This window comes from Streptomyces sp. NPDC051105 (assembly GCF_040682795.1).
Classification (GTDB): domain Bacteria; phylum Actinomycetota; class Actinomycetes; order Streptomycetales; family Streptomycetaceae; genus Streptomyces.
The window spans coordinates 57,672-114,213 of the sequence record NZ_JBFBBR010000018.1 but is presented as its reverse complement, the minus strand read 5'-3'; the positions used below and the strand labels follow the sequence as shown (position 1 = coordinate 114,213).

Sequence of the window (56,542 nt, the reverse complement as noted above, 5' to 3'; positions counted from 1 at the left end):
GTGGAGGCGGTGCCCAGGGCGAGCAGCAGCTCCTCGCGGATGTAGCGGACGAACTTCCAGAGGCTGAGTCCGGTGACCGCCTTCAGGGCGACCGCCAGCAGGGCGACGAAGAGCGCGGCCGCCGCATAGCACAGGACGATCAGCTTGGCGTAGGTCTCGATGACACCGAGCCCGTACTGGCCGATCAGCACGGCCATCGCACCGAAGACGGCGATCGGGGCAAGGCGCATCACGAAGCCGACGATCGCGAAGATGATCTCCTGGGCCTGCTCGATGGCGGGGAGTACCTGCGGCACCCTGGTCTGGCCGAGGTGGAGCAGGGCCGCGCCCACCAGACAGGCCAGGACGAGCACCTGGAGCAGGGAGTTCTCGGCGAAGGCGCCTATGAAACTGGTGGGCAGGGCGTCGAGCACGAACTCGGTCGTCGAGGGCAGCGAGCCGCCGCCCGTCTTCGCGTCGACCGCCTTGGCGCTCAGCGTCGCCGGGTCGACATGCATCCCCGAGCCGGGCTGGACGAGGTTGGCGGCGACCAGGCCGATGACCAGGGCGAGCGTACTCGCCACCTCGAACCAGATCAGGGCCTTGAGCCCGATCCGACCGAAGGCCTTCAGGTCACCGGCCTTGGCGATGCCGACGACGACCACGCAGAACACCAGCGGGGAGATGATCGTCTTGATGAGCCGGGTGAAGCCGTCGCCGAGCGGCTGAAGGTCCGAGGCGAAGCCGGGCCACAGCTTCCCGACGACGATTCCGAGCACGAGCGCGCAGGCGACCTGCGCGAAGAGAGAGGTACGCAGCATGCGTGCGACGCGTCGCGGCAGGGACGGTACGGACTGCGGCACGGGCACTCCTAGTGGGGGTTTCGACTCGCGGAAGCCGAGCGGGACTTCTGCGACAGCGCAAGTTCTGCCATACGGAAAGCGGTTTCCGTGTCGGTCACTCTGGAGGTCTTCTTGATCCCGTCCGAGACCACCGTGTATCAGCCGTGTAAATCACGCGCCCGGTGACGCAAGGCACACCACTCGGCTCAGCAGCCGCCGCGATCCTCCGTCAGCACCCCCTGTTCGGTGGCCAGCCAACGGTCGTAGCACCCGCCGGACCCGTACAGCCGGTAGCGCTCGCTCGACGTGCCGACCGCGTGCCGCTGGTCGCGCGGCACATCGAGGGTGTACGTCGCGTCACCGCGGTAGGTGTCGTCCAGCCGCGACCAGCCGCCCCCGGGCCGGGTGACCGCCGCCCGGTCGCCGAGGGCGAGTTCGGTGCGCAGCCGGTTGTCCGCGCCGACGGTGATGGCACCGTTCATCGTGTACGTCCGGTGGGTGCGTGTCGTCCGGGGCGCCGCCCGGCCCGCCTGCACGGTGACGTTCTGGTCGTCCGTCCAGGTGGCGTCGAGCGCGTCCGTCGTCTCGCCGTCGTTCCAGCGGTGCGCCGAGGTGTTGGCCAGCGTCCGGCTGACGGTGGTGGTCACCCGGCCGTGCGAGGTGTCGACGTATCCGGAGACGGTGAGCCGGTGCCCGGCGTCGGTGTCGACCCGGTACTCCCCCGAACCCGGTGTGTATACCGAGGAGTTGACGGGGTCGGAGGACTTGGTCTCGGTGAGCTTGCCGGTGACGTGGGCGCGGTGGGCGTCCTGCCAGACCAGCACGTTCACGGGGGCGCTCCAGCCGGCCTGGCCCTCGGGCACCCCGGCGACGGAGACCTCGACCTGGTGCGGACGGCCGTCGTTGAGGAGCCCGGCGAACGGCGTCAGGTCGTATTCGATCGGCTTGACGTCGAAGGCGCGGGGGCCCGGAACGACGTACCAGAGGAAGGGGTTCGACCAGCCGCCGGTCCAGACGTTCGGGAACGGCGCGGCGATGCCGGCCGGCCTGCCGTCGACCTCGATCTGCACCTCCCGGTAGGGCCCCTTGTCCGCCTTGCAGGAGTACGACGCCGGGTCGGCCACCGTCAGGTACCAGAACTCCTCGCAGCCGCCGCCGGATCCGGTGGCGTACACCTCGGCGACGATGCGCTCGCTGTTGCGCGGGGTGGTGAGGGTGGTGCCGCCCTCCAGGGTCAGCACCTGGTCGGGGACCGTGGCCTGGGGGCGTCCCGCGTAGAAGGTGAGCGTGACCTTGACGTCGATGACGCCGGTGTACGTGTCGTCGACGACGTTGCCGATGAGCATCTCGACGTCCTGCGTGCCGCGGAAGGTGTCGCTGTAGCGGGTGACGTCCTTCTCCACGTGCCACTCGATACCGTCCGGCGAAGGCTCGGGGGTGGAGGTGCGTAGCACCTCCACGCCTCCGACGTGCAGATAGCCGAGCCGGTCGTACTGACGGCCCTTCACCTTGCCGTCGAGCCGCAGCACCACCTTGCTCCAGCGGTCGCCGCAGCCCTGGGGCGGCGTGTAGGTGCCCCGGTACGGCGTGAAGTCGCGGAACTGGGCCTCGGCCAGGGTGACTTGGCAGGACTTGGCGCCCTTGGGCACGGACACCGGCGGGGCCGCGGTCACCGGGTCGTGCCAGTCAGTGCCGAACTCCGCCGGGACGTCGGCGGCTACGGCGGCGGGGACACCCGCGCCGAGGAGCGCGCTCACCAGGAGGGCCACACCGGCGAGCCCGGCAAGCATGGACATGACGATCCGTTTTCTCATGGCCGGTGTTCTACGGGGAGTTGGCCGCCGGCCGCAATGAGGAGATCGGTCGACCGCCCCGTGACCTGTGCGGACTCCTCCCAGAGGTACAAAAAGTGCTATACGCGGATCTTGCTGCCACAGTGCTCGCATGGAGATCACGACCGCTCGCGTCCGTCGCGCGGCTCTCGCCCTAGCCCTGGGCGGTGCCGTCGCCCTCACCTGCGACGCCGTGCTCGCCGGCCTCCCGCACCGGGGCCACGGCTCCCCCGCCCCCGGCCCCTCGGCCGCCACCTCCGATCCGGCTCCGGCGCCCGGCGCTCCGGGCATCGGCGATCCGCTGATGCCGCTGGACGGCAACGGCGGCTACACGGTGGACCGTTACACGCTCGACTTCGACTGGCAGGCCCCCGGGGCGCCGTTCGCGGCCGGAGCCACCATCAGCGCCACCGCCACCCAGGCCCTGTCCCGCTTCGACCTGGACTTCGCGGGCAACACCCTGCACAAGGTCACCGTCGACGGCGCACCGGCCACCGCCGTACGGGACGGCGACGAACTCGTCGTCACGCCCGCGCGGCCGATCCCGCGCGGCCGCGCGTTCGCCGTCCGCGTCACCTACACCGCCGACCCCACCCAGCGCCGGCAGCGCGGCGACGCGATCCGGGAGTACGGCTGGGTGCCCACCGCCGACGGCACCCTGCTCTGTGCGCAGCCCGACGGCGCCAAGCTGGTCTTCCCGGTGGACGACCACCCCAGCCTGCGGGCGCCGGTCACCTTCCGCATCACCACCCCCGCGGGGCTCCGCGCGGTGGCCAACGGCCGGCTGGTCGAACGCGTCCGGCGGCCCGGTGGACGCGTGCGCTGGACGTACGACTCCGAGGAGCCCCTCGCGGCCCAGCTGATCCAGGTGGCGATCGGGAAGTTCACGGTCGTCGACAGCACGGGCCCGCGCGGGCTGCCCGTCCGGGACGTGGTACCGGACGGTCTGGTCGCGGACACCGAGACCGACCGCGCACTCACCCCGGGACACCTCACCTGGCTGGAACGACGGCTCGGCCCGTACCCGTTCCGCCGCTACGGCGTGCTGGTCGGGGACACCGATCTGCCGGTGGCGCTGGAGACGCAGTCGCTGTCCCTCGTACCCAAGGACGACCTGCTGGGCGACCGGGTCGACGCCGAACGCAATCTCGTCCACGAGCTGACCCACCACTGGACGGGGGACAGCGTCGCCCTGCGGCGGTGGTCCGACCTGTGGCTGAGTGAGGGTCATGCCCGGTTCTACGAGCGGCTGTACTCCGAGGAGCACGGCGGGGTGAGCATGGAGGACGCCATGCGGGCGGCCTACGAGCAGCACGACCAGTGGCGGCACGACGACGGAGCGCCCGCCGAGCCGACGGAGCCGACGCTGTTCAAGGCGATGCGGTACGACGGCTCGGCGCTGGTGCTGTACGCCCTGCGGGAGAAGGTCGGTGACGAAACGTTCGACCGGATCGAGCGCACCTGGGTGACCAGGCACCGGGGCCGCGCGGCCGGCACCAAGGACTTCGTGGCGCTCGCCTCCGAGGTCGCGGGCGAGGATCTGACGCCCTTTCTGACGCCCTGGCTGTACGGGCCGGACACCCCGCGCATGCCCGGCCATCCCGACTGGCAGGTGAACCCGGTCGAGGACTGAGTCCGGGACGGTGGGCGGCCGCTCCTCGGGCGCCGATCCGCTGCCGCCGACCGGGTGGCCTCTGCCGGATCGCTGGTCCACCCGGTTGACGTTCGGCGCGCCGTGCCGCGCCGGACACGGAAACGTACGAGGGGTGACGTTAAGGGCCACCTTTTTGCCCTGGTTGCGACGAGCGTGGTTGGAGACCCTCAGCAAGCGGTTGGAGACCCTCCGGTATGAGAAGAACTGTCGCCCCACGTGTGCCCGGCGCCCAGCGGACCTGCCGGCTGACGGCCTGTCTGCTCGCGACGGCCGCTCTGCTGCCACCGCTGCTGATCCTGCCGGCGTCGGGCGCCGACGAGGCGGAGGACCAGCGCCTGCAGAACGCCTTCACCGATGCCGCCCGTGAGTTCCACGTGCCACGCAGTGTGCTCCTGAGCGTGTCCTACATGCAGTCGCGCTGGGACTCCCACCCGGGTACCCCCAGCGTCGCGGGCGGCTACGGGCCGATGCACCTGGTGGAGACCGGCGGCGGCCGCGCCCCCGCACCGGCGGCCGCGCCGACGGCGCCGAACAGCCGTAAGAACAGCTCCGTCGAGGGGACGGCGTCCGCCTCGGGCGGGCACGCCGTGCGGCCGGCGGACCTGGAACGTGCCGCCCGGCTGATCAAGGCCCCGCCCACGGAGCTGCGGACGGACGCCGTCGCCAACGTACGCGGCGGCGCGGCCCTGCTGGCCGCCGCGCAACGTCATCTCGGCAAGCCGCTCAGCGAGGACCCGGAGGACTGGTGGCAGGCGGTGGAACGTTTCCCCGGCACCCGTGACGTCACCTCGGCCACGACGTACGCCGACGACGTCTTCGCCCTGATCCGCCGGGGGGCGCACCGGACCACCGCGGAAGGCCAGGAGGTCACGCTCCCCGCCAGCCCCGGCGTCCGCGCGCACCCCGGCCCCCAGGTCCCGCGCCGGCCCAAGGAGGTCGAGTGCCCTGCGGAGCTGTCCTGCGACTGGCTCGCCGCACCCTACGAGGAGATCGACGAGGACGGCGACTACGGCAACCACGACCTGGCCGACCGGCCCCGGGACCAGAAGATCGAGTACATCGTCATCCACGACACCGAGTCGACGCTGCCGAACATGTTCAAGACCGTGCAGGACCCGACCGAGGCGTCCTGGCACTACTCGATCCGCTCCAGCGACGGCCACGTCACCCAGCACGTCAGGACGAAGGACGAGGCCTGGCACTCCGGCAGCAAGTTCGTCAACGGCCGTTCGATCGGCATCGAACACGAAGGGTTCCTCACCCACCCCGGCACCTGGTACACGGAGCAGATGTACCGCTCCTCGGCCCGCCTGGTGCGCTTCCTGGCGAAGAAGTACGGCGTCCCGCTCGACCGGCAGCACATCTTCGGCCATGACAACGTGCCGGCCCCGACCGGCGACAGCATCCCCGAGATGCACGAGGACCCCGGCCCCTTCTGGGACTGGCAGCACTACTTCGACCTGCTCGGCGCACCGCTGAAGGCCACGGCCGGACCGGACAGCGACATGGTGATGATCCTGCCGGACTACGCCACCCACAAACCGCGGTACACCGGGTGCGAGGGCGACGGAAAGCGGTGCCGGCCGCACGGCTCCAGCGCCGTCCGCCTCCACACCGAACCGGCCGACGAGGCCCCGCTGATCCAGGACCCGGGCCGCAGGCCGGACGGCGACGAGTCCACCGAGGACGTCAGCGACCTCGGTTCGCGCGTCTCCACCGGCCAGACCTTCGCCGTCGCCGACCGCAGCGGCGAGTGGACGGCGATCTGGTTCCAGGGCAACAAGGCCTGGTTCAAGAACCCCAAGGACCACCCGACGGCCGTCGGTGCGAGCGGCCGCATGGTGACACCCAAGGCGGGTCTGGACGAGATCCCGGTGTACGGGCGTGCCCTGCCGGAGGAGGAGGCCTACCCGGAGGGAATGGAGGAGGAGACCGACTCGCCGCTCCCGTACAGCCTCCGGGCGGGCCAGCGTTATGTGACGCAGTCCGGCGTCGACAGTTCCTATGTCGACAGATCGACCTTCTCCGGCACGCCCCAGCCCGTGGTCCTGGGCCAGGAGAGGTACTACGAGATCCAGTTCGGCCACCGGCTCGCCTACGTCCGGGCCAACGACGTGGACCTGGTGCACGCGAGCACCGGCTCGGCGGGGGCGCCCGAGCAGCAGTCCGGCCCGGCCGGCCGGTGACCCCGCGCGGCACCCGAGGTCTCGTCAGGCCGGCAGATCCGCCCGCCCCCCCCTCACCACGACGGGATCGCGGTCCGGGTCGAGCGTGCGGAGCAGGAACCGCATGGCCTCCCCGGAGAGGCTGATGCAGGCCGAGGTGCCGCTGCCGTGGTCGAGGTGCGGCCGGATGCCGCCGCCCTGCTCGGCGCCCCAGGGGCGGGTGACGTCGGGCGGCGGTGCGCCCCGCAGCCGGTCGCAGTCGATGGCGATGACGTAGTCGAAGTCGTGCTGATACGCCGAGTGCCAGTAGTACGGGGGCGGGTAGGCGTCCACGTCGTGCGTGCAGGAGAGCCGGCTGCCCGGGGCGGGGAGCACACCGCCCGCGTCGGTGACGGTGAACACGCCGACCGGGCTGCGGGCGCTCAGGGTCATGAGGACGGCTCCGAGGGCCATCGCCGTCACGGCGGTCGCATGCCGAACGCTCTCGATCTGCACCCGGCCGTCCTGGCACCCCATATGCGTCCATCGGCTGAATTTCCGGACCTGGACCCCGTGTGGGGCGGCAAGCCCTGGCCGGAAGACAGCGGATTCCGCCGGTCGTCCGGGAAAACCGTTTGATTTCGACCACGCTCCGACGCGAACCTTTCACGGCTTGTCGCCACCTTCCCCCGACACGAGCCGCTGGGACGTCATGCACATTCAAGATCTTCCGTACTCCGATCCGGGCGTGCCGGACGCACGCTCGGGTCCTCGCTTCCTGTGGTGGCTCGGGCGGAACCAGCTGGGTGGCCAGCTCAAGGCGCTGGCCTGGGGACTACTGCACTTCGTGGCCGTCTCCGCGCTCCCCTTCTGCGTGGGGCTCGCCGTCCAGGCCGTCGTCGACCGCTCAGGCACCCGGCTGGCGCTGACGGGCGGTCTGCTCATGCTGTGCGGCACGGCGATCGCCGTCGGCGACACCTTCCTGCACCGGGCCGCCGTCACCAACTGGATCACCGCCGCCGCCCGCGTCCAACAGCTGCTCGCCCGCAAGGCCGCCCACTTGGGCTCGGCGCTGACCCGGCGGGTGGCGGCCGGGGAGGTGGTCGCCGTGTCCACCGGCGACGTCGAGAAGATCGGCTGGTTCGTCGAGGCGGTCTCCCGGTTCACCGCGGCCGCACTCACGGTCGTCGTGGTCGGCGTGGGGCTGCTCTTCTACCAGCCCGCGCTCGGCTGGGTGGTCGCCGCGGGGCTGCCGCTGGTGGCGCTGGCCGTGCTGCCGCTGTTGCCCCGGGCGACCCGGCGCGCCGACTTCCAGCGCGCGAAGGCCGGCCGGGCCACCGAGCTGGCCTCGGACACCGTGGCGGGGCTGCGCGTGCTGCGCGGCATCGGCGGCGAGGACCTCTTCCTCGACCGCTACCGCCGTGCCTCCCAGGAGGTGCGGCGGGCCGCCGTGCGCAGCGCCCGGATGTGGTCCCTGATCGCCGCGATCCAGGTTCTGGTGCCCGGGCTGCTGCTGATCGCGGTGGTCTGGCACGGCGTCCACCTCGCCCGGCAGGGCCGGGTCACCGTCGGCGAACTGGTCACCGTCTACAGCTCGGTCATGATCCTCAACTACCCGTTGCAGCACTTCACCGAGATCGCCATGGCGTACTCCTTCTCGCGCCCCTCGGCGCAACGGGCCGCCCGCGTGCTCTCCCTGGAACGGGCCACCGACACCGGCGGCTCGCGCACGGACGCGGTGCCGGACGGCGACCTGTACGACCCGGAGACCGGTCTACTGGCGCCCGCGGGCCGGCTGACCGCCGTGGTCTGCGGCGACCCGGACGCGGCCGGCCACCTCGCCGAACGACTGGGCGGCCACCCCGCCGAGGCCGCCACCTCCGTGCTGCTCGGCGGCGTACCGCTCGACGAACTGCCTCTCGAGGCCGCCCGCACCGCGGTGCTCGTCCAGGACAAGGACCCGGTGCTGCTCTCCGGTTCACTGCGAGAGCTGCTCGACGTGCCGGCCTCCGGCGCCGTGCGGGCCGAGGACGCGCTGGCCGCCGCCCAGTGCGCGGACGTCCTGGAGGCCCTGGTCCAGGGCTCGTTGGACGTCACCGACCCGCTGGACGCCCGGATCACCGAGCGGGGCCGCTCCCTGTCGGGCGGCCAGCGCCAGCGGCTCGCGCTGGCCCGGTCGCTGATCACCGACCCCGAGGTGCTCGTCCTGGACGAGCCGACCTCCGCCGTCGACTCGCACACCGAGGCGCGGATCGCGGAGGGCATCCGCGAGGTGCGGGCCGGCCGTACGACCGTGCTGTTCACTTCCTCACCGCTGCTGCTCGACCGGGCCGACCGGGTCGTCCTCGTCCACGAGGGCGAGGTCGGGGCGGTCGGCGTGCACCGCGAACTGGTGCGCACCGAGCCCCGGTACCGGGCGGTGGTGACCCGGGAGACGGACGACGAAGCCGCCCTCCGGAACACGAGGGACCAGGACGGCGCGCTGCGAGGCGGCGCACTCAGGGAGAAAGAGACCGCGCCGCGGAACGGCGCGCTGGAAGAGATCGAGGAAAGCGCATGATCGGCGTCGCACCACCGGCGTACGACCCCGCGGCCCCGACGACGGCCACCACCCTGCCCATCGGCGCCACCTCGACCGTGCGCGCCTACGTGGCCGAGCTGTTCCGCCGGCACCGCGGGGCCTTTTCCGTCCTCATCATGGTCAACACGGTGGCCGTGATCGCCTCCATGGCCGGCCCGTACCTGCTCGGCGGACTGATCGAGCGGGTGTCGGACGGTGCCCGTGAACTCCATCTGGGCCTGACCATCGGCCTGTTCGTGCTCGCGCTCGCCGTCCAGGCCATCTTCGTGCGCGAGGTACGGCTGCGCGGCGCCGTGCTCGGCGAGCGGATGCTGGCCGACCTGCGCGAGGACTTCCTCGTCCGGTCCGTCGGGCTGCCGCCGGGCGTCCTGGAGCGAGCGGGCACGGGCGATCTGCTGTCCCGGATCACCACCGACATCGACCGGCTCGCCAACGCCATGCGGGAGGCCGTGCCGCAACTGTCGATCGGCGTCGTGTGGGTGGTGCTGCTGCTCGGCGGCCTCGTGGTCACGGCGCCGCCGCTGGCCGCCGCCGTGCTGCTCGCCCTGCCGATCCTGGTGATCGTCTGCCGCTGGTACTTCAGGCGGGCACCCTCCGGCTACCGCTCCGAGGCCGCCGGGTACGCGTCCGTGGCCGCCGCCCTCGCGGAGTCCGTGGACGCCGGGCACACCGTCGAGGCGCACCGGCTCGGCGCCCGGCGCATCGCCCTGTCGGAACGCCGGGTCAAGGAGTGGACGGCATGGGAGCGCTACACGCTGTGGCTGCGGTCGGTGCTGTTCCCGGCCATGAACGCCACCCACACCACCGTGCTGGGCTCGGTGCTGATGATCGGCGGCGTCCTCGTCCTCAATGGCCGGCTCGACGTCGGCCAGCTGACCACGGGCGCCCTCATCGCCCAGATGCTCGTCGAGCCGGTGAACCTGATCCTGCGCTGGTACGACGAGGTCCAGGTCGCCCAGGTGTCGCTGGCCCGGCTGGTCGGCGTCCGGGACATCGAGCCGGACGCCGGTGACGCCTCGCTGGCCCCCGACGGCCGGCAGGTACACGCGGACGACGTCCGCTTCGGCTACCTGCAGGGCGTCGATGTGCTGCGCGAGGTCTCCCTGGAGGTCGCGCCCGGCACCCGGCTCGCCCTGGTCGGCCCCTCGGGCGCGGGCAAGTCCACCCTGGGCCGGCTGCTCGCCGGGATCTACGCGCCCCGCGACGGCCGGATCACCCTCGGCGGCGCCGAGCTGTCCCGGATGACCGCCGAACGGGTCCGCTCCCATGTCGCCCTCGTCAACCAGGAGCACCACGTCTTCGTGGGCTCCCTGCGCGACAACCTGCTGCTCGCCCGGACCGGCGCCGAGGACGCCGAACTGTGGGCGGCCCTGGGCGCGGTCGACGCGGACGGCTGGGCGCGGGCCCTGGAGCAGGGCCTGGACACCGAGGTCGGCTCCGGCGGCCTCACGCTCACCCCGGCGCAGGCCCAGCAGATCGCGCTGGCCCGGCTGGTGCTGGCCGACCCGCACACCCTGGTCCTGGACGAGGCGACCTCGCTCCTCGACCCGCGCGCGGCCCGCCATCTGGAGCGGTCCCTGGCCCGGGTCCTCGACGGCCGCACCGTGGTCGCCATCGCCCACCGGCTGCACACCGCCCACGACGCCGATGTCATCGCCGTGGTCGAGAACGGCCGGATCAGTGAGCTCGGCAGCCACGACGAGCTGGTGGCTGCCGACGGCGCCTACGCGGCGCTGTGGCGGTCGTGGCACGGGTGACCGGCCGTGGCACGGGGTGCGCGTCGCAGGTCGCGCCCCGTGCCGTTGCGCGGGTACGAGCAGGGGTGGAAGGGTGGAGAGCGGCACCGGTTCGGGGACGGGCCGGGAACCGGAGGGTTCGCGGCGCGTGTGGCCCGTGCCGAGCGTGCCGGCGGCCCGCCCCTCGGACCGCCGCCTCACCCCCTGGAGGTAGCCGTGACCACCGCCGACGGATGGGGGGACGACGTCTACCAGCCCGACGGATCCGAGATCCGCGAGGACACCGGAGTGCTCGACGTGGAGGACACGCTGGAGTCCGACGGCGTCAGCGATCCCCTGGACCGGGGCTGGTCCCCGCCCGAGCGGCCGTGGGCCGTGGAGCACACCGGGGTGACCGCGGCGGAGGGCCACCGGGGGGAGACCCTGGACCAGCGGCTCGCCGAGGAACTGCCCGATCCGGTCGCCCCGGACGGCGACGGCATCGGCGACTGCCAGGGCAGCGACGGCGAACTCCTGGACAACGAGGTCGGCGATCTGCGCTCCGGCCGCCTCGTGGCTCCCGACGAGGGGGCGCACGAGGACGACGAGAACGGTCTCGTCGCCACCGACGTCGGCATCGACGGCGCCGGGGCGTCCGCCGAGGAGGCCGCGATGCACATCGTCGACGAGGACACCACGTACGGCTGACACAGGACTCCCCTGCTCGACCGCCCCGACCGCCCTGTTCGCCTTGTTCGCCTTGTTCGAGGAGCCGCCATGCAGCAGGACAAGCACCCCGACTACCACCCGGTGGTCTTCCGCGACCGCGCCGCCGGGTACGCCTTCCTGACCCGGTCCACCGCGACCAGCGACCAGACCATCGACTGGGACGACGGCCAGACCTACCCGGTGGTCGACGTGGAGATCTCCTCGGAGAGCCACCCCTTCTACACCGGGAAGGCCCGCACGGTGGACACCGAGGGCCGCGTCGCCGCGTTCGAGCGACGCTACGGGGGTGGCTCGGGGCAGACCAGCTGACCCAGGAGCTCCTGGAGCCCCTGCGGTCAGATCACGTTCAGGGCGGCCGCGCAGCCTATGCCGCCCAGCACCATGAACACGGGCATCAGCACCTTGAGCTCGACCCAGCTGCCCGCGCGGAACCGCATCACCTTGGGCGGCCCCAGCGGGTACCAGCGCTTGCGACCGATGGGGATGGGCCACAGGATCGGGCAGCCGGAGACGGTCAGCGCGTCCCCGATGTCGTGCACCAGCGCCCCCAGCACCACCGGCAGCCCCAGCCACAGGTACTCCTGGCCGGGCTGGGTGAACAGCCAGTCCGAGCCGTTGCCCGGCTTGTCCAGGACGCCCGCCAGGATCCAGGCGCTGGTCCCCGCGAGCAGCCACACCAGCACGTCGCTGCTGGAGCCGCGGGCGGCCCGCCACAGCAGGCCTTCGATCGCCAGCACCATGTGCGCGAAGAGGATCGCCAGCACTGCCCAGCGGCCGCCGAGGATGGCCGCGGCGGAACAGCCCCCGCCGATCAGCGCCGCCCACACCCAGGTGTGGGTCAGCGTGCGGTGCCCGCCGGAGCGGCGCGGGTCGCCCGGCTTCCGGGTCGCCTTGTAGACGGCGTAGGAGACCTTGTCGACGATCTCGCAGAGCCACCGCGACAGCGGTCCGAAGGCGCGCGAGATGGTGGCGGCCTTGTGGTCGAGGTCCGGAGCGAGCGCGGCGCCGGCGCAGATCAGGGCCCCGACCAGGAGCACCGGCCAGGGCATCCCGTGGCCGGCCGCGGCGGCCGCGGCTCCGACGCCGAGCCAGGCGGCGGCTCCCGACAGTGAGTGTGCTGGTCCCATCATGGCCGCTGTCCGCCCCATTCCTCGTGTGCCGCTGTCCAGTTGACCGGGTGCGATGACGCTCCGTCGGCGACACAGCATAGGGGTAATGATCTTCGGGCTCGCAGCCGATTCCCCCCTCGGCGGTCGGGCCAGGCAAGATGGGTGCGTGACCCTCATCGATCGACTGCCGCCGACCGCCGACCCCGACGCCCTGTACGAAGCCTTCGAGTCCTGGGCTCAGGAGCGCAGTCTCACGCTCTACTCCCACCAGGAGGAGGCGCTGATCGAGGCGGTCTCCGGGGCGAACGTGATCGTGTCGACACCGACCGGCTCCGGCAAGAGCATGATCGCCGCGGGCGCGCACTTCGCGGCCCTGGCCCGGGACGAGGTCACCTTCTACACGGCGCCGATCAAGGCGCTGGTGTCGGAGAAGTTCTTCGAGCTGTGCAAGATCTTCGGCACCGAGAACGTCGGCATGCTCACCGGCGACGCCTCCGTGAACTCCGACGCGCCCGTCATCTGCTGCACCGCCGAGGTGCTCGCCTCCATCGCCCTGCGCGACGGCAAGCAGGCGGACGTCGGCCAGGTCGTCATGGACGAGTTCCACTTCTACGCCGAGGGCGACCGCGGCTGGGCCTGGCAGATCCCGCTCCTCGAACTGCCGCAGGCGCAGTTCATCCTGATGTCCGCCACCCTCGGTGACGTCTCCTTCTTCGAGCAGGACCTCGCCCGCCGCACCGGCCGCCCCACCTCGGTGGTCCGCTCGGCGACCCGCCCGGTGCCGCTCTCCTACGAGTACAAGTTCACCCCGCTCACCGAGACGCTCACCGAGCTGCTGGAGAGCAGGCAGGCACCGGTGTACATCGTGCACTTCACCCAGGCGCAGGCGGTGGAGCGGGCGCAGGCGCTGATGAGTATCAACATGTGCTCGAAGGAGGAGAAGGAGCAGATCGCCGAACTGATCGGCAACTTCCGCTTCACCACCAAGTTCGGCCGCAACCTCTCCCGGTACGTCCGGCACGGCATCGGCGTGCATCACGCCGGCATGCTCCCCAAGTACCGGCGTCTGGTGGAGAAGCTCGCGCAGGCCGGCCTGCTGAAGGTCATCTGCGGCACCGACACCCTGGGGGTGGGCGTCAACGTGCCCATCCGCACGGTGCTGTTCACCGCCCTCACCAAGTACGACGGCAACCGGGTGCGCACGCTGCGCGCCCGGGAGTTCCACCAGATCGCCGGCCGCGCGGGCCGGGCCGGCTTCGACACGGCCGGCCTGGTGGTCGCGCAGGCGCCCGAGCATGTCATCGAGAACGAGAAGGCACTCGCGAAGGCGGGCGACGACCCGAAGAAGCGGCGCAAGGTGGTGCGCAAGAAGGCGCCGGAGGGCTTCGTCGCCTGGACGGAGAACACGTTCGAGAAGCTGATCGCGTCCGAGCCGGAGCCTCTGGCGTCGCGTTTCCGGGTGACGCACACCATGCTGCTGTCGGTGATCGCCCGCCCGGGCAACGCCTTCGAGGCGATGCGTCATCTGCTGGAGGACAACCACGAGCCGCGCAAGCAGCAGCTGCGGCACATCCGCCGGGCGATCGCCATCTACCGCTCGCTCCTCGACGGCGGCATTGTCGAGAAGCTGGACGAGCCGGACGCCACCGGCCGTATCGTCCGCCTCACGGTCGACCTCCAGCAGGACTTCGCGCTCAACCAGCCGCTGTCCACGTTCGCCCTCGCCGCGTTCGAACTCCTCGACCCCGAATCGCCGTCCTACGCCCTCGACATGGTGTCCGTCGTCGAGTCCACGCTGGACGACCCGCGGCAGATCCTGGTCGCCCAGCTGAACAAGGCGAAGGGCGAGGCGGTGGCCGCGATGAAGGCGGACGGCGTCGAGTACGAGGAGCGCATGGAGCGCCTCCAGGACGTCACCTACCCGAAGCCCCTGGAAGAACTGCTCTTCCACGCGTACGACACGTACCGCAAGAGCCACCCCTGGGTCGGCGACCATCCGCTGTCGCCCAAGTCGGTCATCCGGGACATGTACGAACGGGCGATGTCCTTCACGGAGTTGGTGTCCTTCTACGAGCTGGCCCGCACCGAGGGCATCGTGCTGCGCTACCTGGCGAGCGCGTACAAGACGCTGGACCACAACATCCCCGACGACCTCAAGTCCGAGGACCTGCAGGACCTGATCGAGTGGCTGGGCGAGATGGTCCGCCAGGTCGACTCCAGTCTGCTGGACGAGTGGGAACAGCTCGCCAATCCGGAGGAGATGACGGCCGAGGAGGCCCAGGAGAAGGCCGACGAGGTCAAGCCGGTCACCGCCAACGCACGCGCCTTCCGGGTCCTGGTCCGCAACGCGATGTTCCGCCGCGTGGAACTGGCCGCCCTCGACCACGTCGACGAACTGGGCGAGCTGGACGCGGAGTCCGGCTGGGACGCCGAGGCCTGGGGCGAGGCCATGGACAAGTACTGGGACGAGTACGAGGACCTGGGCACCGGCCCCGACGCCCGCGGCCCCAAGCTGCTCGTGATCCAGGAGGAGCCGCAGAACGCACTGTGGCGCGTCCGGCAGATCTTCGACGACCCGAACGACGACCACGACTGGGGCATCAGCGCGGAGGTCGACCTGACGGCCTCCGACGCCGAAGGCCGCGCGGTCGTCCGCGTCACCGATGTCGGCCAGCTCTGACCCGGCCCGTTCTGACCTCAGGAGAACCCCACCCATGACGAACCCGGCCGAGAGACTGGTCGACCTGCTCGACCTCGAGCAGATCGAGGTCAACATCTTCCGTGGCCGCAGTCCCCAGGAGTCCATCCAGCGGGTCTTCGGCGGCCAGGTGGCGGGCCAGGCACTGGTGGCCGCCGGCCGCACCACCGAGGGCGACCGCCCGGTGCACTCGCTGCACGCGTACTTCCTGCGCCCGGGCCGGCCCGGCGTGCCGATCGTGTACCAGGTCGAACGGATCCGGGACGGGCGGTCGTTCACGACGCGCCGGGTCACCGCCGTGCAGCACGGCCGCACGATCTTCAATCTGACCGCCTCCTTCCACAAGCCTGAGGTGGGAGCTTTCGAGCATCAGCTGCCGCCGGTCCGCGAGGTGCCGCACCCGGAGTCGCTGCCGACGCTCGCCGAGGAGATCCGCAAGTATCTGGGCGAGCTGCCTGAGCAGTTGGAGCGGATGGCGCGCCGCCAGCCCTTCGACATCCGCTATGTCGACCGGTTGCGCTGGAACCCGGAGGAGATAGCGGGCGCCGAGCCGCGCAGCGCGGTGTGGATGCGTGCGGTCGGTCCGCTGGGCGACGATCCGCTGGTGCACACCTGCGCGCTGACCTACGCCAGCGACATGACCCTCCTGGACGCGGTGCGGGTCCCCGTCGAGCCCCTGTGGGGGCCGCGGAACTTCGACATGGCCTCGCTGGACCACGCCATGTGGTTCCACCGGCCGTTCCGTGCGGACGAGTGGTTCCTGTACGAGCAGGAGTCCCCCATCGCCACGGGTGGCCTGGGCCTGGCCCGCGGGCGGGTCTACGACCTGGAGGGGCGACTGCTGGTGTCGGTCGTCCAGGAGGGCCTGTTCAGGGCTCTGTAGGAGAGAAGAGCCGCGAGGAGAGAGCCGCTTGGGCCCGAAGTTCCTCTAGGGGGTGTCCTCAGTGGGCGAGGCGGGGGCTTCTGCGGCGCAGCCAGCCTCGCAGGCCGTGCGCGAGCCTCGGTGGGGCAGGCGCCGGGTGCTGCGCATGCGCGACGGGGCGGATCGGATGCACGGCCGAGTGGTGCGGTTGCTCGGCGAAGGAGAGCGGTTGGTCGGCAGGGCGGGGCGCGGGGCGGAATGTGCGGGCTTCCGTCACGGCCCGTGCCAGGTCGTTCCGGAACCAGTCGATCTCGTCCGGCTCGTCCGCCGTCATCAGCTCCTCGGCGAGCAGCGCGGTCGGCGAGCCCGGTGCGCCGTGGGCGGGCGGGGCGGGTCGGAAGCCCTGCACATACGCCCGTTCGTGAGGATCCGTCACAGCGTCGTCGATCTCACCGGGTTCCAGGAAGCCGGCCACCACCCCGGCTCGCTCCCATGGCCCGCCGGCCGCCCGCAGCAGGAAACCGCAGTGGCGTCCGCGCCAGTTCCGGGCCCGCTGGTCCGCTCCCGCCCTGAGCCGGTCACGCAACTCCTCGGGCGTCCGGCCGGTGAGCAGCCGTGCGTTCTTCTCGTCGGTCGCGAACTGCCGTAGCTCCTCCGCCAGATAGAGCCAGACCACGGCCCGGTAGCGGTTCGGGTACCAGTTCACGGGGGTCACCAGGCCGAGTTTCGCGAAACGGGTGAACCTGCCCGCCGGGATCTCCATCAGAGCCGCGCCCTCGGTGGTACCGACGGCTCGCACGCTCTCGCGAAGGGCTTCGGCCCGTTCCTGGAGCCGCTCGATCTCGCTCCGGGAGACACGGCGGCCTCCGCCGCCCTCGTCGGGCACTGTGCGGATCCGGCCAAGATGGACCGCGAGGTCGAACTCGCCTCGCCTGAGGCCCAGTTCACGGGCTGCGCGGCTGAACGTGCAGGTGAGCTGGCGGGTTCGGGCGATGGTGGTGCCGGACATGGTCGTTCTCCCCCGTGGAGCGGGTGGCTCGCGCCGGATGCGCTTGCCGTGGAAAAACCGTAGCCGCTCCGGCGAATCTCGTGGCGGGCCTGTGGATAACTCCGCGACGTGAGACAAAATGCCAGGTCAGAGGTCTACTACCGAGGAACGTTCCGGTTGCCGGGCGTCCACGCCGAGGTGTTCGCCGACCCGGTTGACGAGCAGTGTCATCTCGTAGGCGATCTGGCCGATGTCCGCCTCCGCGCCGCTGAGGACGCACAGACAGCTGCCGGTTCCGGCGGCGGTGACGAACAGGACGGCGTCGTCGTACTCGATCATCGTCTGGCGGACCTGGCCGGCGCCGAAGTGGCGTCCCGAGCCCTTGGCAAGGCTGTGCAGCCCGGAGGCGACGGCGGCCAGATGCTCCGCGTCTTCCCGGCGAAGGCCCGTGCTCGCTCCGGTGACCAGCCCGTCGTTCGACAGGACCAGCGCGTGACGTACGTGCTCCACGCGCTCGGTCAGGTCGTCGAGCAGCCAGCCGAGTCCCTGGTTCTGCGCCATGTCGTAGCGTCTCCCCGTGTGCCCTCTCCCCCTGGCTGGAGGATCTCCCCGCCAGCCTTCACCACCACCGGCGTCCGGGCAAGGAGGATGGGGACATGGCACAGAAGATGACCGACGAGGAATGGCGGGCGTTCGTCTCGCATGGCACCCGCACCGGCAAGCTGTCCACCGTCAACGCCGACGGCAGCCCGCACGTGGCCCCCATCTGGTTCCTGCTGGACGGGGACGACCTGGTCTTCAACACCGGCAAGGAGACCGTGAAGGGGCGCAATCTCGCCCGCGACGGGCGGGTCGCCCTGTGCGTGGACGACGACCGGCCCCCCTTCCATTTCGTGGTGCTGAACGGGCGCGCCCGACTGTCCGAGGAACCGGCTGAGTTGCGTGACAGCGCCACCCGGATCGCGGCCCGTTACATGGGAGAAGAGCGCGCGGAGGAGTTCGGCGCCCGCAACGGCGTCCCGGGCGAGCTACTGGTCCGGGTCACCGTGGAGAAGGTGGTGGCGCTCAAGGACCTCTCGGGCTGACGCCTCAGCCCACCGAGTCGAGGAGCCGGGCGGTGTGCATCCGCCCGGCGTACTCGACGAGCCGGATCAGCACCTCCTTGCCGGAATCCCGGTCCCGGGCGTCGCACAGCACCACGGGCGTGCCCGGGTCCAGGTCCAGGGCGCGCGAGACGTCGCGCGCGCCGTAGGTCCGGGTGCCGACGAAGCAGTTGACGGCGACGACGAACGGGATGTGCCGGTGCTCGAAGTAGTCGACCGCCGGGAAGCAGTCCTCCAGACGGCGGGTGTCGGCGAGGACCACGGCACCGAGGGCTCCTTGCGACAGCTCGTCCCAGAGGAACCAGAAGCGGTCCTGGCCGGGGGTCCCGAAGAGGTAGAGGGAGAGCCCGGAGCGGATGGTGATGCGGCCGAAGTCCATGGCGACGGTGGTGGTGACCTTCTGGTCCACCCCGTCCGTGTCGTCCACCAGCTGGCCTGCTTCGCTGAGCATTTCCTCGGTGCGCAGCGGCCGGATCTCGCTGACGGCGCCGACCAGGGTGGTCTTCCCGACGCCGAAGCCGCCGGCGACCAATATCTTGAGCGCCATGGCCGACGTGTCGTCGTCGGCGGCGGGCTCGGAGTACTCGGAGACCATGATCACTTCTCTCGGGAGGGCCGGCTGCGGTCGACATGCTCGGGGGCTCGGGGCGGGCGGTGACGCGGCTCGGGCTGCGCCGGGCAGCGCCCGGGCTGCGCGGGACGCCGCTCGGTCAGCCCGGGACGCGAAGCCAGCATCATGACAACTGCGGCCCCCTCGCGGGCGGTTGTACCGCAACGCGTCTGTTCTGACCGGCGCGTGTCCGGTTGGTTCCGGATGCTCATCTACAGTGCCCGCAATCCCGCGATGACCTCGCGCAGAATCCGTTCGTCGGGAAGCTGGGCCGGTGGCACCGGACGGCTCACGGTGACGCAGCCCAGTTCCAGCAGGTCGCCCAGGAGCACCCGGACCACGCCCACGGGAAGGTCGGCGCCGGCGGCGAGCTCGGCGACGGACTGTGTCTCCACCCGGCACAGGTCGATCAGCGCCCGGTGTTCGGGGCCGAGCGTGGTGTCGTCGTCGACGCCGGGCGCGCCCGGGTCGAGTGTGACCAGGGCGATCAGGTCGAACCGCACTCCGGTGGGCCCGGGTTTGGTGCGGCCGCCGGTCATGGCGTAGGGGCGGACGAGAGGCCCGGCCTCGCCGTCGTACCACTGGCTGCCCGGCTCTTGCGGGGCGCCGATCGTGAATTCGGTCATCGGTGGTACTTCCGGTCATCCGGCGGCTGGCGGCCGGGCGGCGACCCGCGGCGCGGTGTAGAGGTGCTCGCCGACGCGCTTGACGAGGCGTGCCATCTCGTAGGCGACCAGGCCGATGTCGGCGGTGACGGCGGTGAGCACGGCGAGGCAGGAGCCGTCGCCGGCGGCGGCCACGAAGAGGAAGGCGTCGTCCATCTCGACCATGGTCTGGCGCACCCCGCCCGCCCCGAAGTGCCGTCCCGTGCCCTTGGCGAGGCTGTTGAAGCCGGAGGCGACGGCGGCCAGGTGCTCGGCGTCCTCACGCCCGAGGGCGGTCGAGGCGCCGACGGCGAGGCCGTCGTTGGACAGCACCACGGCGTGCTGTACTTCCTCGACGCGCAGCACCAGGTCGTCCAGCAGCCAGTCGAGTTCGCCGGAGTGGCGGTCGGCCCTCATGCTCGGGTCCTGGATCATGCGCGGTCTCCTTCGGTGCTGTCGGTGCCCTCTTCGGGTTCCGGGGCGGCTGCGCGGCCGGGTTGCCTGCCGCCGCCGCGCGCCCAGCCGTCCCGGTAGGCCGTCATGCGGTCGCGGACGACTTCGGGGGTGCGCTCGTCCCGTCGCCGGGCAGGCGCGGGTTCCTCGGTGCGTGGCTCGCGCAGTTGGGGAGCGAGATTCGCCTGCCGCACCCGGCGTGGGAGGTCGTCGTCGCCGGCCTCGGAGTGGTGCGGTGGGCGATGCGGCCTCAAGGTCGTGACTCCGGGGGGTGGTGGCTCGGGCGCCGGCTGCGGGGTGGTGTGGGTGGTGGCGAGGGCGGGACGGGCGGCGGAGGCGGCGGCCTGTGGAAGGGCGGGCCCGGGCACGCGCGCGTACTCGCGTTCCGGTGCCTGTTCGATGTCGGCCACCGGACGGGCCGAACGTTCCGCCGCACCACCGTGCAGCAGGGACTTCGGCAGCAGGACCACCGCGGTGGTGCCACCGTAGGGGGAGGTGCGCAGGTGCACCTTGATGCCGTGGCGGGCCGCGAGCCTGCTCACGACGAAGAGGCCGAGCCGGTCGCTGTCGAACAGGTCGAGGGCCTCGGACTGCTCGATGCGCCGGTTGGCTTCGGCGAGGGTCTCCTCGCCCATGCCGAGTCCGCGGTCCTCGACCTCCAGGGCGTAGCCGTTGCCGACGGGTTCCCCAGTGACGCGCACGCGCGTGTGCGGAGGCGAGAACTGGGCGGCGTTCTCGACGACCTCGGCGAGCAGATGGGTGAGGTCGGCGACGGCCGCGCCGACGACGGCTGCCTCGGGGAGCTGACGTACCTCCACGCGTGCGTAGTCCTCGACTTCGGACACGGCGGCCCGTACGACGTTGGTCAGGGACACCGGCATGCGCCAGGCCCGGCCGGGGGCCGCCCCGGAGAGGATGATCAGGCTCTCCGCGTGGCGGCGCATTCGGGTGGTGAGGTGGTCGAGGCGGAAGAGGTCGCTCAGTTCGTTGGGGTCGTCGGAGCGGCGTTCCATGCTGTCCAGCAGGCTCAGCTGGCGGTGGACCAGGACCTGGCTGCGGCGGGCGAGGTTGACGAACACGCCCGAGATGCCGCTGGCGAGTTCGGCGCGCTCCACGGCGGCGCGCAGGGCGGCACGGTGGACGGTGCCGAGGGCCTCCGCGACCTGTGCGGTCTCGTCCTCCGCCGGCGGCCCCGGGGGTGCCTCCGCGCGGACGTCGATCTCCTCACCGGCCCGCAGTCTGCGCATCGCCTCGGGGAGCTTTCGCCGGGCGATCTCCAGAGCGCCGTTGCGCAGGCTCACCAACTCGACCACGAGGCCGCGTCCGATGCGTACGGAGATGACGAGCGAGGCGACCACCGCGAGGAGACCGAACAGGACGGCGGCTCCGGCCGGGGTGAGCAGACCGCGTGCGAACGGATCGGCCCGGCCCGCGACCGCGTGTGCCGTTCCGGTCTGGACGGTCAGCATTCCGTCCTGCACGCGTGCGTGAGCGGTGTTCCAGGTCGCTTCCGGGGCCGCGTCGAGCGCCTTCGCTCCGGGCTGGCTCGCGAGGATCTTGTCCTCGGCGGCTCCCAGCGCGGTGTAGTCGTCGCCCTGGGCGAACCGGTGCCAGGCGGTGCGCTGTGCGCCGGGCAGGTCGGCGACGGCCATGTCGGTGAGGACACGGCGGGTTTCGACAGCGCCGGTGAACAGCCGCAGTCGCTCGCCGTCCAGGCCGCCGGCCGTCCGGGCGCCGGCGAGGATCGCGTCCTCCTGGGCCAGCGCCTCGCCCGCGCGGGAGAGTTCGAGCAGCACGCGCGCGTCGGCGCCCATGTCGTCGGCCTGGATGCCGGTGAGGGCGCCGTCAACGGCGAAGGCCATGGCGATGGCCTGTGTGTACCGTCCGTAGGTCTCGTCCCAGCCGGCGCCCCGGTTCCGTACCGCCGTGCGCAGTGTGCGCAGTTGCTCGGCGCCGGTGACGAAGGTCTGAAGGCGCTGGGCGACGCCGGAGGGCAGTTCCTCGCTGTCGGCGACGGTGCTGTCCTTGCCGAGCCGCAGCCCGGCCACGGTCTGGTCGGTACGGGCACCGAGCCTCTTGAGGTCGCGGGCCTGTTCGGCGGTGGGGTCGGTCGCGTACCGGACGGCGGCGGCGCGCTCGGCCTGGAGCGCGGCGACGGCGCCGGTGACCGGGGTCCGCAACGCGGCGTCGACGCGTTGGGACTGGCGCAGCCGGGAGACGTCCTGTGCTGTGGTGACCGTGGCGTACGCCCACAGGGCGAGCAGGGACATGACCGGCACCATGAGCAGGCAGACGACCTTGGCCCGCACGGTCCGGGGACGGATCCGCCAGCCTCCGGTGGGCGCGTTGTCGGCCGCCGTGCCGACGACTTCGTCGACCGGTTCGTCGGCGGGTGGTCCGGCGTGCGCGCGGCGGCCGCGGGGTGGCCGCTGGGACGGTGTCTGCGGGCCTTCTGTCGGGGTCCTACGGGGTGTACGCATGGCCTCCTCGCTCGGGAGTGGGTCGGGGGACCGCGGGGCCGGGCCGGGTCAGCGGGCGGCACTCGGTCAGGGCGGCGCGGGGCCGGGGGCGGCGCCGGGGCCGGGGCCGGTCAGGGTGCGGCGCTCGTGACGGGCCGCTGGGCCGAGGCGGACGCCTCGCGCTCCCGGGCCGTGGGCGAGAGCGCGACGAAGGCCGAGGTGAGGAACAGGTAGGACCCGAGGCCGACGGCGAGGGGGAAGATGAACTGCATCGCCGTGGCCCCGGGCAGGGGGGTTCCGGACGGCGTGACGTGCACGCTGACCGCGAACATCCCGGTGTAGTGCATGCTGCTGACGGCCGCCCCCATGACCAGGGAGGCGACGGTGACCGCGACGGGTGACTCGATGTTGAGCGCCGCCCACAGGGCCGCGGTCGCGGCGGCCACGGCGATGAGCACGGAGAGCCCGACGAGCATCGGGTCGTAGTGCACGTCACCGTGCAGCCGGACCGCCGCCATGCCGAGGTAGTGCATGCTGGCGACGCCCAGGCCGGTGGTGAGCCCGCCCAGCAGAAGTGCTCGGTTGCGGTCACGGCTGTAGCCGACGGCGAAGACGCCGGCGGTGACCACGATCACGGCGACGAGCAAGCTGAGGATGGTCAGCGGCACGTCGTAGCGGATGTCGGTGCCGCTGACGCCGAAGCCGAGCATGGCCACGAAGTGCATGGTCCAGATGCCGGTGCCGAGCGCGGAGGCCGCGGTGAGGAGCCAGTTGCGGCGCGCGCGGCCGGTGCTGCCGAGCGCGCGGACGGTGCAGCGCAGCCCCAGTGCGGCGCCTATGCAGGCCATGACGTACGACAGTACGGGGGTCAGCCAGCCGAAGGTGGCGTGGTCCAGGTGTCCCATGGCCAAGGGACGCTAGGGGGCACGGGAGCACAAAGGGGGCGCATTTCGAAAGGTGTCGCAATATGACCCGGAGATGCGCCGGAACGATCGCGTCCCGCTCGAACGTGCGCGCAGGTGCGTCCTCCGTGACGGTGAAGCGACATGCGGAACATGAGCGATGACCACACGCACGTCCAGGATTTCTTCGCCGCCCGCGCGACCGACTGGGACAGCAGGTTCCCGGACGACGGTCCGTCGTACGCGGCCAACGCGACATCACCGACGAGAACCGCTGGTTCACGGTGCTCGTCTTCCTCCCTCACCTCGACGACCCCGCCGCCCAGACGGCCGTACTGCGCCGGCGGCCGGCCTTCCTGGAGGAACCGTCCAGCTTCTGCTACGACGGCGACCGGCCGGTGCGCGCCGAGGAGGTGAACGATCCGTTCCGGCGCGGCATCCTCACCATCGCGCGCGCCACGAGCCGCGCCGAACTCACCTGGCTGCGCTCCACCGTCGCCTCCCTCGGGGCCGAAGCCGGCTGGGGCGCGCCGTCGGCACCCTCTTCTGTTGCCGGAGCTTCAACCCTACGTTCGGTAGGGGAAGACGAATGTTCGCTAGCGACAGCCGACAGGGGGAAGGTGGCCGGAGTGTTCGACCGGATACGCAAGTACGCAGACCGATTTCGTGGCACCGGGGACGGGAAACCGCCGGCAGGACATGAGCGACGTGGGCACAACTTGTTCGAGGCCGCGGCCGCCTATGTCGCGGCCCGTACGGAGGACGACCAGAACCGGATCGAGGAGGCGGCCGAGTGGGTGTCTCCGGAGGCGCTGTCGTTCGGGGTGAGCGAACTGGCCTGCCGTGCCGTCGTCGCGCTGGCGCGGGAACGCGGGCAGTCGCCGCGGACGGTGGCGCGTGACCTCCTCGGACTACCGGTCGCCTGAAGCTTCGCCCCACCGTGGTCGTTTCGTCCCGTCCCGGTGGAAAACTGCAGCTCCGGGTGTGGTGGCGGGTCGTGACAACGGCCTTCCGGTCGCACTAGGGTGCGCGCCGTTGGACGAACGACTGGGAGGCAGGCATGGCCGGGACGGACGAGGAGGCCCTCGCCGCCGCGGACGAGGCGCTGTACGTGCTCACAGCGGTGCTGCTGACGCCGGCGCAATTTCCGAGCGTGCTGGGCGACGATTACCCCGAGGCCTGCGCGGCCCTGGATCTGGCGCCGCGCGCCGACGGCTACGGCCTGGTCCTCGGCCAGGACGGCGTAGGGGCACGCTGGACGGTCGTCGTCGACGACGTCTCGCTGGTCGCCGTGGCGATCGCGTCCTGGGACTGCGGCATGGAGCACGACCTCTCCCCGGACGAGCGCACGGTGGTCGCCGCCCTGCCCGGCTGGCCGCTGGCGGTCGCCGTGGCGGCCCCGAACGTGCCCGCACCGCACGATCCCGGCCCGGAGACGGCGGACCGTGTTCCGCTGACCCCGCCGGACACCAGCTCGTGGGGCGCGGCGCAGCGGCGGCTGGGCGCGGACGAGATCGCCCTCCAGTGGGCGGTCTGGCGGGAGCAGATCGGCGACGACCACTTCCCGGCACCGGCGGCCGAGGCCCCGCAGGCCGCCGAGGCCGCCTCCGCAGACGCCGAGGCGGCCCCGAAGGGTCACCTCGGGATCCGGCGCGTGCTGGCCGAGGCGCGGGCCTATGTGGACACGCCTCCGCCGCTGGGGCGGGTCCGTTCCTCGTTCGCCCCGGGCGACGCACGTACGCTGCGCGCCGACGGGCCCGGCTGGTCGATGGTGGCCCGCACCGACGACATCGCCTTCGTGCTTCTCGACGAGGAGCCCGGTGAGGTCCTGCCCGTCGGCCGGGGCCCGGAGCTCCCCAGCCTTCTGGAAGCCCTCGACAAGATCGCTGTACGGCCCCTGTGAGCCCTCCCGAGCCGCCACCCCACCCGAGGGGTCGCGGCCTCGGGCGGGCGGCTCAGCGGCCGATCTCCTTGCGCGTGACCCTGCGCAGCCTGCGCCGCTGCGAGGGGTCGAGGGTGAGGTAGGCGGCCACCGGGACGCCGACCACGATCAGGAACGTCACCCACCAAGGCAGCCATATCAGCAGGATGAGCCCGACCGCCACACCTCCTGCGGCGATCTTCGCGTTCTTCGACATCAGCGTCGCCTCCTTCGCGGCCACTGCCGCTCTCTGAACTGAAAACGGGCCCGCGTCTCCCGCGGTTCCGGACCGCGACCCTGAGACATCCCTGACGAGCGACCCCTAGTGGTCCCCGAGACCGAGTCGAACAGACCGAATCGAACAGTTTGTGAAGCAGTCCCGCTCTCAGCGTAGCCACTCCCGGTCGGCTGCCGGCACGGGCTGTTCCCCGATCGCCGGTCTTGCGGCAGACGATTGCCGGTCCCGCGGAAGACGATGGCCGACCCTGCGGAAAACCCCACTCGCCACGCCACTCTCCCTACCCCACGAAAACGCCGGGAACGCCTTCCTCACCACCCGTCCGCTGCGTTTCTCACCGTGCGAGCAGGCGGTCACGGCGACGGGCGTGCCGCTGAAGAGCGAGGGCCTCGCGCGCGTGGACCACGACACGCTCGCCTTGATCACCGGCACTCACCTTGATCAACGACAACGACTTGGGGACGACCGACGGGGCGGACGCCTTCGACGCGCAGGGCCGCCTGGCCGACGGCGGCATCGAGACGACCCTGATGTGCTTCCGGCTACCCAAGGGGCTGTAGTCGGGTCCGGGCGGCCGTGGTCACCCCAGCAGCGAGGGCAGCAACGAGTCCAGACCGCTCGGCAGCGTACTGGGGAGTCCCGACGGCCAATCGGAGGGGAGTTCGCTCGGCAGTCCCGACGGCAGCCTGCTGGGCAGCTCCGTCGGGAGGCTGAAGGAGGGCCGCGACGACCCGGTGGCGCTCGGTCCGCTCGTGGTGGGCTTCTCATCGGGCGAATCGTCACCGCCCGACGCCATCAGGACGACGACGGCGACGGCCACGGCGGCCACCACGACGACCAGTGCGGCGTACAACGGGCCCCTGCGGCGATGGGGCGGCCCCGGGGGTGGCTGTGGCGTCCAGCCGACGGCGGCGGGTGGGTCGTAGTCCCCGAAGCCCCCTCCCGACGGCGGTCCGAACCCGCCGTACGGAGGCGGGTCGTAGCCGCCGTCCGGGGGTGGGGTGCCGTTCGGCGGGCCGGGCGGGCGGGGCGGTACGGGTGGCATGGCCATACCGTCAAGAGTCACCGCGTACCGGTCATCGCGCGAGCCCCACACGGGAGTTGATACGGACTCATGCAACGGATCGCACGATTCCGGAGCATTTCCCGCACGAACCGGTCGTGCTCGTGCGGGCAACTCGTACAGGGTGCGGGCGACGACACGCGCGCGTGCGGGCGTGTCGTCGCGAGAGCCGCCCCCACGCGCGCGTGCGCGCGTCAGCCCCGGGCGCCCAGCAGGTGATCCATCGCCAGCTGGTCGAGCTGCTCGAAGGCCATCCCGCGCGCGGCGACCGAGTCCGCGTCGAACTCCTCGAAGGCCGTGCGGTCGGCCAGGAGCGCCTGAAGACCGTCGGCGGCCGTCGACTGGGCCAGCTGGTCCAGACGGGAGGCGCGCAGGGCCTCCTGGACCTCCGGATCCGCACGGAAGGCGGCGGCGCGCTCCTTGAGGATCAGGTAGTTGCGCATGCAGCCGGCGGCAGACGCCCACACGCCGTCGAGGTCCTCGGTCCGCGGCGGCTTGAAATCGAAGTGCTTGGGCCCGTCGTAACCGGCGGTCTCCAGCAGGTCGACCAGCCAGAAGGCGGCACGCAGGTCGCCGGCGCCGAAGCGCAGGTCCTGGTCGTACTTGATGCCGGACTGGCCGTTGAGGTCGATGTGGAAGAGCTTGCCCGCCCACAGGGCCTGGGCGATGCCGTGCGGGAAGTTCAGGCCTGCCATCTGCTCGTGGCCCACCTCGGGATTGACGCCGTACAGCTCGGGCCGCTCCAGGCGCTCGATGAAGGCGAGCGCGTGGCCCACGGTGGGAAGCAGGATGTCGCCGCGGGGCTCGTTCGGCTTGGGCTCGATGGCGAAGCGCAGGTCGTAGCCCTGGGAGGTGACGTACTCGCCGAGGAGGTCGAAGGCCTCCTTCATGCGGTCGAGAGCGACGCGCACGTCCTTGGCGGCACCGGATTCGGCGCCCTCGCGGCCACCCCAGGCGACGTACGTCTTCGCGCCCAGCTCGGCGGCCAGGTCGATGTTGCGGATGGTCTTGCGCAGCGCGTAACGGCGCACGTCACGGTCGTTCGCGGTGAACGCGCCGTCCTTGAAGACCGGGTGGGTGAAGAGGTTGGTGGTGGCCATCGGCACGGTCATACCGGTCGCGTCGAGGGCCTGGCGGAAGCGCTTGATGTGCGATTCGCGCTCGGTGTCCGAGGACCCGAAGGGGATCAGGTCGTCGTCATGGAACGTCACACCGTAGGCGCCCAGTTCGGACAGGCGCTGCACCGTCTCGACCGGGTCGAGGGCACGGCGGGTGGCGTCGCCGAACGGGTCCCTTCCCTGCCAGCCGACGGTCCACAGGCCGAAGGTGAACCTGTCCTCGGGGGTGGGCTGGAAGCTCATGCCGCGGCTCCTTGCTTGATGCCTGTGCTTGATGAGTGTGCTCGACGACCGCCGGGCACACTGTCGGGCCGACTATTTCGTCATGGCCGTTTACAAATTAGTATGCCGACGCACCCCTGGGAAGGGTCAACCTGTCCCCGAGGGATGAAATCCGGGTCGCGACACCCCGGTGAACCAGGAAAACTGCAGGTCAGGCCAGACCGCGAGAGCGCGGAAAAAAGGGAGAGAGCCCGATGTCAGCAGCCGAGGGTCCGCTCGTCGTCGGCGTGGACACGTCCACCCAGTCCACCAAGGCGCTGGTGGTCGACGCGTCCACCGGCCAGGTCGTGGCGAGCGGCCAGGCGCCGCACACCGTGTCCTCCGGGGCGGGCCGGGAGAGCGATCCGCGTCAGTGGTGGGACGCGCTGTGCGAGGCGCTGCGCCAGTGCGGGGACGCGGCGCACGAGGCGGCGGCCGTGTCGATCGGCGGGCAGCAGCACGGTCTGGTCACGCTGGACGAGCGGGGCGAGCCGGTGCGCCCGGCCATGCTGTGGAACGACGTCCGTTCGGCGCCCCAGGCGCAGCGGCTGATCGAGGAGCTGGGTGGCCCCAAGGCCTGGGCCGAGCGCACCGGCAGTGTTCCGGGTGCGTCGTTCACGGTCACCAAGTGGGCCTGGCTGGCGGAGCACGAGCCGGGGGCGGTGCGTGCGACCAGGGCCGTACGGCTCCCCCACGACTACCTCACCGAGCGCCTCACCGGGCAGGGCACGACCGACCGCGGCGACGCCTCCGGTACCGGCTGGTGGGCGTCGGCGACCGAGGCGTACGACGAGGAGACCCTCGCCCACGTGGGCCTGGACCCGGTGTTCCTGCCCCGGGTGGTCCGCCCCGGCGAGATCGCCGGCACCGTGCGCGACAGCCACGAACTGCCGTTCTCCAAGGGCACCCTGGTCGCGCCCGGTACCGGCGACAACGCGGCGGCCGCGCTGGGGCTCGGGTTGCGCCCCGGAACCCCGGTGCTGAGCCTCGGCACGTCGGGCACGGTGTACGCGGTCTCGAAGCACCGCCCCGCCGACCCCACCGGCACCGTCGCGGGCTTCGCCGACGCGCACGGCGACTGGCTGCCGCTCGCCTGCACGCTGAACTGCACCCTCGCGGTCGACCGGGTAGCGGCGCTGCTCGGCCTGGACCGCGAGGCCGTCGAGCCCGGCACCTCGGTCACCCTGCTGCCGTACCTGGACGGCGAGCGCACCCCCAACCTGCCGAACGCCTCCGGGCTGCTGCACGGCCTGCGCCATGACACCACCGCCGGGCAGCTCCTCCAGGCCGCCTACGACGGCGCCGTGCACGCACTGCTGGGCGCCCTGGACCTGGTGCTCGACGCGGACGCCGACCGGACCACACCGCTGCTGCTGATCGGCGGCGGCGCCCGGGGCCGGGCCTGGCAGGAGACGGTACGGCGGCTGTCGGGGCGCCCGGTGCAGGTGCCCGAGGCGAAGGAACTGGTCGCCCTCGGCGCCGCGGCGCAGGCGGCCGGGCTGCTGACCGGCGAGGACCCGGCGGCGGTGGCGCGGCGCTGGAACACGGCCGCGGGTCCCGTGCTCGACGCGGTGGAGCGGGACGCGGCGACGCTGGCCAGGATCTCCGGGGTACTCTCCGACGCGGCCCCGCTGCTGGAGCGGGCACCGGAGGACCGCTGACCGCACGGGAGGCAGGTCGCAGGACCGTCCAGGGGACTGAGGATTGATCAAGGCATGACCGCACCGCTGCACGAGGCCCGCCCGACGGCGACCGGCCGTGCCCTGCCGGACACCCAGCAGGGCATGCGCCGGCGCAACCTCGCGCGCGTGATGCACGCGGTCAGTGCGGAGGGCTCGCTGTCGCGGGCCGCGGTGGCCTCCCGCATCGGCCTCACCAGAGCGGCCGTGTCGACCCTCGTCGACGAGCTGATCCGCTGGGGACTCCTGGAGGAACTGGGCCCCGAGCGGCCCAGCCGCGTCGGACGGCCGGGCTCGGCGCTCGCGGTGAGCGGGCGCGGCCCGGCCGGTATCGGCGCGGAGGTCGGGGTCGACCATCTCGCCGTATGCGCGATGGATCTCCGCGGCGAGGTACGCGCGCGTGCCGTGCGGCACGGCGGCAACCGGGGCCGGGCGCCGCAGCCGGTGGTCGAGGAGCTGACCGCGCTGGTCAGGCGGGTCGTGACGGACGCGGAGCGGGAAGGCCTGTGGCCGGCCGGGCTCGCGGTCGCCGTCCCCGGCCTGGTGGCCCGTGACGGGCGCACGGTCGTCCATGCCCCGAACCTCGACTGGCACGACACCGATCTCGGCTCGCTGCTGCCCGCAGACCTGCCGCTGACGGTCGACAACGAGGCCAACTTCGGCGCCCTGGCGGAGCTGTGGCTCGGCGACGCCACCCCACCGGATTTCCTGCATGTGTCCGCGGAGATCGGTATCGGCGCCGCGGTCGTCGTGGACGGTCAGTTGCTGCGCGGGAAGCGGGGTTTCGCGGGCGAGCTCGGCCATGTACCGGTCCACCCCGACGGGCCGCACTGTGCCTGCGGTGGACGCGGCTGCCTGGAGCAGTACGCCGGCGAGGAGGCGGTGCTGCGTGCGGCCGGTCTCGAGCCTCGCGAGGACGCGGTGGGCCTGCTCGCGCAGCGGGCGGGCGAGGACCACGAGGGAGTACGGCGTGCCCTGCGCGACGCCGGTACGGCTCTGGGCATCGCCCTGACCGGCGCCGTCAATCTCCTCGACCCCGAGTCGGTGGTCCTGGGCGGCGCGCTGGCCGGACTCGCTCCGTGGCTCCTCCCCTCCCTGCAGACCGAACTGGCCGACCGCACGACCGGCCCGGCCTGTCCGGTCACCGTCTCCCGCCTCGGCTCCGAGGGCCCCCTCCTGGGCGCCGCCCACTCGGTGATCCGCGCCGTACTGGACGATCCGGCGACGGTGGCGAAACGGGTCTGAGGGCCGGCCTCACCCGTTCGGATGGCGAGGTTTTCCACAACCGCCGCCCCGTCCACGGAATCACTCGGCGCTCTTCTGCCCAACCCGCAAGCGCCGTACCGTGATTCACGCGAAGCGGTCCGTGGGACCGATGGGTTCACGCACGTCGGGGGGTGTGTATGGCTGAGGAGATGGCCGGAGGAGCGGCCGCAGGGCTGCGGCGGGACGCGGTCGGGCTGCGGGAGGTTCTGTTCCAGAGCGTCACGGCGATGGCGCCTGCCGCCGCCGTCGCCGCGTCCATTCCGTCAGGGGCGGCCTTCGCCGGGGGCAGTCTGCCGCTGGCGGTGGTGATCGCCCTGGTGGCCTGTCTGTTCACCGCGTCCTGGGTGGCCGAGCCGGCTCGGGAATTACCGGCGGCGGGCTTCGTGGCCACGTATGCGGCGCGGGGGCTGCATCCGGCCGTGGGGTTCCTCCAACCGGTACGGCATCTGCTCTTCCCGCTGCTGGGCATCGTGGCCTTCGTGCCCGCCCTGCTCACCGCGGCCGGTCTGCCCGCCTTCGACTTCGTGACGGAGCTGACCGCCCCGGTGTCGTACGCCGGTCCGGTGGTCGGCGTCTGGATGGCGGTCGGAGTGGTCGTGCTGCTGGTGCTGATACGCCGTCACCCCGAGCGCATAGCCGAGACGGCGCTTGTCCATCTTGAAGAAGGCGACGACCGAACAGACGCCGTCGACCGGCGGAACGGAGACCTCCCGCGATGACCGACCCTCTCGTCCTCACCGTCCGGCCCGGACCGGGCGAATACGCGTGGACGTTCGGCGGAGCGCCGCCGGTGGCGCGGATCACCCCCGGCACGGTGCTCGACCTGTACACGGAGGACTGCTTCGCCGGACGGGTGCGGTCCGAGAAGGACCTGGTGTCGGAGGTGTGCGAGTTCCCGTTCCTCAACCCGCAGACCGGGCCCTTCCACATCGAGGGCGCGGAGCCCGGGGACACCGTCGCCGTGCACTTCGTGTCCATCGAACCGGCGCGGGACTGGGCGGCCTCCACGACGGTCCCCCTGTTCGGCGCGCTCACCTCGACGCACACCACGGCCACCCTGCAGCAGCCGCTCCCGGAAAAGGTCTGGATCTGGCAGCTGGACCGGACCCGGCGCACCGCCCTGTTCCGGGCCCACGAGGGCGACATCGAGCTGGAGCTGCCGCTGGACCCGATGCACGGAACGGTCGGCGTGGCCCCAGCCAACCTGGAGGTCCGCTCGGCCCTGGTGCCCGACGCGCACGGCGGGAACATGGACACGCCCGAGATGCGGGCGGGTGTCACCTGCTATCTCGGGGTGAACGTCGAGGGCGCGCTGCTCAGTCTCGGTGACGGGCACGCCCGGCAGGGCGAGGGCGAGACCTGCGGGGTGGCCGTCGAGTGCGCGATGAACACCGTGGTGATCGTGGAGCTGCTGAAGGGGATCGCGACGCCCTGGCCCCGGCTGGAGTCGGACACGCACATCGTCTCGACGGGGTCGGCGCGTCCGCTGGAGGACGCCTTCCGGATATCGCAGCTCGACCTGGTGCAGTGGCTGGTGCGCGACTACGGATTCGCCGAACTGGACGCCTACCAGTACGCGACTCAGACGGTGGAATCACCGTTGGCCAACGTGTGCGACACCAACTACACGTGTGTGGCCAAGCTCCGCAAGGAGTGGCTGCCCGCGCGCGAGACTTACCGCGGACTGCACGCGCGGCTGCGCGAGACCGCGGCGGCCCTGCGCAGCTGACCGCGACTCCCCCAGGCTTCAGGCACGCTTCCGAAAGGCACCTCACCCATGGACCGGGCACGACCGCTCCCCACCAGGCGATGGCTCCTGAAGGGCGCGGCTCTCGCCGCCGTCCCGTACGCGCTGCTCCCCGAGAGCCGCGCGGGCGCGCAGACCGGAGTCGTCGACTATCCGAAGGCCGAGTGGCAGGCGGCGAGCAGTGAGAACCGCACCTCGGCCCAGCGCCCCGACGAGTACGACATCGACCGGGTGATCATCCATGTCACACAGCAGGCGTACGCCGGCACGCTGTCCATCTTCCAGAACCCGAAGAAGCGTGTGTCCGCGCACTATCTGGTGCGATCGGCCGACGGCCATGTGGCGCAGTGCGTCCGGGAGTCGGATGTCGCCTGGCACGCGGGGAACTGGGACTACAACACACGCAGTGTCGGCATCGAGCACGAGGGCTGGGTGAACAAGCCGGAGTACTTCACCGACGCCCTGTACGCGGAGTCGGCGCGGCTGACGGCGTCGATCTGCGACAGATACGGCATCCCCAAGAACCGCGACCACATCATCGGCCATGTCGAGGTGCCGGGGACCGACCATACGGATCCGGGAAAGTACTGGGACTGGGTCCGTTACATGAGACTGGTCGGCCTGTCCTCGGAGTGAGAGCGGTCGAAACGGTTGTCGGCGCGAACACCCCGAGTGACGATGTCCCCAGCCGCATCGCCGTCCGGGGAGGCCGAGTTGACCGATCCGTGGGTGGCCCTGGAGCCGGGGGCCGACCCTGCCGAGCGCGTCCGGGTGCTGCGCCGGGCGCACGAGACCTTCACCACGGCGGGTACCGTGCCGCGCCCGGTGCGGTCGGTGGTGGCCGAGTCGTGGCGGCGTTCGGTGCGGGCCGGGGTGGGACCCGACGGCGCGGCGCGGGTGGAGCTGACGGACGGCGACCTCGGGAGCTATCGGGCGGAGCATCCGCTGGCCAGGGTGATGCCGCTGGTCCGGGAGCTGATGGGCACGTTCGCGGCGGACGGCGAGCATTTGCTGGCGGTGTGCGACGCGGACGGCAGGCTGCTGTGGGTGGAGGGGCATCCGGCGACCCGGCGCCGGGCGGACCGGATGAACTTCGTGCCGGGCGCGCGCTGGTCGGAGACCGCGGTCGGTACCAACGCGCCGGGGACGGCGGTGGCCGTGGACCGGCCGGTGCAGGTGTTCGCGGCGGAGCACTTCATCCGCCGGGTGCAGCCGTGGACGTGCGCGGCGGCGCCGGTGCACGACCCGCGCACCGGGCGGGTGCTGGGCGCCGTCGACATCACCGGTGGCGACCGGCTGGCGCATCCGCACAGTCTGGGCTTCGTCCAGGCGGTGGCGCGGGCAGCCGAGTCGCAACTGGCGCTGCTGGATCCGCCGAAGCCCGCCGACGAGGCGCCCGCGCTGGCGGCCCTCGGCCGTGACGAGGCCGAACTCCGGCTGGCCGGACACCGGATCAGGCTCGGCCGCCGGCACAGCGAGCTGCTGGTGCTGCTGTCCCGCCATCCGGAGGGGCTGACCGGCGACGAGTTGCTGTGCGCGCTCTACGAGGACGAGTCGGTGACGCCGGTGACGCTGCGGGCCGAACTGGCCCGGCTGCGGCGGCTGCTGGGGCCCGGGCTGCTCGCCTCCCGGCCGTACCGGCTGACCGCTCCGGTCGAGTCCGACGCGACGGTCGTCGAGCGGCGGCTGGAGGCGGGGGCGGTGATGGCGGCCGTGACGGCGTACCCGGGTCCGCTGCTGCCCGGTTCGCAGGCGCCGGCGGTCGTACTGCTCAGGCAGCGGCTGGCGGACGGTCTGCGGGCCGCGCTGATCGCGCGCCGTGACCCCGATCTGCTCGCGGACTGGGCGCACGCTGCGTGGGGCGAGGACGACATCGAGGTGTGGCGGGCCCTCGCGGCGGTGCGGCCGACGGCGGTCGTACGGAGCCGGTTGACCTCGCTGGAGTCCGAGTTGGCGGCGCCCGCTCGCTGACCTGCGGTGCAACGTGGGCGCAACGTCCGCTTCACTAGCCTGCGCGCCGGAGCTGCCCAACGGCGGGCAGCGCATCTGCAAGGAGGCAGGCCAGCATGACCCGTTTCGCGGCGCCCGGCACCGAGGGTGCGATCGTCTCCTACCAGGCGCGCTACGACCACTTCATCGGCGGCGAGTACGTGCCGCCGGCCCGGGGGCAGTACTTCGAGAACCCGTCGCCGGTGAACGGTCAGCCGTTCACCGAGGTCGCGCGGGGCACCGCGGAGGACGTGGAGCGGGCGCTGGACGCGGCGCACGCGGCGGCGCCGGGCTGGGGCCGTACGTCGGTGGCGGAGCGTTCCGACATCCTCCTCAAGATCGCCGACCGGATGGAGGCCCACCTCGAACCGCTCGCGGTCGCCGAGACCTGGGAGAACGGCAAGCCGGTGCGGGAGACGCTGGCCGCGGACATCCCGCTCGCCATCGACCACTTCCGCTACTTCGCGGGGGCGATCCGCGCGCAGGAGGGTTCGCTCAGCGAGATCGACGACGACACGGTGGCGTACCACTTCCATGAGCCGCTCGGGGTCGTGGCGCAGATCATCCCCTGGAACTTCCCGATCCTGATGGCCACGTGGAAGCTGGCGCCGGCCCTGGCCGCCGGCAACGCCGTCATCATCAAGCCGGCCGAACAGACCCCCGCCTCCCTCCACTACTGGATGAGCCTGATCGCGGACCTGCTGCCGCCGGGCGTGGTGAACATCGTCAACGGCTTCGGCGTGGAGGCGGGCAAGCCGCTGGCGTCGAGTCCGCGGGTGGCGAAGGTGGCCTTCACCGGAGAGACCACCACCGGGCGGCTGATCATGCAGTACGCCTCGGAGAACATCAAGCCGGTCACCCTCGAGCTGGGCGGCAAGTCCCCGAACATCTTCTTCGACGACGTCTGGGCGCACGACGACGACTTCCGCGACAAGGCCCTCGAAGGCTTCACGATGTTCGCGCTCAACCAGGGCGAGGTCTGCACCTGCCCGTCCCGGGCGCTCGTCCAGCGCGGCCACTACGCCGAGTTCATGGCGGCGGCGGTCGCCCGCACCCAGCAGATCAAGCCGGGCCACCCTCTCGACACCGACACGATGATCGGCGCGCAGGCATCCAACGACCAGCTCGAGAAGATCCTCTCCTACCTGGACATCGGCCGGCAGGAGGGGGCGAAGGTCCTCACGGGCGGTGAACGCGTCGAGTACGACGGCGAGTTGAAGGGCGGCTACTACGTCCAGCCGACGATCTTCGAGGGCGACAACCGGATGCGGATCTTCCAGGAGGAGATCTTCGGCCCGGTCGTGTCGGTGACGTCCTTCGACGACTTCGACGATGCCATCAAAGTCGCCAACGACACGCTGTACGGCCTCGGCGCGGGCGTGTGGACCCGCGACACCAACACCGCGTACCGCGCGGGCCGCGCGATCCAGGCGGGCCGGGTGTGGACGAACTGCTACCACGCGTACCCGGCGCACGCGGCGTTCGGCGGCTACAAGCAGTCCGGGATCGGCCGCGAGACCCACAAGATGATGCTGGACCACTACCAGCAGACGAAGAACATTCTCTGTTCTTACAGCCCTCAGAAACTTGGCTTTTTCTAGGTCAGCGCGGTGAGCACGTGCTGGACGTGGGTCTTTGCCAGGCCGCGGCAGTGGGAGCGGCGCAGGCCGTGGGTGCGGACGCTGCGGGACGGGCTCGGACGCGGTGGCCCCGGCCGCACGCAGTGGGCGGACCTGTTCGGCCGGCTGGAACACGGCTGGGGCGTGCTGGAGGACGAGGTGCGTGCGGCGCGCGAACGCCAGGCGAGTTGCTCGGCCAGTGCCACCCGCTCGTCGTCGGAGTCGGCCGTGGAGTGCCGGGCGGGGGCGGCGGCGATCCGCCGGTCCCGTACCGCCGGATCGTGGTGGCCGCCCACCAGTACGGTCTCCTGCAGTACGGTCTCCTGCGCGGAGACCACCGCCAGATCGGTTCGACCCAGGACGTCGAACCAGGCGGTGCCTGGCAGCAGTCGGGAGTCCTCGGTGAGCGCGGTGGGTCCGGTCAGCAGCGCCAGCGAGCGCAGCCGGTAGTGGCGGTTCGCGGCTCGGCCACCTCCCGGGCGTCGGCCGGTCAGCGGATGGCCCTGCGGCCCGAGCCTGCTCCTGCTCGCCTTCGGACTCGTCCTGCCGCTGATCGCAGGAACGATCGCGTGCTTCACCCAGACCGGCGGCCGCCCGATGACCAGCTTCCCGGTGCGTCTGCCGATGGGTCCCGGTACACAGCGCCGCGAGCCGTTACGCGAGGTCGGGAGCCGACGGGGGAGGCGCGTTCGAAGCCCGCGTGCTCGGCGGCCGGTTCGACGATCCGTGGCAGGTCGGCGGGGCAGGCGTGCCGTACAGTCGGGCGCCGGTCACCGGAGGCTGCCGTCAGAGTGTCGTCTTGCCAAGTTGCCAGCCGGTCGGCGATCGGGGTGCTGCCGGGTAAGTGTCCCGACCCGGTGGGGCGATCCGAGTCGGAACTTCGATGTCCAGGGACCACCTCGGTCGGTGGGCGGGCCGTCACCGGGTGCTACGACTGCGTTCAGAAGGGGGATTTGGGCAAGTCGGCCAGGCGCCGTGCCCAGAAGGTGCGATGGATCCAGCGGGCTTCCTGGGCGTGGACGAGACGGTGGCCCCGCAGATACGCAGTCCGCGCGGCCTCGACCTTGTGCGCATAGGCGGCGAGGCCGGAGTCCTCGCCGCGATGCACACGACTCAGGTGGGCGTCGACGGCCAGGCCCGCGCTCATCCCGGTGTAGAGGGCGGTGAGGACGCCCTGGGAGGAGAGCGGGTCGAAGGCGATCGCCGCGTCCCCTGCGGCGGTCCAGCCGTCCCCGTACACCCGGTCCAGGTGCGCTGTGTGCGCGGCGGCCCGGCGTGGCGCGACTGGTGGCGCAGGCGGGGGCCCGTGCCTGTGGGTCCACCGGGACACGTGCCTGGTGGCCGACAACCGTCGGTGAAAGTGGCGCGCGGTGTACGGGGCGGCAGACAGGTCGGTGTCGGTGAAGTAGGCGACGAGGCGCCTGCCGGAGGGCTGTGGGGCGGTGTACCACCAGCCGTCCTTGTCTGATTCGACGAGGGAGCGGCGGTCGGTGTCCCGCGGGTCCGTCTCCAGGTGCGCGTAAAGGGCTGCGAGCCGGTCCCGGACCCACCGCCGGGCCCCACACCGGACGGCGATCGCGGCAGCGCGGCCGGTGGCGTCGATCACCCAGCGGCAGCACACCGTGCGCTCCCCACCCGCCCCAGGAGCATCGGCAGGGCCCGTCCCGCCGCGCAGAGCCAGAGTCCAACCGCCGTCCGGCCTCCGGGCCGTGCCGCGTACGGCCGTGCCCTCGGCGACCTCGGCTCCCGACGCGCGGGAGGCGTCGCGCAGTCGCCGGTCGAAGAGCCGCCGGTCGAGATGCCAGCCGTGGCCATGCGGATCGTTGATGAAGTCCACGGCGTGCAAGTCGGCCGAACCCCACGCCGAAAGACTGCCGTAGCAGGGCAGGTGCCCGGACCCGAGAACACGGTCAGCGACGCCGAGGTCACCGAGCAGGACCCGCCCGGCGGGCACGAGTGTCTCGCCGACCTTCGGCGGCCCGGTGCCGGCGTCCGCCAGCAGAACCGTACGGCCGGCCCCGGCGAGTGCGATCGCGGCGGCGCAGCCGGCCGGGCCGCCGCCCGCCACCACCACGTCGTAGGTTTCCGCGCCCGGAGCCAGTGCGGGGCTCACCGCTCCTCGTGGAAGGGGTCGAGTCTTTCGAGGTATCCGGCGGCGATCTCCTCCTCGAGGTAGCCGGTCGCCTCCGCTGCCTCGCTGACCGCCTGTGCCACATGGTCGGCCTCGACGGTTTCGGGCGCGTGCCTGTCCGCTGGCCAGATTCCGCCTGCGGCGGCCAGCACGGACGGACCTGCCTCGGGCACCTGCAGGTTGACCAGGTTCGCCGTGTCAGGTGCCCGGTCGAGCGGTGCTCCCGGGCGCGACTCCACGTGGATCCGTTCGGGGAACTTGCCGTCGCCCACGGTGTAGTCGCGCACCTCGATGACGCCGAGCTTCGACCAGTCCTTGATCATCTGTGCGCGCTGCTCGTTCATGGTGCCGGTGAGGCCGCGCAGCCAGGTCGCCCGCCGCTCGAACGCCTGCTCGCGGGCACTGTCGTCGCCACCGGCCGACGGCGTGTTGACCTTCTCGAAGTCCTCGAGCTTCAGCACATGGTTCGGCACCTGGGCAGGCCAGAAGGTCGGCACGTACGGGCTGTAGCGGGGCCCGAGATTGGCCAGCACCTCGTAGCCGGAGCGGCAGCTCGCGGTGTCCGCCTGCCACGGAGCGGCCATCCAGCGGGTGAGGTCGCCGGGCCCTTGCGCGAACAGCGGGCCGTTCGCGGCCGTCGCTTCCTGCGGGGTGAGGGTGGGCCCGTAGTCGGGTTCCGCGGTGTTCGGTGCTCGGTGCTTGATGCGGAAGGGCGCGCTGAACATGCTCGGGGTCCTGATGGGCCAGGTGACTTCGCACCCGGGGTGGAATGCGTCGGCCGCGCAGCTCTCCAGGGCGGCCCGGTCCAGCAGTCCCGGCTGCTCGGCGACCGGGGCACTGTCCACGTCCGGTCGGGGCTGCCGCAGCGGTCCGGTCTGGAAGGCGCCGTCGGCCCAACGACTCAGCATCCAGTCCTGGGTCGGGGACAGTTTGCTGTGCTGACGCACGGACTTGGGCTTGCTGGCCATGGCGTCGCCGTAGAGCCACGGCCACGGCACCGGGGACGTTCCGTCGCGGTCGTAGTCGCGCAGGGCGACGTATGTCTGGCGGCGCAGTTCCCGGTTCCGCTGGGAAGGATCGGCCAGCCGCTTCCGCATCGCCGGGGAGAGGAAGAAGTTGGGACCGTTCCAGCCGAACTGCGTGGCGAAACCATGGTTCACCCACTGCAGATCGCACAACCGGCGCAGTATCGGTTCAATATGGTCGGCAAACGTAATCTGCGGCGGGCGGGTCAGCGAACCGGCCTTGACGAAAACATCGAAGAGCAGGTCGTAGAGGGTGCGGACGGATTTCACGCCGGGGGCGTAGTGAGGGGGTCCCACCACGACCCAGGCGGGGGTGGCGGTCAGTTCTGTGCCGTCGATACGGACCTTCGCCGTCACCGGGCCGTCGGACACGTCGTCGTACCAGGTGTCGTTGTTCGCGACTCCGGTGATCGGGCTGCTCTTGTAGGAGGCGGAGTTTCCCCTTCCGCCGAGCACCAGCAGGCGGCCGTCGGAATGGGTGGAAATCTCCCCGAGGTACACCGCCTTGTCCATGATCTTGCCGGAATCGAATTTCTGCGTCTCGGTCATCGAGCCGCGAACGGTGCGGCTTCCGGGGTCGATGACCAGCTTCTTCCGGTCGGCGCCCACGACGTCGGCGTTTCGCCGGCCGTACTGCTCCGGCGCGAGTGTCTTGCCCTCGGGGATGTCGAGCGGCACATGGAACTGGTACCAGGCGGCCTTCTTGTTGGCCAGGTGCACTGTCCACTGGATCTCGGAAACACCCGCGTCGCCCGGCTTCAGCTCCCGCACAACCTCCCCTGCGGCGTTGTAGCCGTACACCCGGAAACGTGCGGCCTGCCTCCGGATCGCCCCGGATCCATCCTTGTACGAGCCGAGGTCCGCAGGTTTCTGGTCCGGTGATTCCGGGCCGATGAAGGGTGTTTCTTTGCTGTTGCCGACCCGGGCGACACCAATGGCAGGGTGAATTTTCACCTGCACGATTTTAACGTCCATCGAACAGCCTTCCGTTGCGGGACCGCCGGTTCGATCCTAAACGTAAGATCTTGCGATTTCGGCCGAACATCGAGATTACCGAATAGCTGTGCGGATGCATCCTGGGGCGCCGAGGTGGCGCTCCCGGCGGGCGGGGCCGGGGGCGGAGGACCGGCAGCCGTCCCACACGCCGGGCCGCGCCGCGCGTACGTCGGTATGTCGCTTTCGGGGCCGCCGCGACTCCTGGGGAGTGTCTAAACAGTGCTCCCACTCCGGCGCCCTCGCGGAGAGTATGCCGCTGCACGTGCGCATCTGGACGTGCGGCTGCGGGGGGTCTCCTGCCCGTACGGCGGTCGCCGAGCGCGACGAGCAGCCGTCACCGCCTGGAAGGAGGCGACCTGGCCTTCGGCCGTCACCCCGCGCCTCCCGAAAACGCGTGAGACATGGAGCGCATGTCGGTTACCGGCAGCGACGCCATTCCCAACGATCGATGCCACTCGGGCGTCCTTCGTCGGCCCGGGCCCGGGCCATTCCCGGGCCAGCGATGCCACCAAAGCCGAGAGCAGCACTGTTTGCGCTGGTCAGACGATGCGCTGCCGTTGTACCACCATCAGACGAAGAACCTCCTGGTGTCGTACTCGCCGAAGAAGCTCGGCTTCTTCTGGACGCAGAAGAAGGGCGCCTGCCCAGGCCAGATGCCCGGCAGGCGCCCTTCTCGGCGCGCATCTCGGCGCGCATCTAAGCGGGGAGTCGAAACACGCCCTTATTCCCGATATCTCCCACCCGTATCCCAGCTCCGTTTCACCACAGGAGCAACCGACCGTCGCGCACGGCAGGGGCCGGCGAGGAGGCTCGGATCATGTGCCGGTGCCGGAAGTGGCGGCCGGAATGTGGGCGGACGTGATCGTCATCGGCGTACCGGTGACGGCGATGAGATAGGTTCCTGGCCCGTGGCCGCCGGGCATCGCGCGGAAACCTCCCTCGGGTTCCACTCGGTAGTCGGCCGAGGCGTGCGGGGCCAGCACGCTGGGACCCGAGGCGATCGTCCACCAGTTGGAGGCGCCCTGGCCGGTACGGCTCGCGAAGTGCGGTTCAAGCGCCGTGCCGGTGGTGTTGACGGCCCGGACGTCGATGGTGGTGACACCGACACGGGACCCGTGCCTGGCGAAGTGCGGCGCGAGGCTCATGCGCAGTGGCGGCGGGCTCGCCGCGGCGATCACGACGCACGCGAGGGCGGGAGCGAGCAGCCCGGCCGCGACGACGGCCTTGGCACGGCGGCCGTCGAGGCGGGGCAGGCGTGGCTGCCAGGCGGTGGCGAACGCGGCGGCCGGGACGGTGGCGGCGGCCGCCAGCCACAGCGGGGTCATCATCAGGAAGTAGCCGTCCTGGGAACGCGTGGCCAGGTAGAAGACGCCCCACGGGAGGACGGTGAGGGCCGGGCCCAGCCGTCGGACGAACAGCAGCGTGGCCGCGAGCAGGCCGAGCAGGAGCAACTGGCTGCCGTAGGAGTAGTAGTCGAGGCGGCTGCTGCCGTCGGTGAAGTAGTAGGAGATGCCCATCACGCCCTGACCGTGCAGGATCGCCTTCTGCTCCAGCGGCAGCAGGATGCCGTTCAGCCAGGCCGGGAAGTCCTGGACGGCGAAGTACGCGTTGACCGCGGACCAGGTGAGGGCGGCTGTAGCCGTGTAGCGGGCGGTGACCGCCAGGGCGCGCCGGGGGCCGAGTTCGCCGCGTCGGACGGCGTACAGGCCGATCAGGAGGAACGGAGTGAGGAACCAGGCGAGTTGCTGGGCGGCGCAGGCGGCGCCCAGACAGGCCGCCCGCAGGACGCCCCCTGGCCCGAGGTGGCCGCCCTCGCCGGTGCTGGGCCAGCGCACCACGACGGGGATGAGCAGGGCGAGGGCCGTGATGGCCGGGTAGCCCGCGTAGGCGTAGTGGGGCAGGAGACCGAAGCCGAGACAGACGGCCGTGCCGGCGGATCGCCAGGGCGCCGGCAGCAGGAACCACAGCAGGACCGAGGAGGCCAGCAGCGCCACGGTGGGGACCAGGGTCGCGGCTGCCGCCGAATGGAGAACGGCGTGCACCGGTGCGGCCAGCAGGGCGGTCAACGGCGGATAGCCGTACGTGTAGTCGGCGCCGCCGGACATGGTCTTGGTGATCCCGACGCCGTGCGTGGTGAACAACCAGGGCCACGGTTGGCCGTAGACCGGTCGGCCGTGCAGGATCTGGTTCGCGGCCTGGGAGGTCAGCGCGGCTTCGTCGGTGCCGGCGTGGTCGAGCAGGTAGCCGCAGATGACCAGGGCGACGGCGGTGACCAGTACGGCGGCGTCGACCCTGATCAGCGCCCGGCGGCCGCGTACGAGGAGGCTGAGGACGGCGCAGACGAGGATGGCGGCATAGCAGACGGAGATGACGGCGGCGACCGGCGGGCTCGACGCCATCGCGGTGGTCCAGGCGGCGCGCGTGCCGACGAACAGGCTGATCGTGGCCACCAGGGTCATGCCTCGGTGCCATTGCTGGGGCCCGGCATCCGGGGCAGCGAGGGCTGGGGCCCGGGTCGGGGGCGGTGCCGCCAGGTGCGTCGCGGTACGACGGCGGATCTCGACGCCCATTCCGCCCCGATGGGTGTCAGTCAAGGACTGCCTCCTCTGTCTCTCCTCCGTCGGGCGGCAACCACCTGTGGTCGGCCACCCGAGAGTCATCCACTACATCATGTAGAGGTATGTTTGGGCGGCGAGGTTCCGCCGAGCCGGAGGTTCGCCCGACCGCCCCGGCGCGGAGGTCACGCTTCCGCCGTTCAGGGCGGGGACGAACGGACGCCCCGTTTCGATCATCTAAAGTTCACGTGACGTCTACAAGACAGTAGTCGGTAAGCGGTTTGCGTGAAATCACCCGCCGGAAAGGCGTCCGTCTCTTACCGCCGCCCAGCGGGCGCGAGCGGCCAGACTCCGTGCGGGCGCAGCTGGTGTTCGTGCGAATATCACCACTTGGACCCGGTCCCGGAGTTGCAGCTTGGCCAGGATGCGCGTGATGGGGGTCCTGACGGTGGCCTCACGTCCTTGAGGAGGAATCCGCAGGCTCCCGCCCGCAGCCCCTCGGACGCGTATTCACCGAGGCCGAAGGTGGTCAAGCCACGGCGATCCTCGCCGCGCTGGTGCGCGCCGCGCTGATCGGCTACCTGACCCTGTCCCACCCCCGCGCCGCCCACGACACCCGGCGCGTTATCTCTCCTACCTGGTCAAGGAGCGCATGGTCCGGCTCGAACTGCGCTATGGAGCCACCGGACGTCCAGAGCACCGTTACCGCGTCGTGCATTGAACGATCAGGGCAGGGTGGCTTCGCTGTACGCGGCCCGTCTCACCCCGGTGTCCCTGCCCTCTGTGTCTCATCCTGGTCGACGGGAAGGAGCAGGGTGAACCTGGCCGGGTGTCGGTTGGTCAGGGAGAGCCTGCCGCCGAGCGAGACGGCCAGGTCACGGGCGAGAGCCAGGCCAATGCCCGTTCCCTCCCCGTCGCCGGTGCGCCCGCGGTCGAAGAGCCGGGAGTACTCGCCCGTCACGGCGCCCTCGTCGCTCACATCGAAGGCGAGGGCATCCTCCAGGTCCCGCACCGCCACCCGGACCGTGCCACGCCCGTGCACCCGGGCGTTGTCCAGCAGGATGCCGAGCACCTCCGAGACGGACGCGCCCGGAACCCGGATGTCGGCCCGTGTCTCCTGGAGGGCGCACTCCAGGCGTCTGCCGTCCTGGGCGAAGAGGCCGTGCCATCGTTCCTCCGTCTCCCGCAGCAACTGTCGTACGGCGACCGTCCCGGCGGCGGGGCGAGCGATCTCTCCGGAGCGGGACAGACGCAGCACCTCCTCCACCGTGTGGTGCAGGCGTTGCGTGGTGGCCAGCGCCTCGGCCAGCACGGGCCGCAGCCGGGCGTCGTCGTCCTGGGCGAGGCCCGCCTCCAGGGCGAGTTGCAGGCCGGTGAGCGGGGTGCGCAGCTGGTGGGAGGCGTTGGCTGTGAAGTCACGTTCGCGGCGTAGGAGTTCGGAAAGACTGTGCAGCATTTCGTTGTGGGTGCGGGCGACCTGGTCGATCTCGGCGACGCTGCTCCGGGCGGCCCGTACGTTCAGGTCGCCTTCGGTCACCGCCCGGCACTGGCGGGAGAGGTCCTCCAGTGGCGCGGCCAGCGCCCGGGCCTGACGGCGGGCGACAAGGACAGCGACGGTCAGCGCAACCGCGGCCACGCCGAGCAGCAGCAGCCAGGCGACGGCGACCCGGTTCCGTACGGCAACGGCGGGAGATGAGGCCCGTACGACGCCGATCACCTTCTCGGCGTGGGAGACGGGTACGGCCACCACGAGGTCCGGGCCCGCCCGGCCCCGTACCACCTCACCGCCAAGGCCTTGCCGGACCGGGGTATCTCCAGACCTGGGGCCGCTGCCCGCGCGCAGTCGCAATTGAGGGTCGTACAGGCCCAGACGCCCGCCAGACGGGGGCGCGGGCAGTTCCACCGGGTCGCCCGTCACGTAGTCCGGGCTCACGTGTACGGCCGCGGCCAGGGCCGACCGTTCCAGGGTGTCGCGCTGGTCGGCGTACAGGGACGACCTGATCGCCAGGGCCAGCGGGACGGCGAGGAGGACGACGGCGACCAGAGCGGCGGTCAGGGCGACTCGCACCACGCGCTGTCTCATGCCCTCATCATGCGGGCCCTTCACCTGGGTGGATGCACTGCGCCACACGCTTTTGCCGTCGTCTAACCCTCGGCGAGCGGGGCGTTAACCGGCGGCTTCCTAGCGTCGGTGCCATGACCGTCCGGTCCGAGGACACCCCTGGAGGGCAGTGGCCATGGCAGCACACACAAGGACGTACGCCGTCGTCGGGCTGAGCGTCGTGGCGGCGGTGACCGCCGGCTGTTCCGGTTCCGGGTCGCACGCCGGCTCCGGTAGCCCTGCGTCCGGTTCGACCACCGTCAGCGGACAGAACAAGCCGGCGCCCACCGAGTCCAACCCGCCCGGCGACATCCCCGACAACCAGGTGTACGTCAATTACCTGCCGACCGGCGGATCCTTCACCGGCTTCACCCTGAAGGTGCCCGAGGGCTGGGCCCGCACGAGCCAGGGCGGCACCACCGCGTTCACCGACAAACTCAACACAGTGAAGATCGCTGCGGTTTCCGCCTCCGGCGCACCCACGGTCGGCTCGGTCACCAACACGGTCGTACCCCAACTCCGCACCCAGGTACCGAAGTTCGCCGCGCCCAAGGTGAGTGAGGTGTCCCGGCACGCCGGCCGGGTGGTGCTGCTCACCTATCAGGGCGACTCGGCGAAGGACCCGGTCACCGGAAAGGTGGTGCGGGACGCCTTCGAGCGGTACGCGTTCTACCGGGCGGGACACGAGGTGGACCTGACCCTGTCCGGACCGGTCAAGGCGGACAACGTCGACCCGTGGCGCACCGTCAGCGACTCCTTCACCTGGCGGTGAGCCCCATGTCCGACAGCACACACACCGGCGGCGGCTCCGACGACGTCCTCACGGCCCGCGAGCTGTACCGCTTCTACCGGGCCGGGGAGGAGGAGACACTCGCGCTGCGCGGGGTGTCCCTGCAGGTACGGCGCGGTGAGACGGTCGCGGTCGTGGGCCCGTCCGGGGCCGGCAAGTCGACCCTGCTGGCGTGCCTTGCCGGACTCGACGAGCCCTCCGGCGGGGAGGTCCACGTCGACGGCGTACGGATCAGCCACCGGCCCGAGACCGAGCGGGCCCGGCTGCGGGCCCGGCACGTCGGCGTCCTGCTGCAGACCCGCAACCTGCTGCCGCACCTGAGTGTGCGGGACAACGTCCGTCTGCCGCAGCGGGCGCAGGGACGCAGGACCCGCGTACCGGCCGAGGAACTGCTGGCCCGGGTGGGCCTGGCCACCCGGGCGCACGCCTTGCCGCGCCAGTTGTCCGGCGGAGAGCTGGCGCGGGCCGGGCTGGCCGTGGCGCTGGCCAACGCGCCCGCCGTTCTGCTGGCGGACGAGCCGACCGGTGAACTGGACGGAGAGACGGAGCAGTTGGTCCTGTCGATGCTGCGGGAGCGGGCCGCGGAGGGGTGCGCGGTGCTGATCGTCACGCACAGCCGGGAAGCCGTCCGCGTCGCGGACCGGGTGATCACCCTGACGGACGGGAAGGCCACCGACACCCGGCCGCAAGACCACGGGGAGGCGCGCGATGTCGTCGGATGAGATGCTCGTCGGCTGCGCGGACGCGGCCCTGACCTTCGGCCGGGGAGTAGAGTCGGTGGTGGCCGTACACGGGGCCGACCTGGAGATCCGGGCCGGGGACCGGCTCGCGGTCGTCGGTCCCTCGGGGTCGGGCAAGAGTTCGCTGCTGCACCTGCTCGCGGGGCTCGAACAGCCCACCAGCGGCACCGTCACCCGCGGCGCCTCCCTCGGGCCGTACGACACCGGTCTGGTCTTCCAGGGCGCCAGCCTGATCCCCGCCCTGAACGTGGCCGAGAACACCGCCCTTCCCCTGGTCCTCACCGATCGTCCGGAGGGCGAGGCGCGACTGTGCGCGCTCGCGGCACTCGCCCTCGTGGACGCCGCGGACCTGGCCGACCGGCTCCCCGAGGAGATCTCCGGCGGCCAGGCCCAGCGGGTGGCCGCCGCCCGGGTCCTGGCCCAGGCGCCCCGCCTGATCCTGGCCGACGAGCCCACCGGCCGCCTCGACCACGCCACCGGCACCCGCGTCCTGGACGCCCTGTTGACGGCCGCCGACCACACCGGCGCGGCCCTTGTCGTCACGACCCACGACCCGGCCGTCGCCGCCCGGCTCACCGTCCGGCGCGGCATGCGCGACGGACGGCTGCTCGCACCTCTCGCACCCGAGGAAGTGTCATGATCGCCGCATGGGCCCGCGGGCTGGCCCGCCACCGCACCGGACGGCTCCTGGCCGCCCTGACCGGCATCGCGCTCGCGGTCGCCCTGGTCGCCGCGCTCGGCTCCTTCCTCACCGCGTCGAAGGCGACCATGACCCAGCGTGCTGTGCGCTCGGTCGCCGTGGACTGGCAGGTCCAGGTGCAATCCGGCGCCGACCCCACCTCGGTCCTGTCCCTGGTGGGCAGGGCCCCGGGCACCCGCGCCGCCCTGCCCGTGGGCTTCGCACACACCAACGGCTTCACCGCTCGCGTGCAGGGCAGCACCCAGACCACGGGTCCCGGCATGGCCCTCGGCCTGCCCGACGGCTACCGCACCCGCTTCCCCGACGCCGTCCGCACACTCTCCGGCTCCGCCACCGGGGTCCTGCTGGCCCAGCAGACCGCCTCCAACCTGCACGCCGCCCCCGGCGACACCATCGGCATCCAACTGCCCGGTACCGCACTGCGCCAGGTGAAGGTGGACGGTGTCGTCGACCTCCCCCAGGCCGACTCCCTCTTCCAGACCGTCGGCGCCCCCAGCCAGTCCCAGCCGACCGCGCCCCCGGACAACGTCGTCCTGCTGCCCGCCGCCCAGTTCGCCTCCCTGACCCGCGGCGCCACCGGCGTCACCACCCAGATCCACGCCGCCCGCGACGACACCCGGCTGCCCTCCGATCCCGCCGCCGCCTACACCTCCGTCACCGGCGCCGCCCACAACCTGGAAGCCCGCTCCGCGGGCACCGCCCTGGTCGGCAACAACATCGGCGCCGCCCTCGACTCCGCCCGCCAGGACGCCCTGTACGCCCAGATCCTCTTCCTCTTCCTCGGCTTGCCGGGCGCGGTGCTGGCTGCCGCGCTCACGGCGGCAGTCGCCTCGGCCGGCGGCGAACGGCGCCGTCAGGAACAGGGGCTGCTACGACTGCGCGGGCTGCGGCCCCGCCAGATCACCGCACTCGCCGGGCTGGAGGCCGCCCTGATCGGCCTCGTGGGCGGCCTGGCAGGACTGGGCATCGCAGCCCTCACCGGCCGCCTCGCCTTCGGCACCGCCTCCTTCGGCGCGAGCGCGGGATCCTGGTCCGTCTGGTACGCGGTCGCCTTCGTCCTCGGAGCCGCGGTGGCCGCAGGCGCCGTCCTCGTCCCCGCGCTGCGGGACCTGCGCACGGTCACCGTCGCCGACACCCGCAAGCAGGAGGACGTGCGACGCTCCCGGTCGCCCTGGTGGATGCGCTACGGCCTGGACTTCGCCCTCCTGATCGGCTCGTGGCTGGTCTTCCGCGCCTCCTCCGGCAACCAGTACGCACTCGTCCTCGCGCCCGAGGGTGTGCCCAGCATCTCGGTGTCGTACTGGGCCTTCCTCGGCCCCGCCCTGCTGTGGATCGGCGCGGCCCTGCTGCTGTGGCGCCTCACCCTGCTCGCCCTCGCCCACGGCCGGCCCGCCCTGGCCCGGCTGGTCCGGCCGCTGACCGCGACCCTGGCCGGCACCACCGCGGCCGTCCTGGCCCGGCGCCGCCGCCCGTTCGCCCGGTCGGTGGTCCTGCTCGCCCTCGCCGTCTCCTTCGCGATCTCCACCGCCGTCTTCAACGCCACCTACCACCAGCAGGCCGAGGTCGACGCCCGGCTGACCAACGGGGCCGACGTCACGGTCACCGAACCACCCGGCACCCAAGTCCCACCCACCGCCGGGAACAGCCTGAAGCTCTCCGGCGTACGGCACGTCGAACCCCTCCAGCACCGCTTCGCCTACGTCGGCTCCGACCTTCAGGACCTCTACGGCGTCCGACCGGACACCATCGCCAAGGCCACCTCCCTCCAGGACGCCTACTTCGCGGGCGGCACCGCCCACCAGCTGATGCGCCGCCTCGCGCAGCGCCCGGACAACCTCCTGGTCAGCGTCGAGACCGTCAACGACTTCCAGCTCTCCCCCGGCGACACCCTCAACCTGCGCATCCAGGACGCCCGCACCAAGGCCCTGCGCACGGTGCCCTTCCACTACGCCGGCATCGCCAAAGAGTTCCCCACCGCCCCTAAGGACAGCTTCTTCGTCGCCAATGCCTCCTATGTCGCCAAGGCCACCGGGAGCGACGCGGTCGGGGCCTTCCTCCTCGACACCGGTGGCACGAACCAGCAGCGGATCGCCACCCAGCTGCGCAAGCAGGTCGGCACCCGGGCCACCGTCACCGACCTCACCCAGACCCGCGGCACCGTCGGCACCAGCCTGACCTCCGTCGACCTGGCCGGCCTCACCCGCATCGAGCTCACCTTCGCCGTGCTGCTCGCCGCCGGATCCGGCGGCCTGGTCCTCGCCCTCGGCCTCGCCGAACGCCGCCGCACCTTCGCCATCGCGACCGTCCTCGGTGCCCAGCCACGCCACCTGCGCGGCATGGTCCTCTCCGAGGCCCTGCTCCTGGCCGCCGGCGGTCTGGCCGGCGGCGCCCTCATCGGCTGGGCCCTGTCGGAGATGCTGGTCAAGGTCCTCACCGGGGTCTTCGATCCCCCGCCGGCGGCCCTGGCGATCCCCGGTGTCTATCTGGCGCTCACCGGGGCAGCCGCCCTCGCCGCCATCCTCGCCGCGGCCCTCAACGGCAGCCGCCGCAGCCACCGCCCCGCCGTGGAGGAGCTCCGGGACCTGTGAACTCGGCGTACACCGGCGACGAGCCCCTCGCCCCAGCGGCTCCTAGGCTGTCGACCATGCGCATGCCCGCCGCACCGGACCGCAGCCGACTGCGCGTCCTCGTCGTCGAGGACGACGACACCATCGGCCGCCACCTGGAAACCGGCCTGCGCGGCCACGACTACGCTCCGACGTGGTGCCGCACCGGAGCCGGCGCGCTGGCGGAAGCAGCGCGGGCACCGTACGACGTGCTGCTGCTGGACCTGGGTCTGCCGGACATGGACGGCCTGGACGTCGCCAGGCAGCTGCGGGCCCGCCTCCCCGACCTGCTGATCGTCGTCCTGACGGCACGGACCGACGACATCGACATCATCGCAGGGCTGGACGCGGGGGCCGACGACTACCTGGTCAAGCCGTTCAGCCTGACCGTGCTGCTCGCCCGGCTGCGAGCGCACCTCCGGCGGCACGCGGTGGCCGCACCGGCCCGGAAGCCGGTGCGGCTGGGCGACCTGGTCGTCGACATCCCCGCCCGGCGTTGCGCACTGCACGGCGTCGACGTCCCGCTGCGGGCCAAGGAGTTCGACCTGCTCGCGGTGCTGGCCGGGCGGATCGGCGAGGCTGTCTCGCGCGAGACGCTGATGGCCGAGGTGTGGGACGAGAACTGGTTCGGCTCCACCAAGACCCTCGACGTGACCATGGCGAGCCTGCGGCGGAGGCTCACCGAGGCCGCGCAGGCGAGCGAACAGCCCACCCGGCTGCCAGAGATCACCACGTTGCGCAGGCACGGGTACCGGCTGGAACGGCAACCGGATCCTCGGGGCTGAGAAACCGGACTCGCAGGACCGGGGAGGAGGAGCAGAGTCAGGCGGCCGGTTCACAGTGCCGAGCGGCGGGCCAGCAGCGCCAGGACCAGCAGCCCGGGGGCCATCGGCAGCCACCCGGTGAGCAGGCGGTAGCCGAGGACCGTCGAGACCGCCGCCGGTCCCGGTGCGCCGGCCGCCGTGAGCGCGAAGGCGAGCGCCGCGTCCAGCGATCCGAGTCCGCCCGGCGTGGGCAGCAGTGCCGCCGCGCCACTGGCGACCAGGTAGGCCATGACGATCCGGCTGGTGGGGAGGCCGAGACCGATGGCATGGACCACGGCGACGACCACCCCGGCGTGCAGCAGAGCGAACGCGACCGACCCGCCCCACAGCGCCCAGGCCCGCGCCCGGCTCCGGTGCACGTCGCGCACGTCGGCGAAGGCCCGGCTCACCGCTCGTCGGAGGCGGCGGCTCGTCGCGACCGCCAGGACGACGGCGCCGGCCGCCACCGGCAGCAGGACCAGCACATGCGGGATCCGGGCCGAGAGATGGACCGTGCCGGGTGAGGTGACCAGCAGCGCTACGCCCAGCACGCACCGCACGATCCCGCCCACGACCGCCTTCACCGCCAGCGCGGTCGCCGAGCGCCGAGTGGACAGCCCGCACCGCCTCAGGAACCGCAGATTGACCACCGTCGCTCCGGCCCCCGCCGGAAGGAGGTGATTGGCGGCACCGGCCGCGAACTGCGCCGCCACCAGCCGCCCTCTGGGCAAGCGTTCGACCACCGCGCCCTGCTGCGCCACTGCCGCGCACACCCATGTGGCGACGGCGGCGAGGCAGGCGAGGACCAGCCACTCCCCGTCGGCGGCGGCCAGCCGGTCGGTGCCGCTGTCCAGCGTGGCCCGGTGCGCGGCAACCACCGCGCCGGCGGCGGCAAGCACCACCAGGGTGATTCCCAGTTGGAAGTACAGGCGTCTGCCTGCGGTGACCGGCAGGCTCTCGGTCGCGGACACGCGGTCACCTCCCCCGCTGCGCGTCGGGCGCCACGTACGCCCGGAGAACGCCGACCCGCTCGTCGGGCCAAGTGCGTGCGTACGCGGGTGCACGTCTCCCCGGTGGGGCGAGGACGGCGAAGGATGTGCGGTGGGCGGCACGCGTCAGTTCGGCGACGCTGGTGCTGGCGTCGTGGCCTGCCGTCTGCGCGGAGCCGCAACCGGTGTAGTAGGCGATCGGGACTGCGTCGTAACCGCTCAGCAGGCACGGCTGCCGTACGCCGAGCGCGTGGAGGGCGGTGGCGGTGCGGGCCCAGTCGGCGCGGGAGGCGGCGGAGCTGTGCACGGTGTGCTCCAGGACGACGTACTGCACGCCCAGATGCCCCGCCAGGCCGACCGCCACCAGGCCGACAGCCAGGGTGCGCCCTGCCCTGCGGGCCGGGGCGGTGACCAGGTGGGCCAGGCCCTCGGCGACCGGGAGGGCGAGCAGGGCGTAGGCGGGCAGCAGGAACCGGGGGGCCGCGTAGCCGATGAGGAACAGGTAGGGGACCGCGGCCGTGACGGCGCACGCCCCCGGAAGCAGGACGGGCAGCGCGCGCCGGGCGCGGACGGCGACCACCGCGCCGAGGACGGCGAGGAGCGGCAGCGCGAACCACCACAGGGTCACCGCCGGGTTGGGGACCGATCCGGTGCACGGCCGGCACAGGGTACGTCCGCCGAGACTGCGCAGCTGGTCGACGACCGCGAGGTGCCAGCCGAGGCCGCCCTGAATGGCGGAGGCGTCGGAGAGGCGCTGTGCGAGGCCGCCATAGCTCGTGTACGCCTCGATCACCCACTCGCCGGCACCCGCCACCAGCCCCACGACCAGCACGGCGAGCAGACGCGGGCGGCGCAGGGCGAGGACGAGCAGGGGCAGCACGACGTAGACCGCGTCCATCGGGCGCATGCACGCCATCAGCGCCGCGCCCGCGAACAGCCCCCACCAGGCCGCCCGGTCGCGGGCCTTCGCGCGGGCGCGCAGGAAGCAGCCCACGCAGGCCAGGGCGCCGATGGCGACCCAGTAGTTGGGCATGGCCTGAAGGCCGTAGAACAGCGTCACCCACAACGAGGCGAACAGGGCGCCGGCCAAAGCCAGGACGCCGGGCCTGAAGTGGCCTCGCCAGACGCGCAGGGCGAAGTAGAGGGCCAGGCCTGAGAGGACGGCCAGGTAGATCCGGAGCAGGACGGTGGAGTCGGACCACGACGCGATCGGGGCGACCAGGAACGAGATGCCGCGGGAGCGGGGCGCGCTGAAGTAGGCGGCGGGAACGTGACCGCTGACCTGGCTGACGTAGACGGTCTCGTCCCAGCCGAGACCGAGATCCGGCCGTACGAGGACGAGCTGGGCGAGCGTGAAGAGGACCGCGACCGTCGCGAGCCAGGGTTCCCCGCGCAGGCGACGAGGCTCGGCGGGGCGCGCCGGAAGACTGGTGCGTGGGGCGCTGGTCTTCGTGGCATTCGAGCCGTCGGCCATCTTGCACCTCTCGTCGCCGCACGCCATGGAACCGGATCCTCCTACAGCTCGTAGGAGCACACCCCACACTACGACTTGTAGGGTGAGAGACGGGTGAGAGGACGCCTCCGGGCTTTTCCGCAAAGCGCCCGGCACGGCGTGTTCGGCACCATGGCCGCAGACCCGGACCGGGGCCATGACGTATCGTCAGCCCGCTGCCCACCAACGCGGTCCGCTACGCCAACTACGGTGACCGTGTCCGCACGGCCGATCAAGGTGAGGTCTCCTTGTGGGGTCGTACGGCAGGGCGCTCGCCCGGCGATCGGGGCGAGCGTCCTTCCCTATGGGCGACCGCGACGAGGCGATCGCGATCAACGACCTTGGCAGCGTCAACCCGAACACATCCTGCACGTCGGCCCCGTCCCTGTTCACGCGGCGTGGCGGCGGTTCGCTGCGGCTGCGCGACGTCCTTCCGGGTCACCGCCAGATACACCACCAGACCGAGGATGACACTGAAAAACAGCGCGCTCGTGACGACTGTGCCCAGGCCCAGGCCGCCGCCACCGGTGGGCTGGGAGAGGTAGTCGCCGATGGAGGCTCCGAGCGGGCGGGTGAGGATGTAGGCGATCCAGAAGCTCCACACCGCGTCCAGGTCAAGCGCGAAGTGCGCGAGGGCGACCGCGGCGATGACCAGGCCGAAGAGGACCGCGGACAGCCAGTAGCCGAAGTCCGCCCGCTCGGAGACCAGGTCGCCGGCGGCGGTGCCGAGAGCGAACGTGAGCAGGACGGCTAGCCAGTAGAAGGACTCACGGCCCGTGGTGTCGATGCTGTGGATGGACAGCGTCCGCTCGCGGCGGTACCAGACCACGAAGACGACCGCGAGGACGATCGCGAAGACGGTGGTGCTGGTCTCCAGCGGGACGCCCATGTTGTCGGTGAGGTTGTCGCTGACCAGCGTGCCGACGACGCTGATCAGCGCAACGGCGGTCCAGTACACACCGGCACGGTAGACACCGGTGCGGAACTGCACGACCAGGACGACCACGAGCAGGGCGCTCATCAGCACCCACACACCGGCCAGGCCGAGCGCGGCCTTCTCGTTGAGCAGGTCGGCCGCGGCCTCCCCGACCGTCGTGCAGAGCACCTTGATGATCCAGAAGTAGACGGTGGCCTCGGGCACCTTGTTCCAGCGCACCCGGGGGCCCGAGGACGCCGCGGCGCCGGCCGCTGAAGGCGCCGGGGTATGCGATGTCTCGTGTGTCATGAGGCCCGACCGTGCCACGGACTACCTGAACGCATCCTGACTGCCGTGCGGCATCCGCCACCCCACCGTCCGCCGCCCTGAACCATCCCCCGGCACCGTGCGCCCATCCTGGACGCGCAGCAGCTCGGGCAGCACCTGGTCGAAGGCATCTCCTCCGAAGGCGTGCGGCGTCTGGTCGAGCGCGGCATGGACGCGCTCGACCAGCAGCGCACCGGCCTTGAGGAAGTGCACGGCGACTGGGTGGTGTTCATGCCGCAAACAGGGTGGGCGCTGAGCCTGGAGGATTTCCTCGTGACCCGGATGGTCGAGGTCGCCGTGCATATGGATGACCTGGCGGTCGGCGTGGGCCTCACGATCTTGGTCGTGAACCCGTCTACCAGGAGCTTCGCCGCGTTGTACAGCTCTCCGCGGTCAACCAGCCGCACACTCCGACAAGTTGGCACGCGCTCAATGTGGAGTCGCGCTGATGAGGTCCAGCCTTATCCCATCCGGCTGGTGAACTGGTTCATGTCGAAATAGTCGCGCCAGGCGTTGATCTTGCCGTCGGTGACCTCGAAGGTTCCCATGACCGGCAGCTCGAACGATTTGTCAGGGAGCTTGAAGACGTCCACCCGCTCGGTCATCACGATCGGTCCGTCGGCTGCGATGTTGATGACGCGGAACTCGATGTGCTCAATGCCTGGCGGGCCAGGGCGGATGAACGAGGTGATGGTGTCGGCGATGGCCTCCCGGCCGGTGATCGGCGCCAGCGGGATGTTGTGGTAGATGGCGTCGTCGGTGAAAAATGCCGCCAGTTCGGCGGCCCCAGCGTTGTCCGACCACGCCGCGCAAAACCTGCGCACTACCTCGATCGGGCTCTCCATCTGGCTCCTCCCGCGGTTGATCTGAACAGTGCACTGCGATGGGCCGCTAAGCGGTGAGGATGAGCTTTTCGTGCGCTGTGCCCGCTTCGAGGAGGGCGTGCGCCTGCGCGGCGTCCCGCATCGGCAGCAGCCGCTGGGCACGCAGGCGGAGTTGCCCGGAAGCGAGTAGTCGCATGGTCTGCTCGACCGCGTCGGGGGCACGGTCCGGGGTGGGGGCGGAGAGGGTGACGCCGAAGTCGGCCGCGTGCTCGTCCGCGAGAGTGATCACGCGCGCGGGGCCGCCCGCGAGTTCGACAGCGTCGCGGAGGCCGCCCTTGCCTCCGGCGTCGAAGACGGCGTCCACCTTGCCGACGTGCGCGCGCATCTGCGCAAGGAGCGCCGATCCGTAGCGGACCGGGATGGCGCCGAGATCCTTGGCGAACTGCTCGTCGCTCGGGCCGGTGGCACTGAAGACCGTGAGGCCCAGGGATATGGCCAGTTGGGTGGCGATCACGCCGACCGAGCCGCCGCCCCCGAGAACGAGCAGAGTCTCACCGGAGGTGACGCCGAGCTGGCGCAGGACGCCGACGGCGGCTTCGGCCGAGGCGGGCAGCGCTGCGGCGTCGGCCCAGCTGACGGTCGCCGGTTTGACGGTCCAGGCCGAGGCGAGGGCGTATTCGCCGTACCCGCCGAGCGTGGGCAGCTGGGCGGCGACCTCGTCACCCAGCGACACACCAGTCACGCCAGGGCCCAGGGCGTCGACGGTGCCGGCGGCCTCGAAGCCGAGAACGGCGGGGTCGGGCAGCGGGAAGACCTCTCGGAGGTCGCCGCGCCGGATCTTCAGGTCGGTCGGGCCGACTCCCGCCGCGTGTACGCGCATCCTGATCTGGCCAGGCCCGGGTGCGGGCAGGGCGACTTCCGACCACACGAGCTTCTCGGGCGATCCGTATCCGGTGAGCACTGTCGCGTATGGCATCGGTACCTCCTGCTCCTGGCGGTCCGCGCGAGATGATGTGGAAGCGGCACGCCGCGACGGTGGTGCTGGACAGAAAGCATAGGTGATATGTCACGCAATGCCAACGGTGGTGCGGCGGTGCCCGAGGGCGGCTGGCTCGACGGCGCACAGCAACGAGCCTGGCTGGCGTACATCCGGGTTCAGCTGCGGCTGACCTACGAGATGAATCGCCAGCTGCAGTCCGACAGCGATCTGTCCCTGCCGGATTACGACGTCCTGACGGCCCTGAGCGTCGCCGACGGGGGCCCGATGCCGATCACGGTGCTGGCCGCGCAGATCGGCTGGGAGCGCAGCCGGGTGTCGCACCACGTGCGGCGGATGACCAAG

At 71.6% G+C, this 56,542-nt stretch carries 48 protein-coding genes and 5 pseudogenes (2 of these 53 only partly in view); 27 read left to right on the top strand and 26 right to left on the bottom strand.

What is annotated here, in order from left to right:
- Positions 1–842, bottom strand: the 5' portion of a protein-coding gene (locus tag AB0N16_RS34760) for a cation:dicarboxylase symporter family transporter (protein ID WP_365803792.1). It extends 601 nt beyond the left edge of the window; 842 of the gene's 1,443 nt are visible here — the first part of the coding sequence; it begins with the start codon at positions 840–842; its stop codon lies beyond the left edge, outside the window.
- A gap of 185 nt (positions 843–1,027) precedes the next feature.
- Positions 1,028–2,635 (bottom strand): peptide-N4-asparagine amidase, encoded by a 1,608-nt coding sequence (locus AB0N16_RS34755; RefSeq protein ID WP_365803790.1) that lies wholly within the window; start codon positions 2,633–2,635, stop codon positions 1,028–1,030.
- A 130-nt stretch (positions 2,636–2,765) separates the two neighbouring features.
- On the opposite strand from AB0N16_RS34755, the gene AB0N16_RS34750 reads away from it, so the two are divergent.
- Positions 2,766–4,286 (top strand): M1 family metallopeptidase, encoded by a 1,521-nt coding sequence (locus AB0N16_RS34750; RefSeq protein WP_365803788.1) that lies wholly within the window; start codon positions 2,766–2,768, stop codon positions 4,284–4,286.
- Positions 4,287–4,501: 215 nt separating this feature from the next.
- Positions 4,502–6,493, top strand: coding sequence for a peptidoglycan recognition family protein (locus AB0N16_RS34745; RefSeq protein WP_365803785.1), 1,992 nt, complete (start codon positions 4,502–4,504; stop codon positions 6,491–6,493).
- 24 nt (positions 6,494–6,517) lie between these two features.
- Here AB0N16_RS34745 and AB0N16_RS34740 read toward each other — a convergent pair whose 3' ends face one another.
- Positions 6,518–6,967 (bottom strand): hypothetical protein, encoded by a 450-nt coding sequence (locus AB0N16_RS34740; protein WP_365803782.1) that lies wholly within the window; start codon positions 6,965–6,967, stop codon positions 6,518–6,520.
- Between the two features lie 196 nt (positions 6,968–7,163).
- Between AB0N16_RS34740 and AB0N16_RS34735 the strand changes: the two genes are divergently transcribed.
- The 4 genes from AB0N16_RS34735 (at position 7,164) to AB0N16_RS34720 (ending at position 11,785) form a co-directional block, all read left to right on the top strand.
- Positions 7,164–9,011 (top strand): ABC transporter ATP-binding protein, encoded by a 1,848-nt coding sequence (locus AB0N16_RS34735; protein ID WP_365803916.1) that lies wholly within the window; start codon positions 7,164–7,166, stop codon positions 9,009–9,011.
- The gene (locus AB0N16_RS34730; RefSeq protein WP_365803780.1) at positions 9,008–10,789 is read left to right on the top strand and encodes an ABC transporter ATP-binding protein; all 1,782 of its coding nucleotides are present in this window, start codon (positions 9,008–9,010) and stop codon (positions 10,787–10,789) included. The genes AB0N16_RS34735 and AB0N16_RS34730 overlap by 4 nt, the downstream gene beginning before the upstream one ends.
- A gap of 195 nt (positions 10,790–10,984) precedes the next feature.
- On the top strand, positions 10,985–11,455 hold the full coding sequence (locus AB0N16_RS34725) for a DUF5709 domain-containing protein (RefSeq protein ID WP_365803778.1): 471 nt from the start codon (positions 10,985–10,987) through the stop codon (positions 11,453–11,455).
- A 69-nt stretch (positions 11,456–11,524) separates the two neighbouring features.
- The gene (locus AB0N16_RS34720) at positions 11,525–11,785 is read left to right on the top strand and encodes a type B 50S ribosomal protein L31 (protein ID WP_365803776.1); all 261 of its coding nucleotides are present in this window, start codon (positions 11,525–11,527) and stop codon (positions 11,783–11,785) included.
- A 26-nt stretch (positions 11,786–11,811) separates the two neighbouring features.
- On the opposite strand, the gene AB0N16_RS34715 is transcribed toward AB0N16_RS34720, so the two are convergent.
- Positions 11,812–12,606 carry a metal-dependent hydrolase gene (locus tag AB0N16_RS34715; protein WP_365803774.1) on the bottom strand — a complete coding sequence of 265 codons (795 nt, stop codon included), beginning with the start codon at positions 12,604–12,606 and terminating at the stop codon, positions 11,812–11,814.
- Positions 12,607–12,751: 145 nt separating this feature from the next.
- Here AB0N16_RS34715 and AB0N16_RS34710 point away from each other — a divergent pair, with 145 nt between their 5' ends.
- Both AB0N16_RS34710 and AB0N16_RS34705 read left to right on the top strand, forming a co-directional pair.
- Entirely contained in the window at positions 12,752–15,265 is a 2,514-nt protein-coding gene (locus tag AB0N16_RS34710) for a DUF3516 domain-containing protein (protein WP_365803772.1), read from the top strand.
- Between the two features lie 34 nt (positions 15,266–15,299).
- Positions 15,300–16,166, top strand: a complete 867-nt coding sequence (locus AB0N16_RS34705) for an acyl-CoA thioesterase II (protein ID WP_365803770.1) — start codon at positions 15,300–15,302, stop codon at positions 16,164–16,166.
- 58 nt (positions 16,167–16,224) lie between these two features.
- Here AB0N16_RS34705 and AB0N16_RS34700 read toward each other — a convergent pair whose 3' ends face one another.
- Complete coding sequence (locus tag AB0N16_RS34700; RefSeq protein WP_365803768.1) at positions 16,225–17,154, bottom strand: DUF6397 family protein; 930 nt, start codon at positions 17,152–17,154, stop codon at positions 16,225–16,227.
- Positions 17,155–17,280: 126 nt separating this feature from the next.
- The gene (locus AB0N16_RS34695; RefSeq protein ID WP_365803766.1) at positions 17,281–17,694 is read right to left on the bottom strand and encodes a roadblock/LC7 domain-containing protein; all 414 of its coding nucleotides are present in this window, start codon (positions 17,692–17,694) and stop codon (positions 17,281–17,283) included.
- Between the two features lie 95 nt (positions 17,695–17,789).
- Between AB0N16_RS34695 and AB0N16_RS34690 the strand changes: the two genes are divergently transcribed.
- Positions 17,790–18,218 (top strand): PPOX class F420-dependent oxidoreductase, encoded by a 429-nt coding sequence (locus AB0N16_RS34690; RefSeq protein WP_365803764.1) that lies wholly within the window; start codon positions 17,790–17,792, stop codon positions 18,216–18,218.
- A 4-nt stretch (positions 18,219–18,222) separates the two neighbouring features.
- On the opposite strand, the gene AB0N16_RS34685 is transcribed toward AB0N16_RS34690, so the two are convergent.
- The 5 genes from AB0N16_RS34685 to AB0N16_RS34665 all read right to left on the bottom strand — a co-directional run bounded on the left by AB0N16_RS34685 (position 18,223) and on the right by AB0N16_RS34665 (position 23,307).
- Entirely contained in the window at positions 18,223–18,831 is a 609-nt protein-coding gene (locus AB0N16_RS34685) for an ATP/GTP-binding protein (protein ID WP_362562407.1), read from the bottom strand.
- A gap of 227 nt (positions 18,832–19,058) precedes the next feature.
- Positions 19,059–19,472, bottom strand: a complete 414-nt coding sequence (locus tag AB0N16_RS34680) for a DUF742 domain-containing protein (protein ID WP_365803762.1) — start codon at positions 19,470–19,472, stop codon at positions 19,059–19,061.
- 15 nt (positions 19,473–19,487) lie between these two features.
- On the bottom strand, positions 19,488–19,925 hold the full coding sequence (locus AB0N16_RS34675) for a roadblock/LC7 domain-containing protein (protein WP_351742324.1): 438 nt from the start codon (positions 19,923–19,925) through the stop codon (positions 19,488–19,490).
- Entirely contained in the window at positions 19,922–22,423 is a 2,502-nt protein-coding gene (locus AB0N16_RS34670; RefSeq protein ID WP_365803760.1) for a nitrate- and nitrite sensing domain-containing protein, read from the bottom strand. Before AB0N16_RS34670 ends, AB0N16_RS34675 begins: the two co-directional genes overlap by 4 nt.
- Before the next feature lie 110 nt (positions 22,424–22,533).
- Positions 22,534–23,307, bottom strand: coding sequence for an MHYT domain-containing protein (locus AB0N16_RS34665; protein ID WP_365803758.1), 774 nt, complete (start codon positions 23,305–23,307; stop codon positions 22,534–22,536).
- 141 nt (positions 23,308–23,448) lie between these two features.
- On the opposite strand from AB0N16_RS34665, the pseudogene AB0N16_RS34660 reads away from it, so the two are divergent.
- The 4 genes and pseudogenes from AB0N16_RS34660 to AB0N16_RS34645 all read left to right on the top strand — a co-directional run.
- Positions 23,449–23,553, top strand: a pseudogene (locus tag AB0N16_RS34660) (SAM-dependent methyltransferase); the annotation flags it as partial.
- A pseudogene (locus AB0N16_RS34655) lies at positions 23,553–23,810 on the top strand (PadR family transcriptional regulator); the annotation flags it as partial. The pseudogenes AB0N16_RS34660 and AB0N16_RS34655, both read left to right, overlap by 1 nt.
- Positions 23,811–23,945: 135 nt before the next feature.
- Positions 23,946–24,230, top strand: coding sequence for a hypothetical protein (locus tag AB0N16_RS34650; RefSeq protein WP_365803914.1), 285 nt, complete (start codon positions 23,946–23,948; stop codon positions 24,228–24,230).
- Between the two features lie 134 nt (positions 24,231–24,364).
- Complete coding sequence (locus AB0N16_RS34645) at positions 24,365–25,207, top strand: hypothetical protein (RefSeq protein WP_365803756.1); 843 nt, start codon at positions 24,365–24,367, stop codon at positions 25,205–25,207.
- Between the two features lie 52 nt (positions 25,208–25,259).
- Here AB0N16_RS34645 and AB0N16_RS34640 read toward each other — a convergent pair whose 3' ends face one another.
- Positions 25,260–25,442, bottom strand: coding sequence for a hypothetical protein (locus AB0N16_RS34640; RefSeq protein WP_181809683.1), 183 nt, complete (start codon positions 25,440–25,442; stop codon positions 25,260–25,262).
- 385 nt (positions 25,443–25,827) lie between these two features.
- Here AB0N16_RS34640 and AB0N16_RS34635 point away from each other — a divergent pair.
- Positions 25,828–26,023, top strand: a pseudogene (locus AB0N16_RS34635) (esterase-like activity of phytase family protein); the annotation flags it as partial.
- A gap of 20 nt (positions 26,024–26,043) precedes the next feature.
- Here AB0N16_RS34635 and AB0N16_RS34630 read toward each other — a convergent pair.
- Positions 26,044–26,514, bottom strand: coding sequence for a hypothetical protein (locus AB0N16_RS34630; RefSeq protein WP_365803754.1), 471 nt, complete (start codon positions 26,512–26,514; stop codon positions 26,044–26,046).
- Positions 26,515–26,720: 206 nt separating this feature from the next.
- Complete coding sequence (xylA, locus tag AB0N16_RS34625) at positions 26,721–27,887, bottom strand: xylose isomerase (RefSeq protein WP_365803752.1); 1,167 nt, start codon at positions 27,885–27,887, stop codon at positions 26,721–26,723.
- 233 nt (positions 27,888–28,120) lie between these two features.
- Here xylA and xylB point away from each other — a divergent pair, with 233 nt between their 5' ends.
- From xylB to adh, 7 genes are all read left to right on the top strand, one after another.
- On the top strand, positions 28,121–29,566 hold the full coding sequence (gene xylB, locus AB0N16_RS34620) for a xylulokinase (RefSeq protein WP_365803751.1): 1,446 nt from the start codon (positions 28,121–28,123) through the stop codon (positions 29,564–29,566).
- Positions 29,567–29,620: 54 nt separating this feature from the next.
- Entirely contained in the window at positions 29,621–30,829 is a 1,209-nt protein-coding gene (locus AB0N16_RS34615) for an ROK family transcriptional regulator (RefSeq protein WP_365803749.1), read from the top strand.
- Positions 30,830–30,987: 158 nt separating this feature from the next.
- Positions 30,988–31,569 carry a hypothetical protein gene (locus tag AB0N16_RS34610; RefSeq protein WP_365803747.1) on the top strand — a complete coding sequence of 194 codons (582 nt, stop codon included), beginning with the start codon at positions 30,988–30,990 and terminating at the stop codon, positions 31,567–31,569.
- Positions 31,566–32,579 carry an acetamidase/formamidase family protein gene (locus tag AB0N16_RS34605; protein ID WP_365803745.1) on the top strand — a complete coding sequence of 338 codons (1,014 nt, stop codon included), beginning with the start codon at positions 31,566–31,568 and terminating at the stop codon, positions 32,577–32,579. Before AB0N16_RS34610 ends, AB0N16_RS34605 begins: the two co-directional genes overlap by 4 nt.
- Positions 32,580–32,627: 48 nt before the next feature.
- A complete protein-coding gene (locus AB0N16_RS34600) occupies positions 32,628–33,233 on the top strand; it encodes a peptidoglycan recognition family protein (protein ID WP_365803743.1) in 606 nt (201 codons plus the stop codon).
- A gap of 42 nt (positions 33,234–33,275) precedes the next feature.
- Entirely contained in the window at positions 33,276–34,568 is a 1,293-nt protein-coding gene (locus tag AB0N16_RS34595; RefSeq protein WP_365803740.1) for a GAF domain-containing protein, read from the top strand.
- 95 nt (positions 34,569–34,663) lie between these two features.
- Complete coding sequence (adh, locus tag AB0N16_RS34590; RefSeq protein ID WP_365803738.1) at positions 34,664–36,187, top strand: aldehyde dehydrogenase; 1,524 nt, start codon at positions 34,664–34,666, stop codon at positions 36,185–36,187.
- On the opposite strand, the gene AB0N16_RS34585 is transcribed toward adh, so the two are convergent.
- From AB0N16_RS34585 to AB0N16_RS34560, 6 genes and pseudogenes are all read right to left on the bottom strand, one after another.
- Entirely contained in the window at positions 36,184–36,783 is a 600-nt protein-coding gene (locus tag AB0N16_RS34585) for a hypothetical protein (RefSeq protein ID WP_365803736.1), read from the bottom strand. The genes adh and AB0N16_RS34585 overlap by 4 nt on opposite strands.
- A gap of 362 nt (positions 36,784–37,145) precedes the next feature.
- Positions 37,146–38,318 carry an FAD-dependent monooxygenase gene (locus AB0N16_RS34580; RefSeq protein WP_365803734.1) on the bottom strand — a complete coding sequence of 391 codons (1,173 nt, stop codon included), beginning with the start codon at positions 38,316–38,318 and terminating at the stop codon, positions 37,146–37,148.
- The gene (locus tag AB0N16_RS34575) at positions 38,315–40,336 is read right to left on the bottom strand and encodes a LodA/GoxA family CTQ-dependent oxidase (protein ID WP_365803732.1); all 2,022 of its coding nucleotides are present in this window, start codon (positions 40,334–40,336) and stop codon (positions 38,315–38,317) included. Before AB0N16_RS34575 ends, AB0N16_RS34580 begins: the two co-directional genes overlap by 4 nt.
- An 836-nt stretch (positions 40,337–41,172) precedes the next feature.
- Positions 41,173–42,951, bottom strand: a complete 1,779-nt coding sequence (locus tag AB0N16_RS34570) for a hypothetical protein (protein ID WP_365803730.1) — start codon at positions 42,949–42,951, stop codon at positions 41,173–41,175.
- A 410-nt stretch (positions 42,952–43,361) separates the two neighbouring features.
- A pseudogene (locus tag AB0N16_RS34565) lies at positions 43,362–43,445 on the bottom strand (DNA-binding response regulator); the annotation flags it as partial.
- A gap of 227 nt (positions 43,446–43,672) precedes the next feature.
- Positions 43,673–44,995, bottom strand: coding sequence for a HAMP domain-containing sensor histidine kinase (locus AB0N16_RS34560; RefSeq protein WP_365803728.1), 1,323 nt, complete (start codon positions 44,993–44,995; stop codon positions 43,673–43,675).
- A 154-nt stretch (positions 44,996–45,149) separates the two neighbouring features.
- Here AB0N16_RS34560 and AB0N16_RS34555 point away from each other — a divergent pair, with 154 nt between their 5' ends.
- From AB0N16_RS34555 to AB0N16_RS34535, 5 genes are read left to right on the top strand one after another with little or no spacing between them, the layout of a single operon-like run.
- The gene (locus AB0N16_RS34555) at positions 45,150–45,785 is read left to right on the top strand and encodes a hypothetical protein (RefSeq protein WP_365803726.1); all 636 of its coding nucleotides are present in this window, start codon (positions 45,150–45,152) and stop codon (positions 45,783–45,785) included.
- Between the two features lie 5 nt (positions 45,786–45,790).
- Entirely contained in the window at positions 45,791–46,525 is a 735-nt protein-coding gene (locus AB0N16_RS34550; protein ID WP_365803724.1) for an ABC transporter ATP-binding protein, read from the top strand.
- On the top strand, positions 46,512–47,183 hold the full coding sequence (locus tag AB0N16_RS34545) for an ABC transporter ATP-binding protein (RefSeq protein WP_365803722.1): 672 nt from the start codon (positions 46,512–46,514) through the stop codon (positions 47,181–47,183). The genes AB0N16_RS34550 and AB0N16_RS34545 overlap by 14 nt, the downstream gene beginning before the upstream one ends.
- Complete coding sequence (locus AB0N16_RS34540) at positions 47,180–49,831, top strand: FtsX-like permease family protein (protein WP_365803719.1); 2,652 nt, start codon at positions 47,180–47,182, stop codon at positions 49,829–49,831. The genes AB0N16_RS34545 and AB0N16_RS34540 overlap by 4 nt, the downstream gene beginning before the upstream one ends.
- Before the next feature lie 56 nt (positions 49,832–49,887).
- Positions 49,888–50,634: a response regulator transcription factor gene (locus AB0N16_RS34535; protein WP_365803717.1), complete on the top strand. Its 747-nt coding sequence runs from the start codon at positions 49,888–49,890 to the stop codon at positions 50,632–50,634.
- Positions 50,635–50,684: 50 nt separating this feature from the next.
- On the opposite strand, the gene AB0N16_RS34530 is transcribed toward AB0N16_RS34535, so the two are convergent.
- The 6 genes and pseudogenes from AB0N16_RS34530 to AB0N16_RS34505 form a co-directional block, all read right to left on the bottom strand.
- A complete protein-coding gene (locus AB0N16_RS34530; RefSeq protein WP_365803715.1) occupies positions 50,685–51,623 on the bottom strand; it encodes a lysylphosphatidylglycerol synthase domain-containing protein in 939 nt (312 codons plus the stop codon).
- A 4-nt stretch (positions 51,624–51,627) separates the two neighbouring features.
- Positions 51,628–53,142 carry a hypothetical protein gene (locus AB0N16_RS34525; RefSeq protein WP_365803713.1) on the bottom strand — a complete coding sequence of 505 codons (1,515 nt, stop codon included), beginning with the start codon at positions 53,140–53,142 and terminating at the stop codon, positions 51,628–51,630.
- Positions 53,143–53,554: 412 nt separating this feature from the next.
- Positions 53,555–54,358 (bottom strand): annotated as a pseudogene (locus AB0N16_RS34520) (hypothetical protein); the annotation flags it as partial.
- A 21-nt stretch (positions 54,359–54,379) separates the two neighbouring features.
- Complete coding sequence (locus tag AB0N16_RS34515) at positions 54,380–54,679, bottom strand: hypothetical protein (protein WP_365803711.1); 300 nt, start codon at positions 54,677–54,679, stop codon at positions 54,380–54,382.
- 158 nt (positions 54,680–54,837) lie between these two features.
- On the bottom strand, positions 54,838–55,221 hold the full coding sequence (locus AB0N16_RS34510; RefSeq protein ID WP_365803709.1) for a limonene-1,2-epoxide hydrolase family protein: 384 nt from the start codon (positions 55,219–55,221) through the stop codon (positions 54,838–54,840).
- A 46-nt stretch (positions 55,222–55,267) separates the two neighbouring features.
- Positions 55,268–56,176, bottom strand: coding sequence for an alcohol dehydrogenase catalytic domain-containing protein (locus AB0N16_RS34505; protein ID WP_365803707.1), 909 nt, complete (start codon positions 56,174–56,176; stop codon positions 55,268–55,270).
- Positions 56,177–56,263: 87 nt separating this feature from the next.
- On the opposite strand from AB0N16_RS34505, the gene AB0N16_RS34500 reads away from it, so the two are divergent.
- Positions 56,264–56,542, top strand: the 5' portion of a protein-coding gene (locus AB0N16_RS34500; protein ID WP_365803705.1) for a MarR family winged helix-turn-helix transcriptional regulator. The gene runs 255 nt beyond the window's last position; only the first 279 of its 534 coding nucleotides appear in the window; it begins with the start codon at positions 56,264–56,266; the stop codon falls past the right edge of the window.

What these genes read in the sequence shown, in the direction of transcription:
- AB0N16_RS34525 (WP_365803713.1), bottom strand. Translation starts at nt 53,142, where the DNA reads ATGGCGTGCGGCGACGAGAGGTGCAAGATGGCCGACGGCTCGAATGCC.
- AB0N16_RS34645 (WP_365803756.1), top strand. Translation starts at nt 24,365, where the DNA reads ATGGCCGGGACGGACGAGGAGGCCCTCGCCGCCGCGGACGAGGCGCTG.
- AB0N16_RS34630 (WP_365803754.1), bottom strand. Translation starts at nt 26,514, where the DNA reads ATGGCCATGCCACCCGTACCGCCCCGCCCGCCCGGCCCGCCGAACGGC.
- AB0N16_RS34560 (WP_365803728.1), bottom strand. Translation starts at nt 44,995, where the DNA reads ATGAGACAGCGCGTGGTGCGAGTCGCCCTGACCGCCGCTCTGGTCGCC.
- AB0N16_RS34715 (WP_365803774.1), bottom strand. Translation starts at nt 12,606, where the DNA reads ATGATGGGACCAGCACACTCACTGTCGGGAGCCGCCGCCTGGCTCGGC.
- AB0N16_RS34745 (WP_365803785.1), top strand. Translation starts at nt 4,502, where the DNA reads ATGAGAAGAACTGTCGCCCCACGTGTGCCCGGCGCCCAGCGGACCTGC.
- AB0N16_RS34510 (WP_365803709.1), bottom strand. Translation starts at nt 55,221, where the DNA reads ATGGAGAGCCCGATCGAGGTAGTGCGCAGGTTTTGCGCGGCGTGGTCG.
- AB0N16_RS34605 (WP_365803745.1), top strand. Translation starts at nt 31,566, where the DNA reads ATGACCGACCCTCTCGTCCTCACCGTCCGGCCCGGACCGGGCGAATAC.
- AB0N16_RS34700 (WP_365803768.1), bottom strand. Translation starts at nt 17,154, where the DNA reads ATGTCCGGCACCACCATCGCCCGAACCCGCCAGCTCACCTGCACGTTC.
- AB0N16_RS34610 (WP_365803747.1), top strand. Translation starts at nt 30,988, where the DNA reads ATGGCTGAGGAGATGGCCGGAGGAGCGGCCGCAGGGCTGCGGCGGGAC.
- AB0N16_RS34670 (WP_365803760.1), bottom strand. Translation starts at nt 22,423, where the DNA reads ATGCGTACACCCCGTAGGACCCCGACAGAAGGCCCGCAGACACCGTCC.
- AB0N16_RS34615 (WP_365803749.1), top strand. Translation starts at nt 29,621, where the DNA reads ATGACCGCACCGCTGCACGAGGCCCGCCCGACGGCGACCGGCCGTGCC.
- AB0N16_RS34640 (WP_181809683.1), bottom strand. Translation starts at nt 25,442, where the DNA reads ATGTCGAAGAACGCGAAGATCGCCGCAGGAGGTGTGGCGGTCGGGCTC.
- AB0N16_RS34705 (WP_365803770.1), top strand. Translation starts at nt 15,300, where the DNA reads ATGACGAACCCGGCCGAGAGACTGGTCGACCTGCTCGACCTCGAGCAG.
- xylA (WP_365803752.1), bottom strand. Translation starts at nt 27,887, where the DNA reads ATGAGCTTCCAGCCCACCCCCGAGGACAGGTTCACCTTCGGCCTGTGG.
- AB0N16_RS34690 (WP_365803764.1), top strand. Translation starts at nt 17,790, where the DNA reads ATGGCACAGAAGATGACCGACGAGGAATGGCGGGCGTTCGTCTCGCAT.
- AB0N16_RS34680 (WP_365803762.1), bottom strand. Translation starts at nt 19,472, where the DNA reads ATGACCGAATTCACGATCGGCGCCCCGCAAGAGCCGGGCAGCCAGTGG.
- AB0N16_RS34600 (WP_365803743.1), top strand. Translation starts at nt 32,628, where the DNA reads ATGGACCGGGCACGACCGCTCCCCACCAGGCGATGGCTCCTGAAGGGC.
- AB0N16_RS34755 (WP_365803790.1), bottom strand. Translation starts at nt 2,635, where the DNA reads ATGAGAAAACGGATCGTCATGTCCATGCTTGCCGGGCTCGCCGGTGTG.
- adh (WP_365803738.1), top strand. Translation starts at nt 34,664, where the DNA reads ATGACCCGTTTCGCGGCGCCCGGCACCGAGGGTGCGATCGTCTCCTAC.
- AB0N16_RS34730 (WP_365803780.1), top strand. Translation starts at nt 9,008, where the DNA reads ATGATCGGCGTCGCACCACCGGCGTACGACCCCGCGGCCCCGACGACG.
- AB0N16_RS34540 (WP_365803719.1), top strand. Translation starts at nt 47,180, where the DNA reads ATGATCGCCGCATGGGCCCGCGGGCTGGCCCGCCACCGCACCGGACGG.
- AB0N16_RS34545 (WP_365803722.1), top strand. Translation starts at nt 46,512, where the DNA reads ATGTCGTCGGATGAGATGCTCGTCGGCTGCGCGGACGCGGCCCTGACC.
- AB0N16_RS34535 (WP_365803717.1), top strand. Translation starts at nt 49,888, where the DNA reads ATGCGCATGCCCGCCGCACCGGACCGCAGCCGACTGCGCGTCCTCGTC.
- AB0N16_RS34505 (WP_365803707.1), bottom strand. Translation starts at nt 56,176, where the DNA reads ATGCCATACGCGACAGTGCTCACCGGATACGGATCGCCCGAGAAGCTC.
- AB0N16_RS34750 (WP_365803788.1), top strand. Translation starts at nt 2,766, where the DNA reads ATGGAGATCACGACCGCTCGCGTCCGTCGCGCGGCTCTCGCCCTAGCC.
- AB0N16_RS34675 (WP_351742324.1), bottom strand. Translation starts at nt 19,925, where the DNA reads ATGATCCAGGACCCGAGCATGAGGGCCGACCGCCACTCCGGCGAACTC.
- AB0N16_RS34575 (WP_365803732.1), bottom strand. Translation starts at nt 40,336, where the DNA reads ATGGACGTTAAAATCGTGCAGGTGAAAATTCACCCTGCCATTGGTGTC.
- AB0N16_RS34550 (WP_365803724.1), top strand. Translation starts at nt 45,791, where the DNA reads ATGTCCGACAGCACACACACCGGCGGCGGCTCCGACGACGTCCTCACG.
- AB0N16_RS34720 (WP_365803776.1), top strand. Translation starts at nt 11,525, where the DNA reads ATGCAGCAGGACAAGCACCCCGACTACCACCCGGTGGTCTTCCGCGAC.
- AB0N16_RS34555 (WP_365803726.1), top strand. Translation starts at nt 45,150, where the DNA reads ATGGCAGCACACACAAGGACGTACGCCGTCGTCGGGCTGAGCGTCGTG.
- AB0N16_RS34695 (WP_365803766.1), bottom strand. Translation starts at nt 17,694, where the DNA reads ATGGCGCAGAACCAGGGACTCGGCTGGCTGCTCGACGACCTGACCGAG.
- AB0N16_RS34685 (WP_362562407.1), bottom strand. Translation starts at nt 18,831, where the DNA reads ATGGTCTCCGAGTACTCCGAGCCCGCCGCCGACGACGACACGTCGGCC.
- AB0N16_RS34665 (WP_365803758.1), bottom strand. Translation starts at nt 23,307, where the DNA reads ATGGGACACCTGGACCACGCCACCTTCGGCTGGCTGACCCCCGTACTG.
- AB0N16_RS34595 (WP_365803740.1), top strand. Translation starts at nt 33,276, where the DNA reads ATGTCCCCAGCCGCATCGCCGTCCGGGGAGGCCGAGTTGACCGATCCG.
- AB0N16_RS34515 (WP_365803711.1), bottom strand. Translation starts at nt 54,679, where the DNA reads ATGCACGGCGACCTCGACCATCCGGGTCACGAGGAAATCCTCCAGGCT.
- xylB (WP_365803751.1), top strand. Translation starts at nt 28,121, where the DNA reads ATGTCAGCAGCCGAGGGTCCGCTCGTCGTCGGCGTGGACACGTCCACC.
- AB0N16_RS34735 (WP_365803916.1), top strand. Translation starts at nt 7,164, where the DNA reads ATGCACATTCAAGATCTTCCGTACTCCGATCCGGGCGTGCCGGACGCA.